Genomic DNA, 57,671 nt, shown 5'->3' on the forward strand with positions numbered 1-57,671 from the left:
GACATGAGATTTGAGACTTCTGAAACTCCAATTTCATTATAATATTGTTAAAAAGAGATTTGACATATAGATATGAAGGAGGGAAAATTTCTAACCCCATCTCACATCTCATATCTCACATCTCATATCTCACAAAAATGAAAACCTGCGAAGCAAGCTTGAACGCAGATAATTTAAAATATACACATCGTGAAAAAATACACATATACAGAAAAAAAAGATACACGTTCGGGTTTTGGAGCAGGATTGCATGAAGCAGGTAAACGCAATGAAAACGTTGTTGCCCTTTGTGCCGATTTGGTTGGCTCATTAAAAATGGATGCTTTCATCAAAGATTTCCCTGAGCGTTTTGTGCAAGTTGGTATTGCCGAAGCTAACATGATGGGCATTGCCGCTGGTTTAACCATTAGCGGAAAAATTCCATTTACAGGTACTTTCGCCAACTTTTCTACCGGTCGTGTTTACGATCAAATTCGCCAGTCGATTGCTTACTCTAACAAAAACGTTAAAATCTGTGCATCTCATGCTGGTTTAACACTAGGCGAAGATGGTGCAACACACCAGATTTTAGAAGATATTGGTCTGATGAAAATGTTACCGGGCATGGTAGTGATCAATCCTTGCGATTATAACCAGACCAAAGCGGCAACATTGGCCATTATGGATTACGAAGGCCCGGTTTATTTGCGTTTCGGTCGTCCGGTAATTCCTGTTTTTACACCAGAAGACCAGAAGTTTGAGATTGGCAAGGCATGGATGGTAAACGAAGGAACTGATGTTACCATTATTGCAACAGGCCACATGGTTTGGAGAGCAATTGAAGCTGGTGAAAAATTAGCTGAATTAGGCATTGATGCAGAAATAATAAATATCCATACCATTAAACCTTTGGATGAGGAAGCTATTCTAAAATCTGTTAAGAAGACTGGTTGCGTGGTAACTTGCGAGGAGCATAACAAATTTGGCGGATTGGGAGAAAGCGTTGCCCGTTTGTTGACTACCGAATATCTGGCACCACAGGAATTTGTGGCTGTTAATGATAGTTTTGGGGAAAGTGCTACACCAGATCAGTTGATGACAAAATATAAACTTGATCCAGCTGATATTGTTGCTACTGCACAGAAAGTGATGAAAAGAAAAGTTTAAAATAGATTTGAGACGTTAGATATGAGATATGAGACTTTAGAGGTTCAATCTCACAACTTGAACTAACTCAAGACTAGTAGTTGTCAGTCTGAGCGCTTGCCTGCCGTGGCTGGTAGTCGAAGACATTTAGTTTAAGGCGTTTCGACTACGCTCTCAACGTGACCACACAACTAAACACTAACTAAATTTAACTTTTCAATTCTCACATCTCACTTCTCATATCTCATATCAAAAAATCAATTCTTAATCCCTGGCACAAAACTAAACTTAAGATTTTGATAGTAAGTTAAATCATGTTCTGGTTTTTCATATCCGGCAGGTAACGGTAATTTTGAAAAAGATTGGAAATAAAGCAAACAAGCATCTCTCCACCATTTCGCCTCTTCATGTTGAATTTTTAGCAATTGAGTAACTTCCTGATGTCTATCCTCATCGATCTTCCCTTTCATAGTTACCCACGTTAATTGCATCGAATCAACACTTTTTACACCTTCATAATAATGTTTAACCAATTCATCCCATAACGTACTTCCAGAACTTAATTTGTCTGTCCATTTTATTCGATGAAACCACAACAAGTATTTTTGTGGCACTTGTTTAACATCTCCAAATTGATCAGCTACTGCTGGAAAGTATTGCGCAACAGCATTTGAACCAGTGGCTGTTCTGTTAAAACCAATCCCTACATTATCTGCTTTATGATAGTAAACTGAAGTCCAATCGTCTCTACCAGCATCATTTACCCACGGACCAGGCCCATAATGATGATTTTGTGCCATAATATGATGTAAACCCAATGGCGTCATGTAATTCACAATAGCTTCTCTAGAGCCCATCATCATTTTTTTGATGCCAGAAATTGCAGTTTTATCATTGGTAAATGTTAAACTGATCCATTCTTCGGCTAATTGACCTGCAGAAAATTCTGGATTCCAAGCTAAACGCCCAAAAGTATACCAATTAGCTTGAGCAAAAGGATGTCCACACCAATTTAAATCAGAACCAATATTGGCAACACCAGCAATTGCCGTTAATTGATGATTATCGAGCTTACCCGAAATTACCTTTGCTACCGTAGATCCTTCACCTTTTGCATAAGTATCTGCAGCTAAAACTTCTTTAAACATTGTTCCCAAATAAGCCAAATGAGTAGAGAAACCTAAGTATTCTTGCGTTAGTTGAAACTCCATCATTACTGGAGTAGCGGGCATAGCGCCAAAAAGTGGATGAAAAGGCTCACGAGGTTGAAAATCTATCGCTCCATTTTTTATCTGCACTAACACATTTGGTTTAAATTTCCCATCTAAAGTTTTAAATTCGCTATAGGCTTGTTTTGCCCTATCATCAGGCACTTTATCATCATAAACGAATGCTCGCCACATCACAATTCCGCCATAGGGAGCAAGTGCATCGGCCAACATATTTGCACCATCTGCATGGTTTCTACCATAATTTTGTGGTCCAGGTTGCCCCTCAGAATTTGCTTTAACTAAAAACCCTCCAAAATCTGGTATGTATTGATAGATTTCTTTTGTTTTATCTATCCACCATTGTTTAACCTGCGGATCTAATGGATCTGCTGTTTTTAACCCACCAATTTCAATTGGCGCACTAAACCGGGCCGATAAATAAACTTTTATCCCGTAAGGCCTAAAAACTTTAGCTAAAGCAGCAGTTTTAAGGAGATATGGAACTGTTAGCGATAAGGCATTGGTATTTACATTATTTAATACAGTGCCGTTTATACCTACTGATGCATTTGCACGAGCATAATCGGTATATCTTGTAGGTGTAAAACCTGGTAATTTATGCCATTCCCATAATGAAGATCCTGCATAACCACGTTCTACGGTTCCATCAAGGTTATCCCAATGATTTAAAATCCTATTTTTTATAGCTGGAGTTTCACTAATATTTAGGCTTACCAAAGGGATGTTAGCTTGCATTAACCTAATGAAATGAAAAACACCGTACAAAACTCCTTTATCATTTGTAGCGCTAATCATTATTTTTTGCTCACCATTAAAAGCTAAAGATTTGATCAAAAAACCATCGGCTGTTTTGGGCAAATCATCTGAATTAATAATGGCTTTTATGATTGATGAACTTTGTGGTGTACCAATAATTAGAGAGGCTGAATTGGTTGAAACAAATGGAACTTGCTTGCCTAAAAGCCCATTTATAGCCATTAAAATTTCTTTTTTGGCTACTAAATTGGTTGCTGAGTTCCCCTCAAAATTAATTGATTTGATTTGGCTGCTATATTTTTCGAGCAAAGCTTGATTTTCTATCTTATCATACCTTAGCCATAATCGATATCCCGTTTCGGCAAAAGAAAACTGAGTTAAACAAGTCAAAAGCAAGGCAATTTTATAGTTGAGGTACTTCATATTTAATGGCTTGGTAATTTTTGTTATAAAATAGAAATGGTTTTATTGAGTACATTTCCCGATGTTACATTCAATTCATCAGGCTGTGAGCCGCCTGCACTAATTAATAATTTTCCTTTGATCAATTGCGCAATACCTTCTTCGTTTACCAATGAAAGTTCTTCAGGCGAGAGTGTAAATTTTAAAACTCTACGTTCGCCAGCTTTTAGCGAAACACGTTCGAAACCTTTAAGCGCTTTAAGTGGCGATTTAACTTTGGTATTTGGGTTAGTGATATAAAGCTGAACAACCTCTTCTCCATCTAATTTACTGGTATTTGTTACAGCCAAACTTACCGTAATTGAATTACCACTTTTAATTTGTGTAGGCATAATTAACTGCTCGTACTTAAAGGTGCTATAGCTTAAACCGTACCCAAAGCCATACAAAGGCTTACCTTCAAAATAACGATAAGTTCTCCCTTTCATTGAGTAGTCTGAAAAATCTGGCAAATCAGAATCGCTACGGTAAAAAGTTACGGGCAATCTTCCCGCTGGATTATAATCTCCAAAAAGCACATCTGCCACGGCAGTTCCTGCAGATTGGCCGCCATACCAAGAATTTACAATGGCGGGTACATTTTCTGCTTCCCAAGGAATGGCGATAGCACTACCAGTCATCATTACAAAAACCAATGGTTTACCTGTATTTTTAAGTACTTTCATCAACTCTGTTTGTACTTTAGGCAATAAAATTGAAGTACGATCACCTCCTTTAAATCCAGGGAAATTAACTTTCATTTCTTCTCCTTCTAATTGTGGCGAAATACCACCTACAAAAACAATGGCATCGGCATCCTTAACCCTATCAGCAAGCGCTAAAAAATCTGTTTTTTGATAATTTCCAGCACTTAATTTAATGTTTGCTTTGCCATCGCCTTGCCAATATTCTACAGCAAGTTCATAAGATTTGCCACTTTCTACAGTCAGTTTGTATTGTCTTGATCCCCATCTATTTCTTGTCCATGCATTTAGCACTTCTTTTCCATTTACCATAAATCGGTATCCATCATCCCCTTCTACCTCAAAAGTAATATCACCATTTTGGTTAGCTATATAATTGGTGGTAATTCGAGCAGAAAAATTTCTGGCCTTTATACCTTCAATAACCTGCTCCCCCTCTTGCCAAGCTAGATTTAGCTCAGTCTCGTAACGAGTTATCGGATTGCCTTTTAACTCTACATTATCAAAATATTCTGCCTTAAAACCTTGCTTACCATCAATACTGCATTGCTTAGCATAAGCGGTGTATACTAGCAAAGTATCATTGGTAAAATTGATAGCTTGCTCATAAACCACATTGGCATTTGGCAATTTTTCTTTAATGCCTTGCACCACTGTTTTAAGTTCTGATGGGATACCGTTATAATTGCCCAAAATGGCGATAGAATTGTTAGCATTTGGTCCCAAAACCACAATTTTTTTGGCCGATTTACTTAATGGCAAAGTTTGATTTTGGTTTTTAAGCATTACAATAGATTGCTGTGCCATTTTTAATGCATGGGCTTTATGCGCTGCACTTTCTAAAACTGAAGAAGGCGTTTGTGCATATTTTACCATTGCTGGAGGATCAAACATCCCCAATTTAAACCTTGTCATGAAAAGTCGTTTTACCGAAACATCGATTTGAGCTTCGGTTAATTTGCCATCTTTAACTGCCTTAACAAGAGATTTATAAGCGTCTGTTCCACATTCTACATCAGTACCGTGTAACACGGCATCAGCCGATGCACTTGCCGCATCTGCATGGGTTTTATGGTTTTTAAAGAAATCATCAATACCCCAGCAATCTGAGGTTACGTAACCCTTAAAATTCCATTTTTTACGCAAAATATCCACCATCAGCAAATCGCTTCCGCAGCAAGGCTGAGTTTGAAAAGCATTATAAGCACACATTACCCCTTCAACTTTGGTATCTACCACTAAAGTTTTGAATGCAGGCAAATAGGTGTCCCACAAATCGTATTTGCTCACTTCGGCATTAAAAACGTGGCGTTCTGGTTCTGGGCCACTATGTACCGCATAATGTTTAGCACAGGCAGCAGCTTTTAAATACTTAGGATCATCGCCCTGCAAACCTTTTACAAACCAAGCCCCCATTGCAGCCGTTAGAAATGGATCTTCTCCATAAGTTTCTTGTCCACGCCCCCAACGCGGATCGCGAAAGATGTTAATATTTGGTGTCCAATAGGTTAAACCCATGTAACGATCGCCACCTTTGCCTGCTGCTACTGCTTTGTTGTGTATCGCTCTACCTTCTAATGCCGAATAATCTGCCATTTTAAACAAAGAAGCTTTATCAAAAGTTGCAGCCATACCTATGGCTTGCGGAAAAACTGTTACCTTATACGGTGTTCTAGCCACACCGTGTAAAACCTCATTCCACCAATCGTAAGCCGGAATCTCTAAACGTGGTATTGCTGGAGCCGTATTTAGCATTTGACTTACTTTTTCCTCTAGTGTCATTCTGGCTACCAAATCATTTACACGAGTTTCGAAATCGAGTTTATGGTTTTGGAAAGGAAATTTTTGAGCTTGCGCAAATGTATTGAAAGAAATTGTTAGCAATAACAATACTAGTTTGAATATAGACTTCATACGGTTTATCTTGGTTAATGTCAAAACTAATAGCATTTGGGCTATTAGGATAGACTATTTGTGTAAAAAGAAGTATCAAATGTTTGTTTATCATTTAAACAATGTTGATGACTACTTTTTACGTTTAGCTTGAATATATTCTGATGGTAACATATTAAATTGAGTTTTAAATAATCTCGAAAAGTAACTAGGTGTACCAAAACCCGTCATATAGGCTATCTGTGCAACATTGTAATCGCTCTTTTCTAATAACTCTACAGCTCTATCTAATTTTACAGATCGGATATATTCTATAGGTGTTAAACCAGTAATTTCCAATAATTTATGATAGAGTGAACCTCTGCTCATGCCTACGTGTTTACTGAGCTCTTCTACTGAAAGTTCTGGATTATTTAGATTTTCATCGATATACTTTACGATTTTGTTTAACAGTTTTACCTCGCTAGACTCTATTTCAATCTCTTTAAGTTGCACCTGAACTTGCTTAGAGTAGGCAGTTTTTACCGAGTCATTAAATGATAATAGATTATCGATTTTGGCATGTAGAATATTAAAGTTAAACGGTTTGGTGAGGTAATCATTAGCACCAGATTTAAGTCCCTTGATTTGATCATCTTCTCCACTTATTGCGGTTAATAAAATCACAGGAATATGGCTCGTTCTTTTATCAGATTTAATTTTCTGACTTAATTCAATTCCGTTCATTTCTGGCATACTGATATCACTCACTACCAACTGCGGATGTCCCGATAAGGTCTTTTGCCAACCTTCTTTGCCATTAGACGCTTCAATAATATGAAAGAAAGGCTGCAAGCTATCTTTTAAATGAAACCTAAACTCATCGTTATCTTCAACCAAAAGTATGGTTGCTATTTTATTTTCGCTTGGCGTAAATATAGGTTCAGCAAGATCTATATTTTTATTATTTGTTATTTCACTCTCATTTAACTGATCATCCAAAAGATGAGGAATTACCATCTGATTTAACAATTTTATGGGCATTTTAACTGTAAAAGTAGTTCCCTTGCCGAGTTCACTTTGGAAAGTTATTTCGCCGCCATGTAACTCAACAAATTCTTTTACAATTGATAACCCTATCCCACTACCTTGATTAAGTATGGATGTTTCATTATTATCCATAAAAAACCTAGTGAAGATTTTGTTTTTGCTTTCTTCGGCAATGCCGATACCAGTATCTGCTACAGATAATGTAAATATTTGATGCGCTCCTTCATTTTCGAATGATGTTGTTAAAGCAACCTCTCCACCTTCGTTAGTAAATTTAAAAGCATTAGATAACAGGTTAAAAATAATCCGTTCTATCTTATCATGATCAAATAAAGTTTGAATACTTTTGATATCATTTTTAACTTTTAATGCTATTTTTTTTCTATCCGATAAGTCTTGAAAAGCTTCGGCGGCATCATTAATAAAAGCTATAATATCACCTTCATGCAAGTTTAGCCTAAGCTCTTGTTCTTCCATCTTTCTAAAATCAAGCAACTGATTTACAAGATTTAATAACCTTCGAGCATTTCTTCTAATCATTTTCACCTGATTTAAAACAGAGAAATCTTGATTTACAGAAAGTAATTTATCTACAGGAGCTAAAATTAGTGATATAGGCGTTCTAAACTCATGGCTTAAATTGGTAAGAAATTTAATCTTTTGGATATCTAATGCATGAGCACGTTCTGCCTCTCTACGTTGCTGAAATACTCTTTCTTCGGCATTAATTTTGTCTTGCTCTTGTGCAAGCTTTTGTTTAATTCGTTGTATACCACGTTGTCGCAAACCAAAAAGTATTGCAAAACATAAAAGCACATAAAAAAAGTAAGCGTAGGTTGTTCTATAAAGTGGCGGGTGTATATGCAGTACAACTGATGTAACTTCTTTACTCCAAACTCCCTCATTGTTACTCGCCCTCACCTCAAATACATAATCTCCTGGATCGAGATTTGTGTAATATGCTGTTTTTTCACTGCCAACATAATTCCAATTTGTTTCTAAACCTACTAAACGGTATGCATAATGATTTTGTATTGGAGCAGTGAAGTTTAGTGCGGTATAGGTAATAGAAAAATTTTGACCGTAATTAAGGTTTATTTCTTTTGCAGCACTTATTTGCTCTGTAATTGGCGATGATTCACTTGGAAGAACCGTGATATTTGCAACTTTTAACTCTGTGAGTAGCACTTTAGGTACAACTATACGTGTTGGAAGTGTTGTAGGAGAAAAATAATTGAAACCGTCTTGTCCGCCAAAATACAACTCTCCATCAGAAGTTAAAAGACCAGAGCCTAAAACAAACGGACCATCTTGTATACCATTAGGCTTACCAAAATTTTTAAACCTTTTTGTTAATGGATTGAATGAGCTAATCCCTTTATCTGTACTCACCCAAATTAACCCATCTTTACTTTGCAAAATTTTATAAACTATATTATTTGCTAAACCATTTACTTCTCCAAAGTTTTCGAATTTACCTGTATTATTATTTAGCATACAAAGACCTCCGCCACTTGTACCAGCCCACAGGTTACCCTTGTTATCATGTAAGAGACTAATTACAATATCACTAGGTAATCCACTTTTCTGCTTATTAAAAACTTTAAAAGCACCTGTTTTTGTTTGAAGTTGAATAATACCTGTACCGTTAGAAGCTATCCACATATCGCCATTTCTATCTTCAGAAATTGCCCTCATAAATCCATTAGTAGGCATCAATTTTGGTAGAATAGCTTGCGTACCATATCTTTTAAATAAACTTGTTTTAGGATCGAAAACATTAATACCGCTTCCATTGGTTCCAATCCATATTAATCCCTTACTATCCTCTTTGATAAAAAAGATATCGTTTTGACTTAAATCAGTTGGTTTGTTTCCTGCTACAATTTGTCTGTAACTTTTATTGATAGGATTATAAATAAATATTCCATTTTGATAGGTACCAATCCATAATTGCCCTCGAGAATCTAATTCCAATGCAAGTATGGTTAATGGATTTCTTAAATCTAATTTACTTTTAATTTCAGGATGCTCGAACATCCCAGTGTTTCGGTCAAATAAGTTTAAACCTCCCCCATCAGTTCCTACAAAAATTTTCCCCTTTTTATATTCTACAAATGAAGTTACAATTGGTGATGAAAGTCCTTTTGGATCAAATAGACTGCTTATTTTAAGATTAAATAAAGCCAAATTTGGATCGAGTTTATTTACACCGCCTTGGTAAGTACCTACCCAAATTATTCCGTTTTTGGCCATAAAAATGCTCCTCACAGATTTATGGCTTAAACTAAAAGATCTACGTTTATTTGGTTTAATATTAGAAAAAGAGCCCTTATCTACATCAAAAACACTAATCCCATCTTCTGTACCCAACCACAAATTTCCATCATTTGCCAATTTAGTTGTGTAAATAATATCATCAGAGATTGATTTTTCATCAAGTTTTAAAAATTGTTTAAATTCATTGCCATTATCCAATAATAAATTTAAACCTTTATTAGTACCAAAATATAAGCGGTTATATTTATCTCTTACGATAGATCTTATGCAGTTATCACTTAAACTATTGGGATTTGAGGCATTGTGAACAAATTTTTCAATATGACCAGATTTCTGATCTACCCTTAAAAGACCAACACTTGTTCCAATCCAAATTTTACCTTGGTCTGCTTGAGCAAAAGAAAGTACACTAGAACCTAAACCTACTAAACTATCTATACCAATATTGGTTACTTTTAAAGTTTTTCTGTTAATAATTCGGTATCCGCCAAATGTGCCAACCCAAATGTTTCCATTTTGATCTTCGTATAGGTTAAGTACATTAAATACACTTTTTCTATTTGGTATTCCTTCTCCTTTAAATGATTTAAACACATTATGCTTTGCATCATAATAAGCTAAACCGCCCCCGCCAGTACCAATCCATAATCGCCCAGTTCTATCTTCTAAAAGCGATGTTATATCATTAGATGGAATACTTAAACTATCATTACTATTATACGTATAAACCGTAAAATTTGTGCCGTCGAACTTATTCAGCCCATCATTAGTGCCAAACCAAATTAATCCAGTTTTGTCTTGAATTATGGTGTTTATTGTATTTGCAGATAATCCATTTTTTGTAGTAAGGGTAATGAACTTCGGATCATTTTGACCAAACAAAGCATTGCTAAATAGCATTAATAGAAAAAGCAATTTTATACCTGATTTTATTTTAAACATCATAACTGTTGCACAATTTTCAAAAAGAATTGCCGTAAACTTTATAATTAAAAATCAAAATAAGCTCAAAAGCTATTTTAGATTTATACTTGTTTTTTTTACATTGACAATAGCCAATATTTATTTTTTTACCATCACTTCAAATGGCGAGGCAGGTAATCCATTTTTATTGTACAAATTTGCCCCTCTCGGATTATCTGCCCATCCATAACGAACACCTTTTGGTTCCAAAACCAAATCATTCCAAACCCAAACTGTATTTCCTTCTATAATTGCTTTGGCCCAAACATACTTCTTATCTGCACCTAAAATGGCGAAATGATAAAGTGGTAAGTTATCATTAGTGATTAGTCCGCCGCCAACATGATCAAATTCTAATTTTATTTTATTGCCATGAATTGTTGCTGATTTGTTTAATGGACCAGAATATACATCCAATTTATTTCCATAAGCTAAATGATCGGCCCATAATGCTAACCTTTCGCCAATTTCCTTTTTATTTAATGGATGGATATCATTCCACTCGCCTAAATCAATTGTAACAGCCATTCCTGTATTTGGCGTGCTTAATGTTTTTAGCTGACTTTGACGCAGCTGTGCCCAATCACTTTCTACAGGAGAATAATCTACCTCCATAAAATTAGGCAACTGAGCAAAAAGAAAAGGTAAATCACCTAAATCCCATTTTGCACGCCAATCTTTAATTAGTGCCGGAAGTAGCTTTGCATATTCTTTAGGTTTTGATGCATTGGTTTCTCCTTGATACCATAAAAAACCTTTTACTGCATAATTAATTGCAGGTGCAACCATGGTATTATAAAGTCCGGTAGGAGAACTTTGTGCCACAATAGGTTGAGGAGTATTAGATAATTTTTGAATATTGTTTGGCTGTTGAAAAACCTGATTTACTTGATAAAGCCAATCGCCCCTTAAATCGATTATTTGTTCATTTGCCTGTAGCGAATAATTTTTTTCGGGAACAAAACCACCTTTACCATTGGTATTGGTAACTTTTATTAAAATGGTATTTTTACCAAGTTTTAATACGTTTGCAGGAATGTTGTATCTTCTAGGTGGGTATTGATAAGTTGTGTTTCCTACAAACACACCATTTACAAAGGCAGAATCAGAATCTATAATACGGCCCATGTAAAGTTTAGCTGGTACACCTATCATACTTTGCGGAACATCTATCTCTCTTTTAAAATATAAAACCCCATTTAAGTTTTTAATTCCTTGGTCTGCCCAGTAACCAGGCATAAAAAACTTATACCAAGTATTAGGCACATAAGTTGTTTTACTTTGCGAAGCAGCGGAATAAGAGATACTACTTTTTTGCCTATTCATAAAAGCAGTATCTTTAAAATTTTTAGTTTGTGCTAAAATAGATGGAAATTCATTAAAGGCTTCTTCGCTCATCCAAGCTTCTATTGGTGTACCGCCCACACTTGAATTGATGATACCAATTGGCACTTTATATTTTTGATATAATTTTTTGGCAAAAAAATAAGTAACACCACCAAATTCTAATATACCATCTTTTGTAGCTTGTTTCCATTTACCAGTAGGAAGATCCTCATACTTTTTAGTAACATCGGCTTTTGTTGGCACGAAAAAGTTTCGAATGTTTGGAAGATCATCATTTTTAATCTCATTAGGATAATTTTCACGTAAACGCTCCATACCTAAAACCATGTTAGATTGGCCTGAGCAAAAATAGACATCCCCTATCAAAACATCAGTTAATGTAATTTTATTTGAGCCTTGAACGCTCATGGTATATGGCCCTCCAGCTTGCATAGCAGGAAGCATAATTAACCACTTATTTTGGTTCGAAGTAAGTGTACTTATCTTTTTTCCGTTAAATGTAATTGTTACACGCTCACCAACAGCTGCCCAACCCCATATTTTTAATTTAACATTACGCTGTAACACCATGCTATTGCTAATGAGTTGAGGGAGTTTTATCTCGGCACTACTGGTAAAAGTTAAAAGCAAAATGAATGCAGACAAAAAGATGTGTCGCAATGGCAAGTTCATATTAGGTTATATTTTTGGCATTTATTAAACCCGAATATAGGAATTAAATTTCACAAAGCAATCGGTTGCATAAATATATTTATCAGCCTATCATTAAACACTTATGGTCATAAAATGATTAAATAACAGCGAACTAATAATTGATAATTTATGTAAAATTATTTCTATTAATACCTACCTAATAATAGTAGCTAATCTTATCATAAAAAATCGGTAAAAAAAATCCAGAAGAAAAAAATTCTTCTGGCTCATCAAAATTATTGATATTGCTTTAACTAAAAAAGCGGCTGGCTAATAGTAGCCAACCGCCCATAATTACCAAATTATTATATAAACTACTCTTCTTACTTAGTTTACACCATTACTTAACAAACCTTGCTTAAAGCCAGCATACGCTGGTTTTTTATTAAAGTTTTTATCAAATAAAAGTGGATAATCTAACCTGTCTGCTGCAACATTGGTAGTAGTATTTAACCAACTTGTAGCATCATCAACACCCCAAATTGTAATACCACCTCTTTGTGCTTCAGGTACGTATTTTAAATAAGTAGCCACTACAAATTTATACATAGCTGCTTGCATTCTTAAATCAAATTCACTTGGTTTATATCCAATAGCAGGGTTTGGCCCACCTGGATTAATTCTAATATCTAATTCAGATATTTTTACTTTAAGGCCTGTAGCTGCAAGTTTCTGCATCATGTTTATGATATTTGCATAAGGAGTAGTAAGCAACATGTGCATTTGCGTACCTACGCCAGTTATTCCAGAATTTGCGTCTTTCAACTCTTTAGCCAAAGCAACAAATGCATCAAGCTTAGTAGTGCTACTTTCTAAATTATAATCGTTTATATACAAATCTAAACTCGGATCAACAGCTTTTGCGTATTGAAATGCTTTTTTAGCAAAATCTCTACCCAAGTAGTTTTGCCATACAAAAATATCTGTTCTACCTGTAGATGGTGTATTGGCATTATTTCTTAATTCGCCAGCATCACTAAATGGTTCGTTTACCACATCCCAAGCCTTAATTTTGCCTTTATATCTATTTAGCACAGTCTCGATATGCGTTTTCATGGCATTGTCTACAATTGCTATAACTGCAGGCCCAGTAGGTGGTGGAACTACAGAAGCATCCAATACGCTAACATCATCAATGTAAAGTGTATTTGCTGTTCCACCTAAATCAAATGCTACTTGTATGGCAGTTACACCCGCCGGAACAACATATTCATAAGTTGATCTAGCATAACTTGTTGTTACTGCTCTACCACCTTGATAATTGATACCTCCAGCTGTAGCCCCCAAGAAAGACCTGATTTCTATTTGAATATTTTGAGCAATTGCTCCTCTAATAAAGTAAGAAATGTTGTAGGTTTTACCCGCAGTAACAGGAATATTTGTTTTGGTTACAATTTGGGTGTTAAAATTTTGACCACCAGCTGGAACATTTACCTGTAAAGCTTTAGAACCAGTATTTGTATTTGTACCTGTAATTACAAATTGTCCTGATCCGTTTAACACAGACCAACCATCTGCAGGTTCGGCTGGTGTTGCTATTGTTGTTGCCTCGAAACTTGGGTTTACTACTAAGTTTGAAGCGCCACCGCCCCCACTTCCACCACCAATTAAGCCGTTGTAGTAACTAGCCCTTTGCTGCGAGTGCCATACTAAAGTATGACCAAAAACTTCTATACCCGCAGTAGTTGCCAAATTTAAGAATGCATCGGCAGTGGTAAAATCATAAGTTCCATCGGCTCTTACAATGGTATTGTTTTTTAGTTCATTTCCAAAAGTAATTGCATTTGCATCAGCTTTAATGGTTTCCCAATATTTACTTCCTGCCGGAGATGATAAAGGATATTCTGCCGCAATACCAATAGGAAATTTTGCAAAACTTTTTAAAGCGCCATCAAAATCAGTAAAATTGCCATCATTTTCAAAGCCTTGATTTTGGCTATCCTTTTTACAACCAGTAAAAAGCAGAATGAATAATACAGTGATGTAAAAAAAATTGTTAATTAATTTATAATTTTTCATATTGTTAAATATTAATATCCAGGATTTTGTGGAAATTGATTTCTATTAGTTAATAAATCCAATTGGGAAGCAGAAGGTATTGGTCTTAAGACATGGAATTCTCTAATATTAGGCGATGCAAGTGCATTAAAAAGTCTAGCTCTCTCTATCAATGTTTTAGTTCTTACCAAATCTAACCATCTATTCATTTCGCCATAAAGCTCACGTGTACGTTCTTCTAGAATAAAGTTTAAAGAAATATTTGCACTAGTAATTTGTAAAGCAGCAGCAGCTGCAGTATTTTGGGCAGCGGTATTTGTTGTTCTAAAAGCAGCACGTGTTTTTAAAATATTAATCATTGTTGCGGCATCACCAGTTCTATTTGCTTTAAAAGCAGCTTCGGCAGCAATTAAATAAGTTTCACCTAAACGCATTAATACAATTGGCCTGTCTGATGCATCGTTAAAATGAAGTTTTGTTCTATCCATAAACTTAATCATGGTTGGAAACCACTCTACATCATACTGAGATGGGGCAATGATTACTCCTTTAAAAGCTTGTCTTTCGGCAACCGTTACTTCCCTACCAGGCATCCAAATAGCAGCATCAACACCTTTAGTTGGTGTTACAGCCACACCATTTCTTGTTGCGGTAAATGCAGCAGTAGTGGTTTGTACGTTATTATCTTGTACCGAAGGGAGGTTCATGATCCATTCTTTCTGAAAAGTATTGTCGTATCGAGCATCGTTGCTTCTATTATTAAAAGTTGTATAAGTATATTCGGTTGGTCTAAATCTACGATACGGACGCCCATTTACTTGATCACGTGCTACTAACTGAGCTGATACATTCGGTGCTCCAGGAATTCCTTCATTCACGTTTCTATTTAATGTATAGAAAGAGGTATAATAACAATTCAACCGATTTTCTTTATTTCCTCCTGCAGGTGCATTGGTATTATTAAATCCACTTTCAGAATAGATTGGATCTGTGTTTCTATCGGCTACAAATAATGATTCTTTTCCATATTCGTTACCTTCTCTAAAGATGTCTCCGAAATTTGCTTCTAAATCTACCCCATAAGTTGCCCTACCATTAATTAAGATTAGTGCAGTATCATAGGCTCTTGTAAAGTCTGGAACTCCATCTCCTTCTCTTGCATCAGGATCCCAACCTTTAGTAAGGTGAACTTTAGCCAACAAATGTAAAGCCGCAGCTTTTGATGCTCTTCCTTTTGACTGACCAGCCTGAATGTTACCTAATTGTACTCCAGCTTCTGTTAAATCTTTTATAATGGCCGCATAAACGTCTTTTTTAGGCGTTCTTGTATCTTCTGTACTTGGTGCATTATTGTATTTTAATTTTAAAGGTACATCCCCAAAAGTTTGCACTAATAAAAAGTAATAAAAAGCTCTAAGAAATTTTGCTTCTCCTAATAACTGAGTTTTTCTTGCTTCGGTTACATTAGCCTGAGGCCCAAATTCTAAAATTCCATTAAGGTTATTAATAGGAACAAAACTATTGTCCCAAACACCTTGCAAAGTTCCATTTTGAGCATTGATGTTGGTATAATTGTGAAAATCTAAACCACCATCTCCACCACGAACAACCTCATCCGTACCTGCTACTTGTGATGAGGTAAAGCCTTCACTACCCCAAAAGAACCTTGTTGTAGCGTATGATGAATTTAAGCCTGCTTGCAATCCATCTGCCGTTAAGAAATATTCTGGTCCCAAATTAGAACGATATTCTGAGTCTAGTTGCTTTTTACAACTAATAGGTAAAAGGGCTGCTATTGATAAAGCAATCCATCCGATTTTAATTTTTTTATAAGTTTTCATTTTCTTAATTTCTAACTGTTTAACTTAAAATTTTGCATTAATACCAAATAAGAATTGGCGAGTTGATGGTAAATCTAAGCCAACTGTAATCGCTCTGCCATTTGGTATCGCGTTGTTAGCCAAAGCTCCTCCTACCCCTGTTCCTTCGGGATCAATACCTAATCCTGATTTAACAAAAGGTGAGTACAAAATAAAAGGGTTGTTTGCTGTTGCAAAAACTCTTAAGCCAGATAAGCCAATTTTTGATGCAATTTTTTCAGTAAAATTATACCCCAAATTGATACTTCTTACCTTAACAAAAGATCCATCGTAATAGCCAAGAGTTGATGAATATGGCAGATTTGTAGCTCCACCAGCTGGACGTGGAAATGCATTTGTTGGATTTGTTGGCGTCCAATAATCAACTTTAACTTGGTTTACTCTACCATTTAAAAATGCAAAGTAACCACTCGTTCCTCCATCGGTTGTTAAATACGGAACTACTATCTTATTTCCTATTCTAGAGAAAATAACGGTCGACAAATCAAAACCTTTATAAGAAACACGCTGTGTCATCCCCAGTACAATTTTAGGTTGAAAAGTTCCGATAATACTTCTGTCGGCATCTGTAATTGCTCCATCAGGAACACCATTCGATCCGCTTATATCCGCAATTTTAATTTGACCAGGTACAGCACCGAATCTTGCAGCTTCTACGGCTTCTGATGTTTGCCAAATACCAGCTTTTGTGTAATCGTAAATTACATTTAGCGGCTGTCCAACAAACCATCCATTTCCGATATCTTGAATGGTAGAGGCATCTGCTAATCTTACAATTTTTTCTCTATTGATTGCAAAATTGAAGTCAGATGACCAAGTGAAACCATTTCTGTCTTTAGCAACGATATTTTGAGTACTTAAATTAAACTCTATACCTCTACCACTAGTAGCAGCTGCATTGGTAAAGAAACTAGTTGCACCATTACTTCTAGGCAATTGTTTGTTGATAATTAAGTCGTCAGTGTTTTGTTTATATAAATCTACTGATCCTGTTATTCTGTTGTCAAGAAATCCGAAATCTACACCAAGGTTAAATTGTTTTGTGCTTTCCCATCTTAAATCTAAGTTGGCTAAACTTCCGATATAGTAACCTTGAACATTTTCAGTTCCGTAATTATATCGATTTGATTGAAGAGATCCTCTTGTTGCATCAGTAGGAATAGACGGGTTTCCGGTAACACCATAAGAAGCTCTTATTTTTAAATTAGAAACTACTTTTTGATTTTTCATGAAATCTTCATTTATCACATTCCAGCCAATTGCTGCAGCAGGATAATTTAAATATGGATTAACTGGAAAAACTGAAGAGCCATCTCGCCTAAAAGTAATGGTTGCTAAATATTTATCTTTGTAAGCATAATTTACCCTTCCCATAAATGAAATTAATCCACCTCTTGAAAAACCGCCTGCTCCACCATCAACTGGAGTAATCGTTTGTGCTAAAAAGAAATTATAGTATTGTACAGCCTCACTCGGAAAACCAACACCATTAAATGCATTGCTAAATCCTCTATCGCGTTGCGTACTAAATAAACCAGTAAAATCAACTCTGTGGTTTTCTGCAAAAGTTTTATTATAGGTTAAGATATTTTCAATTAACAAGGTATAGGCCTCATTATTTGATACACTTGCAGTTGCTTGCGCAGCGGTTGTAGCATCTGGTCTAATAATCGTTTTTGGACCAAAGAAAGTACCTCGATTTTCTTGTCTAAAATCTAGTCCTAAGTTTAGTTTATATTTTAATCCCTCTAAAATATTAACCTCACCGTAAAGCACATTATTTGTTCTCAATCTTCTTGTTCTATCAACAATATTATTTGTATCATCAAGTGTTAATGGGTTTGCAGTAGCAGTTTGATCTACAGTTCCATCTTGAGGATATAAATAGATACTACCATCGGCATTGCGTACAGGAGCCAATGGAGTAATTCTCATTGTTGCATATAATGGATTTACTCCTGCTCCGTTACCGTATGTTAGCGTATTTCTGGTGCTTAAACCAATTTTAATTCTTTTACTTATCGTAGCATCAATCGTAGTATTTAAAGCATATCTTTCGAAACCAATACCCGTAACCACACCACTTTCGTTAAAATAACCTGCAGATACACCATAATTTACGGCTTCGCTTCCGCCAGAAACACTCAATTGTTGGTCGGTAACATGTGCAGTATTATATAGGTAATCTTGCCAATTTGTAGAAGTTCCATTTGCAATACCAGCCAATTCTAATGGAGAATATCCGGCAGTATAAGCAGGTGATGCTGCATTTCTAAATGCAACAAATTCTTGTCCATTAAATTGGTTATATTGGTCTCTTACATTACTTAAACCGTAGTAAGCATTATAATTTAATTGAGGTTTTCCTATTTTACCTCTTTTTGTTGTAATTAAAATTACACCATTAGAACCACGAAAACCATAAATTGCAGTAGAAGAGGCATCTTTTAAAATATCTATACTTGCAATATCTGCATTGTTAATTTCATTTACACTTCCATTAAATGGAACACCATCTAAAATTATTAATGGATCGCTTGTACCACTTAATGAACGGTTTCCTCTAATTCGAATTTGTCCGCCTGCACCTGGTCTGGTTCCACTTCTCGAAATATCTACACCTGCAATTCTACCTTGTAGGGCAGCAATAGGATTTGCAGCTGGAACTTCTAACAAAGTTTCTCCTTTTATACCTGCAACAGATCCAGTAACATCAGATTTTTTCTGCTGTCCATAACCTACAACCACCACCTCAGTTAGATTTTTTGCATCAGGAATTAATATTACCCGATAAACACTCGTTCCTCTAATTATTTGTGTCTCTTTAGCAGTAAAACCTACATAAGATACAATAAAAGCCGCTTCATCGTCTGTTACACTAATCGAGAATTCTCCGCTGTTATCTGTTGTAGTAGTTTTACCTGATTTTTTTAATTGAACGCCGGCTCCTGGCAAGGGTTGATTGCTTTCATCAACAACTTTTCCGCGTATTGTTGATTGTGCAAACAACAAAGTTGGGGTAATGCCTAAAAAGAATATCAGCAAAGCTATACTCTTTAAAAAAAATTTTTGTCTAGTTTTTTTCATACAAGGTTTAATTTAGGTCGCAATGTTTTAAAACTGCTTGAAGATTACTTAAGTTATTTGTCCTGAATACAGATGCAGATTTCTTAAGATATTTGGTTAGAATAAAAGTAAAAATTTTAAATTTTAAATGCAACCGATTGCATTAATGTTTAAAAAAAATTATTTAAAGGACTTGAAATTTGGATATTTTAACTCATCTTAAAAATTAATGATTTAAAATACACCATTATTTGAACTCTAATGAGTTCATTCTTTGATGTAGTAGTTTTTCTTCATAAAATTAGGTTTTAATTTGGTTTGTATTTCTTATTTAAAATTCTCGAATTGAATTTTGTTGGGTATCAATCATACCGACATGATTTAACTTGATGTTATCATAAGATTTAATTTTCTATTTGGTTAATAATATTTGGTTAGTAAATTGATGTGACTACGAGCAATTTAAGATTGCAGATTTGCACATATTTAGTTTACCGAAACTACAATTGGTAAAAATTTTACTATAGCACAATTGTTTAAATTTATAGCGAGTTTGTTTAAGTATGGTGAAATCTTCATTAAAAGCTCATTAAAGCGTTTTGCATAAAAATATCGACCAAAATATTTACTCCAAAAAACATATTTTGTAGTATTAAATTACTAATTACAAATTGGTATATAGCTAAAGCTTTAATTGGCATGATTTCGAATCTTAATTAATTTATGCAATCGATACAAAACAATCCTTATAGGTTTTTATACTATTATTTTATTAATGAATATCCTCTTCCATGCAAAAAGGATAACTTACCTTCTTTAACTAATAAATCATAAGTTTTAATAGCATAATCTTTCTGAAAAAAAGATTTAACCCCTATAAATTGTGGGTTTGGAAGTATATTTTCATCAGAGAGTCTTCCTTCATCTATTGCCGTTTGCAATACATTTTTAAGCTGAAGATGAAATGGAATAGTTGAGAGGTAATTAGGTGACCAATTTTGTAATGACATTTTACCAGATTTTATTGTGAAATTAAAAGATTTATAATCCTGCAGCTTTCTTATGATCTGCTAAAAACTGAGACAATCCACTTGCTGTGAGCGGATGATTTAACAATGAGGTTATAACAGACAGAGGTGCTGTAATAACATCTGCTCCTAATTTAGCGCAATTTACGATATGCATTGGGGTTCTAACCGACGCGGCTAAGATTTGAGTTTGATACCCATAATTATCATAGATGAGTCTGATATCGCTAATCAATTGCATGCCATCATAAGATATATCATCAAGCCGACCAACAAATGGAGATACATAAGTTGCTCCTGCTTTGGCAGCAAGCAAAGCTTGTCCAGAAGAGAAAACTAAAGTGCAATTCGTTCTAATGCCTTTTGAAGAAAAATATCGTATCGCTTTAATTCCATCTTTAATCATAGGTACTTTAACAACAATTTTACTATGTAATGAAGCCAGCTCTTCCCCTTCTGATATAATCTCATCATAAGATGTGCTAATTACCTCTGCACTTACATCGCCATCGGTAATTGAACAAATAGATTGATAGTGCGCTAAAACATGTTGTTGCCCACTTATTCCTTCCTTGGCCATTAAGGAAGGATTGGTAGTAACACCATCAAGCACACCCATTTCATGCGCCTCTAGTATTTGCTGGAGGTTAGCTGTATCAATAAAAAATTTCATAAAATATTTTGTTATAAAGATGGCTCTCCATTATTGGAAAACCTTTGTAAATCTCCTAACAAAAACGGAGGATGAATAGTACATTTATCTATTTAATATAGTTTAGATGTTCAACTTAATTAATTGAGAGTAGCGATTAATAGAAATTATCCATTAATAGAGATTATCAATTAAACCAATTGTCTCTAGTCAAAAAGAGTAACTGAACATATTATTTTAGAAAAATTTATTAATTATCTCTTTATAGGTTTGTCCAATAGGTATTTTGTGCTGATCGATTAATACCCTATTACCTTCTATATATTTAATTTTATTTTTTGAAACGATAAAAGATTTATGAATCCTTAAAAAATCTAATGTTGGCAGCAATTTTTCAAAATCAGAAATTTTCTGGGGACTAATAATCATATCATCCTTTAAATAGACTTTGGTAAAATGCCCATAAGCTTCTATAAACAATAAATCTTGAAAATGAATTTGATGCAATTTTTTATCCCCTTTTAAGAAAAAGCTACCATCATTTGCTTGCTTTTCAGTAATAGGCAATAGGAATATGCTTTTCTTATTCTGGGCAGCATCAATTGTTTTATTAATTGCTTTTATAAAGCGTTCAAAACTAAATGGTTTCAATAAATAATCAGAAATATTAAGTTCATAACCTTCTATTGCAAACTCTTTGTAGGCCGTAGTTACAATAATTTTAGGCGGATTTGCCAGAGTTTTTAAAAAATCGAAACCAGATAGTTTAGGCATATTGATATCTAAAAATAACAAATCGACTGTATTTTCATTTAAAAATTTCATTGCTTCAAAGGCATTATAGCAATTTCCTACCTTTACCAAATGAGGCAAATTTTCACTATAGTTTTCAATAATCCGATGTGCTATAGGCTCGTCATCAATAATTAGGTAGCGTATCATGTAGTTTCTATTTTTATATTAAATTTATAAATAGAATCTTTAACTTCAATTTGTATGTTATGTTTATTTGGATATAATAATGCTAAACGCTGTTTTAAATTATCTATTCCAATACCAACGCTCTTGTTCGCTTCAGTTTCTTCAAAGTTATTTTCTATTTCAAAATGAATTACGCCATTATCTACACCCATGCTAATATGGATAAAGGCATTTTCTGTTAAACTTTCTACTCCATGTTTAAATGCATTTTCTAAAGGAATGATGAACATGAGTGGTGCAATCACACAATCAGTATGCCCTGCATAGTTAAATACAATATCAACATTTTTTCGATATCGAATTTTATGCAATTCGATGTAATTCTTTAGGTAAGCTATTTCATCTTTTAAAGGCACAAAATCTTCCTTGCCCATATAAATGGTATAACGCATCAAGTCAGACAATGTTAAAACAACAGTTGCTGCATCATCAGATTTTTCGATGATCAATCCATATAAATTATTTAAGGTATTGAAAAAAAAGTGTGGGTTAATTTGGCTTTTTAATAAGGATAATTCTGCCTTATCTTTCTTTGATTCTAAAATTTTTAACCATTTCCATTGCTGGTAAAACCAAGTTAAAAGCATTACAAAAAAGGGAGCAGTTAAGATGATTTTAATCTCTTTTTCTTGTTGTAGGTAAGTATGTTCATCATTAATGTAAATTCTTATATAGTAGAAATAACCTAAAGCTAATAGGTAAAAACCGATTATAATTAATGCATTTTTCTTGAAATACGATGGTGCGATAATGGAAAATGTATATATCCCAATGCTTACCAATTCAACAAAGGTTATTGGGTTGTCTGCAATTTTAGCATTTGCATCATTTATAATAACAACAAAAAAGACAAAAAGCAGTGCAAGTAACTTTAAGCTAACTGTTTTGTGCTGTTTTAAAAATGAAAAATAGTGGATTGGCAATGAAATCACTAACCAACTCATCATAAAACTCAAGGCATTTGCCAATATTGCCGAATTGTCTATATGAATTAAATTAAAGTGCAACAACAAAACAACCAATACCCGATGGATGAGTAAGCCATATATAAAAGCTCGGTATTTTTTGAGAAATGCAATCATGGCTCAAAACTAAAGATAATTGCGCTTTTTATTTTACAATATGCGCCAACTCACTCAAAAATAGCGCAAACGATATTCATTTCTACTTCAATCTCATTTGTATGCATAAACCAACTGTATGTGATGGTTAATACTATGTTCATGAAAAATATTTTTCACCATTTTAATTTACCTATAAGTTTGCTGAAAATTATAAATACGATGAAAACCTATTTTAAAATAATGCTATTAATGATAGTTATTAAGAGCCAGGCGGTAGTAGCGCAAGACAACAAAAATGAACTGCCTTTAAAAGAAAAAAATGCTGTTGTCAACTCAATAAAAACGCATTTACAAGAATCATATATCGATCTTGATTTAGCTAAGAAAATGATAATTGAGCTGGACAAAAATTCGAAAAAGTATGATAAAATCATCAATCCTGATGATTTTTCTAAAACACTAACTGAAGATTTACAACTTGTGAGTAAAGATTTACACCTTAAAGTTCGTTATGAACCACAACGTATTGCGCAAGAAAAGCTTGTTGTTTCTGAAGAAATGAAAATAGAAGCCGAGAAAAAAACGGCTAAACAAATGGCAGAAATTAATTATGGATTTACAGAAGTAAAAATACTAGATGGAAATATTGGCTATTTGAATTTACGCCTATTTGCAGATGTAAAATATGCTGAAGAAACCGCTACAGCTACGATGAATTTTTTGAGCAATACCAATGCAATTATTATCGATCTGCGTACAAATGGAGGTGGTGTACCCGATATGATGCAATTATTATCCAGTTATTTCTTTAACGAAACACCAGTGTTATTAAGCGATTTTTATGAACGAAAAACTGACACAAAAACCCAACTTTATTCGCTGGCTAAAGTGGCTGGAAAACGAAGTACCAGCAAGCCTATTTACATTTTAACGAGCAAGCAAACATTTTCTGCGGCTGAGGCATTTGCCTACACGTTAAAGTATTTAGGTAAGGCAACCATAGTTGGTGAGGTTACTGCCGGAGGTGCAAACCGAACCAAACGCATTAATTTGAATGATGAGTTTACAATTTCTGTTCCGTATATCCAAGCTATTCATCCAGTAACTAAAACCAATTGGGAAGGAAAAGGTGTACATCCAGACATTAAAACGAATGAAAAAACAGCTTTGGTAAATGCTTATGTAGATGCCATTAACAAAACTGCCAAGGGCAATAAGAATACGCTTTTAAATAAAATTGGCTATGCTTTTTTAAAAGAAAAATCTGTTGAAAATGCTATCGTTGTATTCGAAGAAAATGCAAGATTGTTTCCAGATAATGCAAATACTTGGGATAGCTTGGGCGAAGCCTATTTTATAAACAATGATAAAGAAAATGCACTAAAAGCATACAAGAAAGCTTTAGCATTAGATCCCAATTCAGAATCAGCGAAAGCAATGATTCAGAAATTAGAAATCATTAAGTAAAAAAAAGCTAGTTGGCAGCAATTAAAACTAATTGAACAATGAAAAATAGGATTAAACTTTTAGCACTGGCATTTGTAATATGCTCAAATGCTTGCAATACTAAGCAACCAGAAACAAAAAAGAGTAATTCTTCTATAGCCGAAAATCTATACTTTGGCTATCAACCACCAGGATTAAATCCTGAAGTTTTTGTTCCTAAAAAGGGTATTGCTAAAGATTGGAAACTAGGGAACGAGGACTCTTTGGATATGGAAGAGTTTTACTTCACTTACTCAGGTAATGACCCTTTTCTGCCTGCCGTTGTTGTATATCGGCAAGAAGAAAATTATTACAGAGCTAGTAAATATACTTTTCACCACAGTGGCGTTAAAAATAGCAACATCTTATACTCAAGGCATAACTATATTGAACGTACAGGTTCTGGTTGGTCAAACCTAAAAAGCCTAGGCCCAATGTTTGACAGGAAAGATTTGGGCATTATGGTGTTATCAGTATCCACTAATGGGACTATTGTTTTTGATGATTATAAAACCGATGACGGAATCCGTATATCAAGGATTAAAGACGGTAAACGTGAAGAACCAAAACTACTGGGCAAGGAGATTAACTCAGGGAAATTGGTGGCCCACCCCTTTATCGCACCTGATGAATCTTACATAATATGGGATAGCGAACGAGAAGATGGATATGGCAAATCTGACATTTATATCAGTTTTCAACAGCAAGATGGTTCATGGGGCTCAGCTATTAATATGGGAGGTAAGATAAATTCAGAATTAGTAGAAAATGGTGCAAAGTTAACACCTGACGGAAAATATTTGCTTTTTGGAAGATCAGAAGAAAAAGTAAAGGAGGATGGAAGTACCTATTGGGAGACTAAAGATTATTGGGTTGATGCTAAAATCATTGAAAAATTAAGACCTCAATAATGATTTCATTTAAAATATAATTACCAACAACAGCAGCTACCCAAAAGTGGTGGTTCAGTGGTTGAATGAAGCTTTCTTCAGCTATCAAAGCTTCTGCTTGGTTGACAGTGAAGTGTTTCGAAATTGCCACCTTTCAACAATTTTATGGAAAAGGTGTTCACCTTCCAATACGTGTCTTATCATCTAAATAACCGTGAAAGCATTTTCATCAGATTTCCAGTTCAGGTATTCATCGAGAATTCCATTCCAAATTTTAATGCTTCGTCTTCTGATTTCTGAAAAATTTAGTAATATTATTTCTATTGAATTGATTGTAATTAGCTTATAAATTGCTATTGCTGTATGCAAATCAATCGTTTCCTTCGCAATAAATCATATTATGCACTTGAACGCAAAAAATTAATGTTTTATATTAGAGTTAAATAATCAACAGTTCTTTTAAATATCGCTTGGGCAGGGATAGCCCCATAATGTTTCATTTATGATTACTAATAGATGAAGTATAGATCAAGTAGGGATCAAGTATAGATGAAGTACTGTAATAGTACTAATCTTGCAACTTGCTTAATCGAACAGAATAGGGCTATGGCACCTCCAAATCTGTTGCGGGCACAAAAAACCTAAAACATGAAAAGAGTATGCATTTATCCAAAAGATGTTAGCTTATTAACAGGAAAAAGTCTAAGGCACGCACAAAAAATATTGCAAGATTTAAAGGTGGCACTTAAAAAATCAAAAAAGCAGTTTATAACCATCGAAGAATTTGCAACTTACTCTGGCATCGACAAAGCCACCGTAGAAAAATGTTGTGTATGATACCCTAAAACTTTATCCAAAGCAAAACCCGCCATCGTCCCCGGGTTTTGTTTTAAAGGCAATTTTTGGCTTACAAATTAACTAAAACAAAAAAAGCAGCTCTTTTCAGAACTGCTTTCAAACTTGGGTCAGTGGCGGTGCGTAATTCGAACCATTTTGTGGATGAATTGATCGAAATAGGCGGGTTTTCGAAAATTTTTAAAGAATAATTTTGGCGAACTTATCTCAACATGTCATTGGGTTTTTAATATTGTATAAAGGAATCTACAGAAAAATTAATGGGCTTAATTTATTTCATTCTCATCTTTGTTTTCTTATTAGAATCAGGATATTTTTCTGCCCTGACTAAAGCATTTATTGCAGAAATGGTATGAGAGTGATTATTACCAAATATTTCTGTATAAATTTCAATCGCTTTCTTAAGGTGAAAAATTGCAGAATTTTGGTCGCCTTTAAAAAAGTATGTTGTTCCCAAATTGTAAAGGGCTGCTGCCTCGCTTTGCCTTATCCCAATTTCTCTTGCAATTTGCAGTCCCAAACTCGAATATTTTAAGCAATTATCATAATCCTCTAGTTGGAGAAAAAAATTTGTTAGGTTTTGCAACGCTATACATTCCCCTTGCCTGTCACTAATCTGCTGTGTTAACTTTAAGCTGTGCAATACCGACTCAAATGCTTTATCAATATCACCTTTTAGAAAAAGTGCAACCCCTAAACTGCACAACATACTCCCTTCTGTTTGTTTATTTCCTCTAGAAAGAGTTATAGGCAATCCACGTTCAAGTATGTTAATTACATTGTCATGATCTCCAACTTGATTATAAACGTTGACCAGATTTCCTATACATGAGCATAAACTTCCAGGCTCATGTAGTGACGCTAAAGCCAGAGCGTTATTAAATGCGTTAATTGCTTCATCAAATTCTCTTAAATTTCTATGAATGTTTCCAAGTGCTTGTAATTGCGATATCTCGCCTTGTGTATTACAAATTTCACGGCATGCCTTGACAGATTCTTCTAAACATGATTTTGCCTCTTTGTATTTACCGATGGCGTTTAAGGCCATTCCAATACCTCCAAGTTGTGCATAAAAAAATATTTGATTCTTTTCCTGTTGAGCAATTTGTAAACCCAGTTCCCATAGTTTAATAGAAAGATTATATTCACCAATATCAAAAAATAACCTAGCCGCAATTTGATTTTTCATTCCTAACGAATATGAAGATGCCTCTTGGAACCATTTGTTCACATTCTCTTTCCAAAAATATTCCGATTTCCTAAATTCATATTCATGTGTTATAATATTTTTCCATAGTAATTCAGTGAATACATTGGTATTTAAAAAGAATCTTTGTCCTATATAATTTTTAAATGGGTTATTGAATTCCTTGATTGAAATATCTTCGATTTTTGTTTCTTCAAAAAAATGTTCTAAAAATAATATTTGGCTTCTGTTCTCTTTGACGGATTCAACTAAAGGTGAAATATCGAACACATCAGAACAGCTGTAACCGAGAATAAGGATATTAGGATTAATCAATCCCGAAAAAAAAGAAGAAATTACATTGTTTTTGTGTTGGCTTATCGTTTTTCTGGCGACTAACTCTAAGGTAATCGCCATTTCTTTTTGATTTGAAATAGAGCCATGAATCTTTATGATTCGAATGGTGTCAGTTTTCCAATTAATATTTCCAAATTCCACATCATTCGAAAATACTTGATAATCGTTTCCTTCTACTAATCCAATGTTATTTAGAGCATTTTCAATTAACATATCGAAATTTGTTGTCAAAACATTCTTAGCATATCCTAATTTTAATAGCTGAGCAATAAGGTCGTGATTTGTGTTTGGAATTCCTTTTGAAAAAATATCTAAAATATCCTCTATATCTTGTTCCTCGGTTAAAGTTTGAATAAATGATTCGAAGGGTAAATTCGATTGTAAAATCTTTTCTGCGTCATTAGGATTTACTTGGAGTAATGATAAAATATAGCTAATTAAATCATTAGCTAATGGAAGACCAGAATTGAATGATATTCCCGCACCACAGAAAATCGCCGTATTGTCAAGAGTTAATTTTTCACTTACTACAGAAATTATTTCTGTAATCTTCATAGCATCATTTTTAGAAGCAGTCAATTTTAAACATTTTATCAGATCTAAATATAATGGGAGGTTTTGTTATCAAGAAATCAACATCTGGAACCTACTATTTTTATCGCTGCATTTTTTTTATTCGATAAACGAAATTCCTGGGCGATTAACATGGGATGATAACTGTGCAATTATATCCAAAAGCAGTTCTCTCTTTAGTCTGTATTTTACTTCCCTTTTTTTTGCATTTGCTTTATCCAATGCATTGAACAAATGATAATCAAATATCAATTTATATTCCAATTCATCAATATTAAAGCTAGGAGCTACAGGATAAATATGAGCACCACTTCTCGCATCCTCCTCATATTTTTTTGGATACATTAATCCAGGTAAGGTTCTCGATCTTTTCCACTTTTGCTGTGCATAGTCACATATAGGCGAAACTTCAAGATCAATCAAAAAATATTCTTCAACTTTCCCATTCATTTTTTTGAGAAAACTACTAATATATTGCTCTTTTTTCTTCTCTTCTGGATTAAGATAAATATTGCCCGGTATTAATTCTTGGCTAGGATAGAGTTCAATGTGTAATTTTGTATTTAATGAAGGTGGTAATAAGTGATATTTTTCCAATACTTGTAATGAAGATTTTTTATCATCCGCATTCATTTTTGTATCGTTAATAAAACCTTTCTTTAATTTGCCTTGATCGGCAGCCTTCTTTACTGATACATCGTTTTTAAGAATTTCTGACTCAGTACTAGATAATTTTAAAGAGAAGTTATCAGTTCCAACTTTATCTATGTAAATGACATCATTTTGAAGCGAAATATGTTTTGGCATTTTAATGCCCTTCATTTCATGCTCGACGTTATCCACCAATGATATGTTTAATGTATTTATTGCTTCTTGAATTAGTACATCTCCACTAACCTGATTTTGCCCGACTCTAGCAATACCCATTCTCTTTAACACGTTTCTTGCATTAATTTCCCAATGCTCATTGTTATCTATTAAGGATGATACTTCGTAAACCATCCTTGCCGCAGCTTTCTTTACTAGATTTTCCCAAATTACAAATAAATGGAAGGCTCCAGCCTTTTCGAGTTCAGTTTTGAGTTGCTTTTCTATAATCTCAATCGCATCTGGCTTTGCTTCATACTCTGTTGTATATTCTTCTTTTAATGCACCAGTTACTGCTAATATAACTGTTTCAATATCTTCAGCATGTATTTGTCCTTCCAATAAATCATTTAACTTATCAATAAACACATCAGTCTCTATTGAAGGGATTTGCTTACTTTCTAAGCAAGAAGCTTTGTCAAAATTAATTATACAAGCGGGAATAAGATGGTCGTGTTTATATATCTCATTTTTTACGGCCTCCGAGTAGGTATTAAATTTCTTGCTCCAAATAACCAATAAATATGGGCCGTTTTTTTCAGAGATTACTTTTAGCAAAACATTAATTATTGATTTAGCAATTTGATGTTCATCATTGGTTTCAATTATCTGAAGATCAAGAAATAATAATCTAACATTTTGAACAGGGGTTTCAGGCAAATCTTCTTTTATGTTACCTTGGTAATATGTAGTAGCTATGCCCTTCTTGGATAGAGCCTTAACTATTGGTAATGCTTCAGTAGGTTGGTCGTCAATTACAACAACAGAACCATTTTCTGGTATTAACTGGGCTTCTGTCTGCGTATCAATTTTTTGTGCCATTTTATTCCTATTGCTTTGAGATGTAAAATCCGAGACCCAAGATTGCACCTGCATTAAAGTCTTTTGGAATATTGACACTATCAGCTGAAGGAAAGAGTAATTCTCCGCCATTGCTTTTCATAATTTCATCCGCAATATGTAAACCAATCCCAATACCATCTTCTTTATTTGAGATGAATGGACGAATTGCGTCTTCATAAGGAATTGTAAATCCTGGACCATTATCTGCTATAACTATTGTTATAAAGCCATCTATTTCTTCAACTATGTCAATGAAAATTTCTTTATTTTGAACTTTGCCAAAGCTCATCCAGTAGATCGAGTTGTCAATAAGATTAATAATTGTTCCTGTTATAAGACTGTCTGAGCATTTTGCCTTTGTAGCAAACATCTTTTCCTCTTCAAATGCGCGAATAATTTTCACACCATGAGCCTTTAATCGATATTCGACGTTCCAAAGTGCATTACTTATTATCTTTTTTAAATCGGATTCTTTCCTAGATTTTCTCCGGATTAGTCCGCTGTAGCCGTCAACAAGTTTACCTAAATGCCACGTAAGAGCCTTAACCCTCTCTTCACTGTTTGGTTTACCTACATCATCTACAACATAAAGTAATTCTTGAATAATTTTTTCTATCTCATGAATTACAATGCTTAAGCTTAGCCCTGCACTAGCACTCCGAATATAAATATCACTTATAGTTTTATAATCTGCAGCAATTTCATCGATTATCCCAAGGATTTCAGATCTACTTTTATTATCTGGCAATACGCCAGTGACTTTTTCTCGTAAAACATCAAGATTATCTACCACAGGAACTTTTTGTGATTTGCCTGAATAATGACTTCTTAACTTGTCTTTATCAATATTTCTTTGTGTTATTACTCGGTTTATTGCAAAGTGAATGGCCTTAAAAAACTCAGCGTACGCATCGTTTTCGAGAAAACCCTCACGATTAGTTTTTTCAATCAAGTCTTTACTTTGAAGACGGCTCAATTGTACAGCACCAATAACGATGTTATTACTTATTCTAGCTGTTGGAAGATTTACGCGATCAATATCTAGACTTAACCAGTCATTTCCTGGCTCACCATAGTCATAAACACGAATTCCATCACGATAAATTCGCATACCACCATTTAATTTCAAATAATCCTTTAAGCCCCTTTTGTCCGTTACCCCTAATGAAAGAATGGTACTGTCAAAATCAAAAATCAACATCTTTAGCTTGACTTTTCCAATCCTGTAATGAGAGAGATCAATATCTTTTATAATCTTTTTCTTAGAACTTTCGTCATAAACACGCTGAACCATGTCAATGTTTACCTCAGAGTGTATCCTTTCTTTGAGGTGCGTCATTGTAGCATAAGGGGTAAATTTATAATCTAGATTTTTTATCTGATTATCCTCAATATCCATTTCTGCTGAGAACAATGCACTATCTTCAATCTCTTTGAATTTAAGCAAACCTGCTAACCATTCCTGACGGTCTATTTTAAATAATACTTTGAAAGAATTTATTGACTCAAAAGGCGAGTTCAATGAGTTTACAGCTCTATAAATTTCTCTCACAGCTCCTCTAGTCCATGTAGTCCTTAAAGACTTAATAATAATTTTGGTCCCGTGCGCATCATTGTCAAAAGTTTCCGGTTTCCTCTCTGTTAAGTCAATAGGAATTTTATCTAATGATTTATCATTATCGAAATCTTTCCAATTTATTTTCAAATGGGCTTCATTACTAGTTTTTGTTTTACTTATAAGTTCGATTTCTTCGCCGAGTTTATGAACACCAAATCGGCCAATTCCTTTTTCCCCAAGCGGTATTCTATTGCAAGCGCTTACAAAATTTATGTCATCGACTTGGTTTTTTTTATAAGTAGTCCCAGGTTGTAGCCAAACATCTTTAATAAGATCATAGTCCATCCCGACTCCATCATCTTCTACTACAATCTGCCCAAACTCCTTACTATGAAGGTTGGATAAAGTTATAGTAACTCTACCAGCACAGGCATCATAAGAATTTTTTATTAATTCAAGTAAAGCAATGCTTTCGCTCCTTATCAACTGATCTCCGAGTTGTAAAATCAACCTTGCTTTGGGTTTGAACCCTAATTCATCACTCATTATTATATTTACAGATATTTAGTGTTATAAATGTATTCAATTTTTTAATAAACATGCAAAATTTTTAACGGTCTAGTTTATAGATGAATTTGCAACTACCTAATTAAAAACTTATATTAAATTGTATTCGATTCTGCACTCGAAATAGATTATTTAATAAAAATCAATACTTATAATAATTTAACAATTATTCAATCAAATCGTGAATAATTACTTCGAACTGTCCAGGCACCCTTCTCGCTATCTTAAACTTGATGTTTTGTGATTTCAAATGAATTATATACCTAAGTGCTTCTCTTTGTGAGCTAGGCATTTTTTCTCCAATAATAATACATTTAACAGATTGGATAGGATATTTTAAATTAACCCCGTTTTTATCAATACATTCAGTTTGCATAATTAAACGAAGTTCTTCTTCATATTGCCATTCAATTGACTTAGTAGCGAGCATTTTCTGGTAGATTTCTCGATTTTTTAAATATACTGTGTCAAGATATTCTTTATACATTTTAATTTCTGAACGCGCATTTTGCTTCTGATTTCGATTTAAAGTTGTGGATTTAAGTCTACCTTCTATTGAATATATAGAATCTTCGTGATAATTTACTTGATCATTCAAAACTGCCACTACAGCTGTATCGATTATCGGTGGTTTATTTGCGTATAGAACGTCAAATATTTCAGCATTAACATCATTTGTCAAAAGTTTATCTCTATCATATTCAATGCAAAAACCTCGTAAACCATTAGCGTAGTGGGCCCACATTAATAAATTGTTTGAGCTTTTACTAAAGCAGCTTATTCTAGCGCTATCAATAGTATAAGGAACACTTGGTTCCGTATCTTCAAGTGACAAAACTAAATCTTCATAATTTTCCAATGCATTTGAATCTCGGGCATTATCAAATCCCCAAGCTTTTATAATTTCATTAACTCTAGGTGAGTTTGATGCTTTGTCGGGAAAACCTGTATAAATTTCACTTCTACATTCAAAAGGATCATTAAAACTTTCGTAATGATTCATATAAAATTGATTATTTAATAAGTTCATTAATGAATAATCAGTAAATGAAAAATATTTAAACATATTTTTTTTGGTGTATTGAGTTATGATATGAAATAATTTCCAAGAAGTTTCTACATTATTTAAAAGCTTTTGCCTTGCCCTTTTTTTTGAGTAAGGCTAATTGCTACTGTTTATCATGTGAATAATCACATACTTCTAAATTTAATAAAAAAAGTGATATTGTACAATTAAGACATTAGATGTTTTTCGGAACGTACATAAACTGTTTTATGCTTTACCCACAAAATGTATCTTATTACTTTTTTATTGGTAACTTTAAAAGCTTATAACCGATTTTTAATCATAATTTTTTATTGCTTTATGGCTATTCCGATCATAGATATTTTTGCTGGCCCTGGAGGATTGGGAGAAGGCTTTTCAGCATTAATTAATGACGAAAACCAGCGGGCTTTCAAAATTGCACTTTCCATTGAAAAAGACCCACTTGCTCATCAAACCTTAACGTTGAGAAGTTTTTTCAGACAATTTGAAATTGGGGAAGTACCTGAAGAATATTATGAATTTGTAAGAGGTAACATTAGTATTGAAGCCCTTTACCGGGCTTGGCCAATTGAGGCTGAACATGCCCAAAGAGAGGCTTGGTGCGGTACATTAGGAGACCCTGACGAACATGACCAAAATGCTGTTTCAGATGATGAAGTTGATGACAAAATTCGTACAGTACTAAACGGAGAACAAGATTGGTTACTTATCGGTGGGCCGCCTTGTCAGGCATATTCGCTAGTCGGAAGATCGAGGAGACAAGAAAGAATATTAAATGAAGAAACTGATAAGCGTGTTGGATTGTACAAACAATATTTAAGAATTTTGGCCAAGCACAGTCCTTCAGTTTTTGTTATGGAAAATGTGAAAGGCATTCTTTCTGCTGAAACGTCAGAAAACCAAGTATTCTCAAAAATATTAGAAGACCTTTCTGACCCATCGGCATGTTATCCCCAAAATGGTGAAAATGAATTCAATTGTCCAGGTTATAGAATATACTCACTAGTCACGGAGCCCGAGAATTTCGATGAAAATGGCAACCCAACATATAGGCCAAAAAACTTTGTAATCCAAGCTGAAAAGTACGGTGTTCCGCAAACACGACATCGTGTAATATTATTAGGGATAAGACGCGATATTGAGATCAATCCTGAAATAATTTACAGTAGGGATGAAGTTTCCATCGGTTCAGTAATTAACTCATTACCAAGATTAAGAAGCGGGCTTTCCAAAGGCGCAGATAGCTTTAATGCTTGGCACTCTCTAATTGAGGGGATTTTGGAAGGAGATATACTCAATGATGTGGATACAGAAATCATTACAGACATACGGGACAAGATTTTGCAAGTAGAGGATCCACCTTTTGGAAAAGGAGCTGATTACTTAGAAATGGAAAACCTACAAATCGACTATCTACCTGAATGGTATCTTGACAATCGACTGAATGGTGTTTTAAATCATGCTTCAAGATCTCATATGAATAGCGATATTCATAGGTATCTTTTTGTGTCCTGCTTCGGAAACATCAAACAACAATCACCGAAGCTGAGTGATTTTCCAGAGGGCCTTCTCCCCGCTCATTTAAATGTTAGGCAAGGGATAGATGATAAGAAATTTGCAGATCGCTTTAGGGTACAGATAGCTAACCGGGCATCGAAAACAGTAACCAGTCATATTTCAAAGGACGGACATTATTATATACATCCTGACCCGACCCAATGCAGAAGCTTGACTGTCAGAGAGGCGGCTAGAATACAGACTTTCCCAGACAATTATTTTTTCTGTGGCCCAAGAACATCACAGTTCCATCAAGTTGGAAATGCAGTGCCCCCTTATTTAGCTTTTCAGATTGCCGAAGTGGTCAACCATGTTTTTGAAGAGATGGAAATACTAGCTATTCACAACAATTAGCACAAAAGATTTAACACTCTCAATAATGCAAAACAACATCGATGAAAATTACGAAGACGTAAGCCCCAATCCTGAATACCTTATTAAGTCTATTGCAGAACAGGGATATAGCTTGGAAACTGCATTAGCTGATCTAATGGATAACTCAATCTCGGCCAATGCAACAAAGATTGAGGCGCTGATAAAAATGGACAAAGAGCCCTTTACCCTATATCTTGCAGATAATGGTAATGGAATGAATGAGGAAGTATTAAAATCAAGCATGCGATTTCCTAGTAATTCTCCAGAAAGTGAAAGAGGAATTATTGACCTAGGCCGTTTCGGTCTTGGAATGAAAACCGCCTCGTTTTCCCAGACCAGATGTTTTACTGTTATATCAAGGCAGAAAGGTACTTCAGAATATATTGGGCGAACTTGGGATGTTGCACACCTAAAAAAAGAGAAACGCTGGGAACTAAAGATAAACAGTCAAGCTGAGATTGGCATTTTATTGAAGGATTATTCTGAATTGAGTGAAGGACATCTAAACCGCTTTGAAAATTTTGAAGCAAATACAATAGTAATTTGGCAAGGCCTATATAAATTTGAGAACTATCTTGAGGATGATAACCGCCAGAAAGCCCTCAAAAAAGAAATCACCGAAGTGACATCAGATTATCTATCTCTTGTATTTCATCGATTTATGGAGCGTAAAGAGTATCCGCTAGAAATACGCATAAATAACAATCTCATTATTCCATTTAATCCTTTCCCTACTGAACAAAAGGATTTTAGGCCTATGGAATATAAACAAAGGCATTTCAGTACCGATACGATAAGAATGGAAGGCTTTATCCTACCATCAAGAAGTGTAGAGGAAAGCAAGCAACGCCATTCAATCTGGACTACGAAAAATCGTGGACTGATGGATATGGAAGGTATTTATATTTATCGCGCTGATAGGATTATTCTCTTTGGGGGCTGGAATGGATTGATTAAAAAAGGGCCTCGTCTTCAATTGGCTAGGCTTCGAGTAGATGTAGGAAACAGTGTAGACCATCTTTTGCATTTGAATGTTGCAAAGTCACAAATTGTTATTCCACATGATCTCAAGAATGCATTTGAAAATTACATAGAAGAACTTAAAATTGAAGCCGAGCGTGAATATTTCAATAGAGGACTTAGAAAATTTGCAGGTAATAAGAAAGGAAACGTTGCTCAACTCTTCGAAAGAGTTGCTTCCAATAAAGGCATATTGTTAAAGCTTAATGCGGAATTTGCCTTAACTAAGTCATTAAAGGCAACACTTAATGATGAACAGGCTACCCTTTTTAGGTTAATAACAAAAATGGTAAATACGCAGATCAATGAGATTCGCCAAGCTCATCAGGATACGGCTTATTCCGGCGTTTCGGAAAAGGATGAGATTGAACCTAAGGATTTAGAAAAATGTATTATTGAACTAAAGAAAAGTGGACTTTCAGTTGAAAGTATCCGAGAAGATATATTACCAGGACTTGGGTTTAGCCTTTCCACATTACCTGAAGCGATCATTAACCTCTTAAATAAATCATGAATTATAGCAATTACATTGAGGTTATTAAAAATCTCATCTCGAACAAAGCTAAAGAATACTCAGTCAGCAATAAGCTAGACAATCTTTTTTTTGAAAATCTTCTAGAACAGATCAAACAGCCTGTCCTTACGATATTTAATCTTTATAGTTTTCCTGTAATAGATGATACAACTTTAACGCAATATTACCAGATTGCCCTTAAGGAATATCTTTCCATAAATCCAATAATTATAGAACCCAGTCATGCCCTTACGAAGGAAGGGTTTAAAACGTGGCTTACCAAAGACTATCTAGGAGTCGACTTTAAATGGAATTATACGGAGCGCTACCTAACTCAACTCGCAAAAACTGGTCGTAGTGAAAAGGTTATCTCCGAAATAGAATTGTCAAGTCTTTCCATCGTAGAAAAAATGGGGAATCCTAAATCAAATGAATCATTCTATACCCGTGGACTAGTGGTAGGAAGTGTGCAATCTGGAAAAACTGGGAACTTCAATGCTGTTATTAATCGATCAATTGATTTGGGATATGGACTAATAATAATTCTTTCCGGTATAATGGAGGACCTTAGAAGCCAGACGCAACTCAGAATAGAAAGTGATGTAATTGGTGAAGGTCAAAATTTAGAGACACAAAAAAACCAAACAAAAGGGGTCGGCAAAATTAGGAGATTTGGAAAATTAGGGGACAATGCAGTTGAACAGGTGATTTCTATAACCTCTTCAAAATCGGATTTTAACAACAACTTAGTTAATGCAGATTTCTCGCTCAATCACACTAACATCTTAGTTTGCAAGAAAAATGTAGGGGTGCTCAAAAACTTGATTATTTGGCTTCATGATTATATTGGAGAAGATAAAACTAGACATGATATTCCAATGCTAATCATTGATGATGAGGCTGATAATGCTTCATTAAACAATGAAGGAAAAAAAGGTCGTGAATATGCTTCAAAGATCAACGGACACATCAGGGCGCTTTTAAGCCTTTTTAATAAAAAGACATATCTAGGATACACTGCTACACCATTCGCAAATGTATTACAGGATAGAAATCCTGCAAGTGAGGCAAAATGGGTGATTGATACAAAACTTTTGGAGGCCGACGGAACATTCAAAAGGAAACTTTTGGAACAGGAAGATTATCTGTTTCCCGACGACTTTATCATTCTTTTGAATCCTCCATCGAATTATATTGGTGCTAAACAAATCTTTGAAACTGCAATCGAGGAATACCCTAATGACAAGATACCTCTAGTAGAGGTTGTGAATGACCATATTTCATCGTTTCCCACAAGGGTTTGGACGAATGAAGATGGTGTGCTTGTTGGTATTAAGCATTATGAGAACAAAGATGCGTTTGATGATGATGGAGGCTACCTGGATTTTAATGACTACAACGATTATAAAAGAAGTACTAGAGCGGGAAGATCAGCGGATATATTCCCAGAAATACTACCGGAGTCTCTCAAAGAAAGCGTTATTTGTTTTATTCTCGCAACTGCTATTAGGGAAAGCAGAAAGAAAAATATGCTACAGTCGGCATTGTATAACCCGCATAATACAATGCTCATTCATATTTCTAGGTTTACTTTATGGCAAAATAGAACGAGAGACCTCGTGCAACAATTTGTATCGGATCTAGAATCCAGTATTGGCACAGATCTACCAAACGATCCAAAATCAGTTTACGCAGATTTTGAGAGATATTGGTACACATACTATGCAGGGATAATCGAGTCAATTCAGAGTTATCTTCCAGTTAATTATGAGGATAAGTTTATGGCTCCAATTAGCTTTGAGGCCTTGAAAAAATATATTCCTGATGCAATTAGGAACATTGAGGTCAAAGCCATTAACAACGTTACCAAAGATAAACTTGAATATCCATCCAATTCACCAAAAAAAGTAATTGCGGTTGGTGGGAACAGGCTTTCCCGTGGCTTTACCCTTGAAGGTCTAACTATTAATTATTTCATCCGTTCAACGAATTATTCGGACACCCTCCTCCAAATGGGAAGGTGGTTCGGTTATCGTCCTGGTTACTTAGACTGCTGTAAATTATTCATAACCCAAGATTCTGTAGACAAATTTGATTCTACTACCAGGGCAATCGAAGAGTTAGAGATTGAATTTAGAAAAATGGAATCCAAAGGCAAAACACCTGAAAATTTTATTTTAAGGGTAAAAAAGCATCCTGGAACGCTAAAAATCACTCGTCCTTCAATATTGAAAGGCACAAAAGAAGTAAACTGGTCTTATCAAGATCAGCTCGAACAGACTACTAGATTTCACGTCAACCGTAAAAAAATTAACACTGTCTGGCAAAGCTTTAAAGATAATATCGTAAAGAAGCATAATTTTTCAGAAACTAAAGATGGTTTTATGACTGCCAATACAGATGCGAATGGGGCAATTGAGATTATTCGAAGTGAAAACAATTTCCCTGAAGAAGATCGAGCAAGCATGATTAAATTTATTGAACTTTGTCAAGTGAAGAAATTTCTTGGCAATTGGACGATAGCTATCAAGAACAATGGGCAAGCAAATTCTACTAAAGGCAAAGGTAAGCTAACAAAAGCGGAATCAGGACTTCCAAGTGATCTAACTCTTAGTATTAGAAGAGGTCCGAAACTCAATTCGAATGGCGATACAACAAGGTATAGGCTAAATTTCTTGAACAAAATGATTTTCGATGCTTCTGGTAAATCAGCCAATATTATTTCTTCAGGGGGCGACTTGAATCTTCTATTAGATGACCCACAGATACAAGCTGCAATTGATGAGTTTAGAGTTGAACGCACCAATAATTTTCTTAAGAAAAATAAGGATTGGGATTTGGCAGAGGCAGAAGAAGCAGCTGCTAAACTAACCGTTCCTGAAAGAGTTTTCAGAGAAAAAATGAAACCCCAAGAAGGGCTTATGATTATTTATCTGTTTGATTCATACTATACTTTTTTGCAAGAGCGTGGTAGCGAAGATGAAGAATTTTCTGAAATCATGAAGGAGCAGAATATTGATTTAAATGTTCCTATTGTAGGTATTGCGATTGGTTTTCCTCCTATAGAACCCGACCCAGGAGGTGTATACGTCCATGGAGACTATGAGCTGGAAACTGATGAAGATCTTGACAGCATTGAAGACGCAGAACTTTCCATTCCTCAAGACTCATTTTAAGAATATGAGATTAGAACAACTTGAAACACAATGGAAAAGAATAGATAATAAAGAAATAGAGGATGGTTTTCATTCAATTCGGATTTCCCCAGATAGCATTCCTGATTTATATATAGGATTTGACAGAGGTGGATTAAGGAATCTAATACTCTCTATTCCAAAACCACATTCTTTTCGGTTTAAAGGAGTTGCTAAACAAAACTTATCTATCGACTATTTTGAAGAGAGCAATCATATTGTTATCAAATTGATTAGTTCAGTTTATAGCGATCTTTTCAACGACCTTATACTTTCTCTTTATAAGAGAATTTGCTATATAAGTAATGCAGAAGATTATGGAAATGAACTTATAAAGGCATTTTACAGATGGAGTGGATTTTTTACTGATTACACCACAAATGGTCTTACTGATGATGTTATCAAAGGACTATTTGGAGAGCTAACCTTACTTAAGGAATTGGTTAAACAATCAGATTCCTTTAGTATAGATGAAGTATTAGAATCTTGGAAAGGGCCTTATGATGCTAGGAACGATTTTGAATCAGATACAAAATGTACAGAGGTTAAAACTAAAGAGGAAACAAAAACCGAAGTTAGAATTTCCAGTGAATTTCAGCTCACCTTAACACCTGATAAGTCACTTACATTATGCATCGTTTCAGTGAGTGTAAATCACGAAGACGGCTTAACAATTTCTGAGCAGATAGATTCTGTCAAAGAATTAATATCGGAGCGAAATGGTGAGATGGGCATTTTGATTAATGCACTTTTACAAAAAGGACTTTTTGGTGCTTCACTTCCCCTTTATGGTCATTTAAAATTCAAGCCTATGGAAATGTCTTTTTATGATTGTTCAGCAGATAACTTCCCCAAGATAACCACACTAAATATAACCTCGGGTATTTTCGAGGTATCTTATAATCTCAGGATTAGCCAGCTTGAGGAATTCAAAATTTCACAAATCAAGTTATAATGGAAATAGAAGAATTTTTAAAATTCCGCAAAAACCTGTTAAAGGAGGCCTGTGACAGTGAAGGGTTTGTAAATCAAAACCAGTTTATGACACAAACATTGCCTTTAATGTATGACGCCAAGTTAATAGACAGCGAAGAATGCAATGAAAGTTATTATGTGTATAATGAGGATAACTTAAAGATAAATGGATATGCCGTAAACGATTCAGGGGAGAGACTTCAATTATTTTTGGTCGATGAAGCAAAGATCGATCTTGCTGCAAAGGCTGAAAATCTAAGTATATCTACAAAAGCCTATTATGAAAGTCAATTTAAAAGGGCAACTCGATTTGTTAACAAGGCAATAAAAGGGCATCTTAATGATGAGCTTCAACTTTCCAGTCCAGTCAGAGCATTAGTCGCAAAAATGGCATCAGCGGAAGGTACGGAGCAATTCGACGTAGTTGAGGTATTTTTGATATCCGCAACTGCAACTATTGAAACGAGAGGATCTACTCCACAGCCGAAAAAATTTGATTTTGAGGATGAAGAACTTTCAGTCAGTTTTTCTAAAAATCGTTCAAAGGTAGTCAAGAATGTGTTAATAATTAAAAGATTGATTGACTTGAACTTTCTATATAACGTGGAAATTTCTCGTGGGCAAAGAGAAGCTTTGGTAATAGATTTTGAAAAAGATTTCAACTACAGAATAGAAGCAATAAAAGCTGCAGATGAAGAGCATTTTGAGTCATATCTGTGCGTATTGCCAGCAACGATATTAGCTGACCTTTACCGTAAATACAGCACAAGATTGCTGGAAAAGAATGTTCGTTCCTTTCTTCAATTTAAAGGAGCAAATGCTGGAATACGAGAAACCATTAGATTAACTCCAGAGAAATTTATTGCATTTAATAATGGAATAACAATTACATCAACTGGGAAGACAACATTAGAAAAAGAAGGCAAAGTCTATATCAGTTCATTAACCGACTTTCAGATCGTTAATGGTGGACAAACTACCGCTAGTATTTTTTTCACTAGAAAAGATGGATTCTCAATCGAAAAGGTCAGAGTAATGGCTAAAATCAACGTTGCAAAGAATGTGACTGAAGAAGGCCTTGATGATTTAATATCCAAAATAAGTCGTTATTCCAACTCTCAAACTAAGGTGTCAACTGTGGACTTAGGATCTAGAAATCCACAATTAACCAAAATCAAAGCACTATCAGATAGTGTGATGATGCCAAGTGGGAAAAAATGGTTTTTTGAAAAGTCCAAAGGCGAATTTAGCACGTTGTTGCGAATGGGCGGAAAGGCAGAAAAAGACTACCCGAAAGATGTGCGATTCTCAAAGGAGCAGCTAGGAAAATATTTTACGGCATGGGGAGATCAACCTTATGTAGTAAAAAAAGGTGGCGATAAAGTATTCAAGTATTTTATTGATGCATTGAGCGGTGATGAAAACGGGAAAGGGAAATTGGATATTGACAGGAATTTTTATGAAATGCTCATTTCCAAGGTCATCATCTTTAAAAAGTTGGAAGACAATTACGGACAAGGCAAAAATGCAATTGGTCAAATTCGTTCAGCAGTTGTTCCTTATTCTATTTCAATACTTTACAAATTTACGGATGGGAGCAAAAATGGGATAGTATTTGATCTTTCAAAGATATGGCTTAAGGGCACCTTAGAAGATGATCTTTCGACATTCATGAGCGAAATGATGATTCTAATGAATAATTTGATAAAAAAATATGCGCTCAGTGATGATCTTGGAGAGTATTCTAAACGTAAGGAACTTTGGGATAATATTTCGCAAAGTTCAGAGATAACTAATTATATGGAGTCTTCAAATGCCCAAAAAATTCTAGAGAAATATACCATAACAAAAGAGGCCCTTAAAGCAAAGCTTAATAAAAAGTCAAAGCAAAAATTTGCCGACCTTGCTACCCTTAAACACAATGTATTGATCTTTAGCAGAACTGCTGATTATTATAAAAAACTGGGGTTGATTATTTCAGGTCAGATTTCCCAATCACAACGTAACAAAATCGACCATATTATTAACTGCATTGTAAATAAGAATGACATTACAGATGAGTATTTAAGCTTTGAAAACGAACTAATACACTTAGTTAGGTCAACTAACCCTGAAACTTTCGATAAGATTGAAATCTCTATGGATGAAAGTTGGCAGGCTTCTTTTGATCTTATTACAAGTATTTATAATAACTGCTTAGAACAGTCTGAAAATATCCTATCATCATTTCAGCGTCAAAGGGAAATTGTAAAGGCTAAAGGTGCAAAGTTTTACTCCGTTTATGATGAGATTGGAAAACTATTAAATGAGGGCAAAAGTCCTAGTATAAAGCATTTATTTAGCGTTAGGTCAACATTAAACAAGTCAATGGATGCCTAAATTTTATTCAAACTATCACAACATAACCAGATCTTAAAATAAGTTTCAAAACGTTATTGATTTCTATGGTTAAACCAAATAAAATCGAATTTTAGGTTCAGTAGGTGTGGGTTCGATTCCCGTCGGAATCACTAAACAGCCTTCAGTAGTGATCTCCATTTGCGGTCACAAATAATTGGTAATTATGACCGTGGTGGTTTGGGTTGCGCATTTGCCGAAAACCTTAAAGTTCTCAACTTAGGTCCATTCATCTCAGCACATGATGTAGGTCAGAATCTATTGAATTATCTTGACCGACTTTTTATGTTCATCAATGGCAACGAAAGTAAATTCGCCATGCACTGCCAGATCACGCCCTTCAGCATACATCTGTTCCACATAAATTTCAACCGATACTTTCATACTGGTATTGCCAACCTGTTTAACACGCCCCACCAATTCAATGATGGTACCAGCGGGAATTGACTTTTTAAAATCAATGCGGTCGCTGCTCACTGTCACCATCACCTGGCGGCTGAAACTAGTAGCGGCCATAAAAGCGACTTCGTCCATCATGGCCATGGCGGTGCCACCAAATAGCGTATCATAGTGGTTGGTGGTATTGGGGAATACGGTCTTGAACACCCGTGTTTCTGAAGCTTGAATACGTTCTGTTAAATTCATTGTCACTTAATTAAGATTTGATCATCTATTATTTGTGTAGCGTTTTCTTCGTCCCAGCGAGAATAATCGATATACCCCTGTTTCCCGCCACCATACATTGTCGCCCTGTCCGGCTCAATAAGCGGTGCATTTTTCTCGAACCGCTCAGGCAGGTCAGGGTTCGCGATGTATAGCTTGCCAAAGGAGATCAGTTTGGCAATGCCTTTTTCAAGTTCAGCTTCGGCAGAAGCCTTATCATACCCTGCATTAGCAATAACTACTTGGCGAATCTTCCTGCCGAAGAGCTCGATCTCGTCTTCAGCTGCATCATGTTCCGGCGAAGTGAAACCAGGGCTACGCCTCATGAGTTCCACATAGGCAAAGTCCATATCGTTCAGTTTTTCGATCAGGTAGGTATAGGTAGCGGCAGGGTCATCCAGTGCCATCTCACCATAGGAATGGAAAGGAGCTATTTTAATACCCACCTTTTCACCACCTACCACGCGGATCAATTCCTGCATCACCTCCAGCACGAAGCGGACTTTGTTGGGGATGCTGCCCCCGTAAGCATCCGTCCTTTGGTTGGAACTTTCAGCTAAGAACTGGTTGGGCAGATAGCCATTGCAGGCGTGAAGGGTAACCCCGTCAAACCCTGCCGCTATCGCATTTTTTGCGGCTTGGCCATAGTCACTTATGGTCTTCCTGATCTCCGCAATCGTCATTTCCTGAGGCACCTCGAAATCCTTCCTGCCCTGGGAAGTGAAATGCTGCATTCCCAGGATGGGCAAGGCTGATGGCGCAAGCGGCAGCTTTCCGTTCCGATCTATAGAATGTCCCATACGGCCGGTGTGCCAAAGCTGGGCGATTATCACGCCGCCTTTATTATGTACCGCAGTTGTGACCTTTTTCCAGGCTGCTATTTGCTGATCCGTGAAAATACCCGGGGTAAGCGGACTGCCGGTAGCCTCTTCACTGATCCTGATGGCTTCGCTGAACAGCAAACCTGCACTTGCTCTTTGTGCATAGTATTCTACGGTCATATCACCCACCAGACCATTGCTATCTGTACGGCCCCTGGTCATCGCTGCCATGGCTATTCTGTTTTTTAGGCTGACACTGCCTAACTGTATTTTTTCTAAAAGCTTCATAGGGTTATTTTTCTTCTTTTCGCCGGGCCATACCCTGAGCGATGATACTGGCGGCAATCAACTGCAAGGCATGGTAAAGCATGAGTGGGAGTAATACAATACCGGTGATGGTACTGTACTGAAAGAGCACTTTTGACATGACGGTACCATGTACCAATGACTTTTTAGAACCACAAAATAACACCGTGATGCGATCTTCAGCTGAAAAGCCGAACAAACGGCTGAGTAGACCAACGCAAAAGAATGCTGCAAAAAACAAGGCTATCATCCCTGCGGCGAGTCCGGCAAGTTCAAGGGCGGTGAAGCCAGCAAAAAGATGTTCGGAGAATGACTTACAGAACGACGTGTAAATGATGGTAAGGATGATCGCCTGGTCAAAATATTTCAACTGTTTCTTATATTTTTCGGCCATGGCTCCAAAACGTGCGTTGAGACTGATGCCGATGATGACCGGTAATAAAACTTGAAGAACCAACTTGATGACAATATCCGTAACATCAAAATGGCCGGTCGCAGAAGCGATGAACAGCCCAACCCATAGCGGGGTCACCACTACGCCGATCAAACTGGAAATGCTCGCATTGAAAATGGCCGCTGGAATGTTGCCTTTGGCGATGGAAACCATGACCACAGAAGAGGAAACAGTGGACGGTAGAGCTGCCAGAAAAAATATACCCAACCAAAGCACTTCGAAATCGGTGCCAACAAACAGCGGGCGGGATGCCAAAACGATGAGCGGAAAAAACAAAAAGGTCGTCAACTGGACGATAATGTGCATTTTCCAGTTGACAAGCCCGACTTTTAGTTTCTCCACACTCAATCGCAAACCATAAAATAAAAAGATCAACGAAACGCCTGCACCTGCAATCTGCTCCAACGAAACAGGTTCTTTGACCATGCCCGGCTGCGGTAAAAAATAGGCCAGCAGGATCATCATGCCTATCATGAGCAGGAAACCGTCGAAACCTGCTTTACTTAATATTGCTAATAACTTCTTCAATGTAATTCAATATATTATTAACCTGCATTTTCTTTGCGTATGATCTCTGCGCCTGCGCTCAAAGCACTTAACTTACCTCGCGCTACCGCTCTTGATAATGGGGCCATACCACAGTTTGTACTAGGGTAAAGATTCTCTATATCCACAAATTCAAGCGCTTTACGTAGGGTATCCGCTACCTCTTCAGGTGTTTCGATCGTGTTGCTTGCCACGTCAATGGCGCCCACCATCACTTTTTTGCCGTGGACAAGTTCCATTAAATCTAAAGGAACATTGGAGTTGTGGCATTCTAATGATACCACGTCAATCTTAGATTTTTGAATTTTAGGAAAAATCTCTTCGTATTGACGCCACTCTGAGCCCAATGTCTTCTTCCAATCGGTATTAGCCTGTATACCATAACCGTAACAGATATGCACCGCAGTTTCGCAGTTTAAACCTTCAACGGCTCTATCTAATGCCGCCATTCCCCAATCGTTAACTTCATCAAAGAAGACATTGAATGCCGGTTCGTCAAACTGGATGATATCTACTCCGGCATCTTGCAGTTCCCTTGCCTCTTCATTGAGGGCTTTGGCAAATTCCCAGGCTAACTTTTCACGACTTTTGTAATGGCCATCGTACAAGGTATCTACCATGGTCAACGGTCCGGGTAATGCCCATTTGATCGGTTTGTTGGTCTGTTTACGCAAAAATTTGGCATCTTCAACAAAAACTGCTTTCTGTCGGGCAACATTGCCTACAACCATTGGAACACTCGCATCATAACGGTCACGGATTCGCACAGTTTTGCGATTTTCAAAATCTACACCGCTCAAATGCTCGATAAAAGTCGTTACGAAATGTTGGCGTGTCTGCTCACCATCACAAACGATATCCAATCCTGCCAATTCCTGTTCCTGCAATGTAATGCGCAGCGCATCCTGTTTTCCTTCAAGCAATTGATCGCCTTCCAATTTCCATGGTGACCATAGTTTTTCTGGTGGTGCAAGCCAGGCTGGCTTGGGCAAACTTCCTACAATTGAGGTAGGTAATAATAACTTCTTCGTCATAGAATAATTTTAATGTGTTGTATTAATTAATTGAGAAATTGGCAGACCATTGCTCAAGAACATCCTGGTAGGGTTTGATGAAATGCTCTTCAGCATATCTGCCCTGTTCCACAGCCAACCGGCTGCGCTCCTCGCGGTCATATTCTACACGAGTCAGAGAATAATCTTCTTGCTTAAGACTAGGTTGATATATTTTCCCTGCGACTGAATTTGCATTGTAGATTTCCGGGCGGTAAATCTTCTGGAAAGTCTCCATCGTGCTGATGGAGCTGATCAGTCCAAGGTCAGTATAATCAGAAAGCAGATCTCCGGAATGATAAAAAGCCATCGGTGCCACACTATTCGGAGGCATGAAAAAACGAACCTTTAAGCCCATTTTAGAGAAATATTCATCAGTGAGAGAATACTGGTCCTGCAGATACTCAAAACCCAGAACGGGATGTTGATACTCAGTGCGGGTATAGGTTTTGTTGCTCGATACACTTAGACAAATGATCGGTGACATCTTAAAATACTCTTTATAAGTGGTTGAATTCACAAAACATTGATAAAGTTTGCCATGCAGATCACCAAAATTTTCAGGAACACAAAAACTAGATTTATTTTTATTGTAATCAATCAATAAAACACTGAAATCATAATCACGCACATAGGAAGAAAAATTATTTCCGGCAATACCTTCGATATGCTGGCCAGTCTTACGGTCAAAAATATTCGTTTTTAAAACTTCAATCATCGGCAGATCGTTAACACCGTTCTTATCATCGATACGCATCGTTACGGTGATGATTTCAAGTTCTACAAGGTAACGATCACCTGTTGGATTATCCAGATGAGCCAATGCATTAAATCGATTGTTAATCATATTTAAGGCATTACGTAAGTTTTGTTGGCGGTTATCTCCTCTGGCCAGGTTTGCAAAATTGGTTGTCAGACGCGTCTGACTTGAGGGATGATAATTTTCATCTAAACAAGTGCTCTTTAGTGTGAACACAAATTCATTCCCCTTGGTATCTTGGATATTTTTCATGTATTTCTTTAACTTTTTAAATGGTTAATGATCATTAAAAAGTTCTTGGTTATTCAGGATACAACAGGCAAAAGAAAGGATTTGAGAAGGAGAGATAGACACGAACAGGCACAGCCACCCCTGAGGGTTTGCACCTTATAAGCTATACAATCTGACCAATAACCTCTTTACGCGGAAGTATCGTCAATTCGGTAAAGGCAGGTGTCCTGACTTGTAACGGCTTTTACCGGCCTTCCCGTTTGCACAGTGACCATCATTGATAAAACCTTTTGTGTTACTTACAGTTGCGCGACAGCTCGTGATTTGCACACGATTCCCTATTAATTCACAGCTAAGTAAAACCTTTCCCGATTGCTGAAAAAAGCAAAGAACCACGAGTTTTAAACTCTGTCCAAAGTTACAAAAACAGTTATTAAAGTGGAATTAAGAGTGCAATTTCAACCGAAATTACTTTAAATTGATAATTTAGTGAATTTTTATGCGGTTTATACATATTTTTGTGTGCTGTAACAGTGATTTACGCTATGGAACAATTGGATGAGATCGATTTGAAACTATTAAAAATATTAGGCAATGACTCAAGTTATACCATCAAGGAACTCGCTGCGAAGGTAAATTTGACGCCATCGCCGGTGGTTCAGCGTGTAAAACGCCTGGAAACCAATGGTTATATCAAGAAATATATTGCGCTGCTTGACCCAGAAAAGTTTAACCAGGGCTTTATTGTGTTCTGCAATATCCGGCTTAAACAGCATGACCGGAAAGTGGGCCACAGCTTTGTAGCGGATATTCTGAAGATCGAGGAGGTTGTAGAATGTTATAATATCTCCGGCGATTATGATTTTTTTCTGAAAGTGTATGCCAAAGACATGAAGCATTACCAGGACTTTGTTTTTAATAAATTAGGCTCCGTTGAAAGTATTGGCAGTACACATAGTACCTTCGTAATGGCTGAGATCAAAAATACACACAATATCAGTTTTTAATATCGTCGGAAGTTAGGATTAATGGGCACCCTTTTTTCGTTCCCCCAATCCATAAGCGTCCGGTACAGAACAGCTATACTGAACGGGGAGCCCAGGCAATCCCTTAAGGCGGCCATCAATTCATTCAGCTCAGATGGCGGCATTTTTACTGAAGGATGGCCGCTAAATAGTTGCCTTGCGGCTTTTTTTAGAGGAAGTACATCACTAAAGTAAAATTGGCCAGGCTCAATACCGGCAATTTTCAGATGACCGATCATGCATAAATAATCCAACTTGATCTGTCTTTTGAAGCTGGTGTGCTCATTCATGGATAAATAGATCCGGTCAAAAGCTATCATTGACTGGCCCTGACAATCTGCTATCGCATTTTGAAACAGCCCGGCATGGTCACCGGCGGCTTTAACCCACGCAATATAACTTTTGACCCCTTCGGCCATTGCTTCGGCGCGATGTTGATCAAAACCCCGGTATTTATGCACCATACTTAAGCTGCCTACGTTTTTCAACTCTTGCTGGTTACCTGTAAGCCAGTCATGAAAGTCATCGGCATTAGCGCTCGCCTTTTGCCAGCTCCAGGCTCGATGAATAGCGTAAAATAAACCGGATCTGCCGACATAGCAGTAAAGGAATAACAACCAGCAAGCTTCATCAGTTGCTGACTGTTGCTGGTAGTTTAAGATTTGAGCCAATACAGGATTATCAATGAACTCTTTTATACCCAGCGTCCCTTTTGCCGAATCCGCTAACAGGGAAACAAATCTCTGCAGGTCACCGCGCCCGGAAAGGCCCAATAAAGGATGCGATAGGTGATGAAACTGAGTCAGCCGACTTTCGATATAAGGCGCTGACACTGAACTGTCCTGATCAGCTACCATAATAGTTTTCACCGAGTTTTATTTTTCCACGGCCATTCTCCATGCGCCACTTATTGGTGTCACGCAGGGAATAAGCACAGCCGCAGTATTCCTGCATATAAAAGTTCTCGTCTTTGCTGATCTCCAGCATACGCGAAGAACCGCCTTTTTTACGCCAGTTATAGGCCCAATAGGTCAGACCTTCGTAGTGACTTGCGGCCCGTAAACCGCTGTCGTTGATCTGCTCCATGTTTTTCCAGCGGGAAATCCCCAAAGCGCTCGACATGGTGTCAAAGCCATTCTCATGGGCGTACAAAGCCGTGCGCTCAAAACGCATATCAAAACACATTGTACATCGAATGCCGCGTTCCGGTTCCAGTTCCATGCCTTTAGCCCGTTCGAACCAATTGTCCACGTCATAATCGGCGTCGATAAAAGAAATGCCGTGCTTTTCCGCGAAACGGATATTTTCCTCCTTGCGCAGCTCGTATTCCTTTTTGGGATGGATATTGGGATTGTAAAAGAAAACGCTGAACTCGATTTCCGAGGCCATAATACCTTCCATTACTTCGCCGGAGCAGGGCGCGCAGCAGGAATGCAGCAACAATTTTTTGCCGTTATCGGGCAATACCAATTTTTCTCTGACCATATTTTTTAAATATAGCCCGCGCAAACTGATGGGAGTGGGTACCTGTCAGACAAACCTATCCCAGCTTCAGTCCGCGAAAGCTTTGATGTATGATGCATTGGCAGGTCTTCTGACTTACTCCTCTCCGCCCGGTCTTCCCATCCGTTGGTCAACGGACAGTGACCACAGTGAATGGACATTGGTGTTTGGAGCTTACAGCTGCGGGACAGTCCCGGATTCGCACCGGAGTTCCCTTTTAATCCCGATCGTGAGTCCGGGAACCAAAAGCGGTTCAAAGTTAAATAATTTTAAATTAAACCATAAACGACTTCAACTTTGGATTGGACAGATGCTCTTGAATAGCTTGTCGGACTGGATAATTACATTGAACGCCCCTCAGATGTTTCATAATTTCACTTTTCAAGCCCGTGTTTAGACTGCAATGCTTTTATATCCCGCTCGAGTTCATTGATGTATTTAAAGATGCAGTTAGCCCAGCTGGTTTGCCAAATTTAGCATTTTAACCCCGCTCCACCTAATGAGGAATGTTTAGGCAAACTGACGTTGATCTGTACGGGTGTATAGTCTATCTTCCCTGATGCAACTGAAGAGTCTTTGGATCAACTTGTTCCGTACAGCGTTGATAATACTCATTTTATTTTTTCCCTCTTTATTTTTTCTTTCAAAATATCGCTTCATATCCCCACTTATCAGTGATGCCATCGCAGCCATGTGCAATAATGCCTTTACCCGTTTGTTCGCCTTATGGGAGACACGTGGTCGTCCACGAAGGCTTGTTCCCGAATAGTGTTCAAAAGGCACGATTCCAGCATAGCATGCAAATTTCTTGGGGTTTCGTATATTTTTGAACTCGTTGGTAGAAATGATGATCTCAATCGCGGTAACAGTTCCGATTCCACTTATTGATGTGGATATTTGGAAAAGCCGTTTCAGGTTGGGGTCAGACTTGATGGTATCAAGGATAAGTTTTTCTACCGCTTCCAGATCTTTTGCGATGTGCCGTAAAGTACCCTTACAGATTTCTTCAATAGCCCTGCCGCCAGCCCTGTCAAAGGATTTGATTTCTTTTACGGGAACGGTTAGTGCTTTTTTGGTACGTACAAGTCTATTGCGTAACGTAGTTAGCTGTTTTAACTTTTTGATAATTGCTCTTGGGGGTTCCCACATACGTATAGATTCCCTTTCTTTGTATGCATAAACTGCAATCCTTTCAGCATCTACCTTATCATTCTTGCCCCTGGTGAGGCCTACGGAAAGCTTTAGATGCGCAGGATGTTCCAGACAAATCGCAGCATTCTTTTTGTGTAGAAAACTTAAAATATGCTCGTTATAGATTCCTGTATGTTCCATACAGAAGACGGCATTTTCTTTAGGCAGATCGGGAATCTGTTTTGCCAATACCTTCCAAAAAGCGGCCAATGCCGTTGGCTTGTTCTCGATTTCAAAACTTTTGTTCTTCTCCCTGCCATTTAGCACACATACATCCAACGTAGCTTTAGAGACGTCGACGCCGATAAAATACTTCCAGTTCATAATTAATGTTTAGTTTTTTCAGTCAACGCTTTTAAACACGGTCAATACCTTTCTAATGAGCCCTATGCCCTAATTTCTATATGAAGCTTGTTTAAAAATAAGTCGAAGGCCTAAATCATAAATTAGATCATTACATCTTGCCCGCAAGTTAGATCGCCTCCGACTCTGTTAACTTTATATATAAAACGTCACTTGATAAATACTTATATTAGCACTTACCGAATCACTTAACAAATCTAAAGGCCCGCAAGGGCCGCCCGAAATTTTGGCCATAGCAAAGCACTAAGAACAACTCGCCCTTAGTGCCTAAACTCGCTATTTGACGCTCCTAATTCAACGCATCCACACCAATATTTGCAAACTCCCTGCATAAATCAAAAGTAGCTTGCGACTTTCCCAATGCGTTACCTGTCATAATAGATTTGAACTTTGTTTCGGTGTCTTTGTAATTTTTCACATTCTGAAAATACCCTGCAACCCCATTATAAGCACCAAACAAAGTTCCCTTTGTGGTTTCCATCTGTTGGGTTGGGTTTGTGGCGGTATACTCCAAAATATTATCTACCATATTAGTAAACACACTAGAAAACTCGTCCTGTTTTCCTATTTGCAAATTCTGCAAAGTTTCCTTATTCGGTGCCATTGCAATCTGTACCAGTTTTTTAACTTGTTTGTCGGTAATCCTTACTTTAGACCATTTGTTAAAAACTCCCTCCATTTCTTTAGCCAATAGATTGGTAATTCCCAGTAATTTATGGGCTTCTTTGAGCCTGTCGTGTGCGCTTGCGGTGTGGCGTATTCTAACCGCATTGCTTTGATTTCTCAAGGCGGCATTCAATGTGTTTTGGCAACAAATCCGAATTGGGGTAAATGATGCGGTAATGCTTCCAAAGCCATCATGCGAAGTGGTTAGAAACAAAAACTGCTCAATTAGATCGTTCCTGCCTACTTTGATATACTCGGGCAGTTTTGCGGTTATAAAAATACGTTCTCCATATTTACCCAATGCTCCCGCTGTTTCGTACTTAATACCATCTTTTCCGCCTACAATACTATCGAAAAACGAAAATGCATCTATGTTCTGAACAACGTGGTAATCCCTGCCAACTACGCCCAAAACCTCATTAGTATCAGTTCTAACCGTTGCATAATGGTTTGGTACATCGACACGCCATTCCATTACAATATCGTTGTCCTCGGTTTCGGGCGTGGTATCATCACCATAAGTGAACAGGTTTCGTTTCTCAACGGTATAATCTAAACCTGCATATTTTATCGCTTCTGCACTTGTTGGATAATTTTCTATGATTGTGCCTAATCCGTGCCATGCTTTTTCCTTGACCGAAAAAAAGCTATGCTTTTCGGTCTTGCTATTATAATTTAGGTTGTGTGACATAATGAATGTTTTTAATGTTCCTAACTCTTGATAATAGAATTTCCGTTTCCAGAATATTGATGTTAGCGGTATCGCTAAGGCTTAATTTAGACTGTGTCTCTATCTCGTTTACAATATCTGATAACTGGGTATGGTCGGCATGGACTGCCACGCGGACCATAATAAATAGGGTTTCGTACTTCATCGCTTTTGGGTATGCTGTTTTTTAAACTTGTCCAACTGTTGGTAAAACGCCTTTGGGTTCTCCTCTTCAAATTCTACTCCGTAACCTACCCAATACAATTGGTCTAAGAATTCTATAAATGCCTCGAACATGATTTTTTGAATTAGTAATAAATAATTAAGCGCCCCACCCAAAAGGCAGGGCGTTTAATTATTTATTTAACAGGAATAAAGATTTCGCCCTCGATTTCTGCGAGTTTATCCACGCAAAGGGTATTCACCATCTTTGCCACCGCATTAATGATAAAAGGGTTTTTGGTGGTAAACTCCCTGCCCTTATCATCTTCAATGGTCAGTTCGCAACGCTGAAAGTGTGTGCTGTCGGTTTCCTCTGCATCGTCCTTTTGTGCTACTTCGAAGGCTTCCAATGTCCCGATTGTTTCCAAAAGCTTGCCCCTTTGATTGATACGGCGGTTCAAGTCCAAAGCCAGTTTAATTGTTGCTTCCAAGTTCATTGCAGGTTTTTCCTCTTTCAACTGCTCCTTGATTTCCATTTTGGTCGGCTCTGCCTTTGACGCTTCCACAATCGCAACTGCTTTGGTTTCTTCCTTAGGCGCTTCCCCGTTGCTACCTGCACCATCTTTTGCGCCTTCTGCTTCTGCCTTTGGCTTTTCCTTGTCGGGGTCAACTTGGTTTGCATTCTCTTTTAATGGTACTGCCGGGCGGATTGCCGATTTATCGGTTGATGTGCTTTTAACTGCTCCGTTTTGTTTTTCGCTTCCAATTACTGTTGTTTTCATGATTTCTGATTTTTAAATTTCTATTAATGATTATTTGAATGATTTGCCCAATAGGGCGGTTCTGTTTATACGAAATGCCGTTCCGTTTTCGCTGTTTAGTCCTGTGGGTGGGCTTCTGCCTTTTGTTGTGCGCATGGGTTCTTTCTTTTTAAATTCAGTCGGCAGGAGCCTCCTGCCTTTTTGTTAAATGCCATCACCTGACCACAATCCAGTAGGCAGGCAAGACTTTGCGAAAAAAAATACGACCCGAGCGAAGCGAGGTGTGGAGATTTTTTTTCAGCAAACCCCCTTGGGGGCTTGGTCTTGACTAGGCTAATGGATTGTTCAGAAATTTTGGCACAAAAAGGTTGGGGGTAATTTGAATGCACCTTGTTATACTTGAAAGGATTCAAGTATTGTATTGTGAGTTTAAAAAGGCTTAGTATTGGTGATAAATAGAGGTCGAATGCCGGCAATTAAAGAGTAGTTGTAATTACCTATCTTTATAGAAATATCAACTAATTTTACTAATATGACTGAAAAGAAAAAAGAGCAGTTATTGGAGCTTGCATGGAGAACGGCTTATGATTCCGCAACCTATGATGTTAAGGGAGACGGGACAGAGACTGATGGATTTTTAGATGAAGCGAAAGAGCACATCAGGAATATTGACAAGGATGAGTGGTATCCGGAAGCTAGGAAAATTCTTCAAGTTCGGGGAAATATAGATGATCATAAACTTGCTGAAGAGGCATCTACCATCTTTATAAATAAAAAGATGGGATCCAAAAATCTGAAAGTAACCCTTGGTGGTGACTGGTAACAGTCATCGAAATATTATTATAACAAAAAATTAACGCTCATGATAGATCCAGCAACAGCGCTTGGCATAGCAACGTTTTCAGCGAATACCCTTGCAACTTATTTTGTAAAACGTGGATTTGACCTTGCTTTTGCAAAAAATGACGATTTCAAAGATAATCTGAGGGATGCTATAGATAAGACAATTGAAACTTATGATGAAAAATATGGTCAGGATAGTGGAAAGCTGATGCCCTTTTATCATTCGTTAAATGTGATCGACGAACTATTGAAGTTTCGGATAATGCATCCAGAAGATTACGATCCTGTCAAACTCACACAGGTTTTAGAAAGTGAGCCCGGAATCGCTCTACCCACTCAAAAGAACATAGAAGATTTTTACGCGATTTTTATAACTAACGTAGAAGCTGATCCAAAACTCAAAAAACTTGAGGTCAAACAAACATTTGATCAAGAGATATTTAATATTTCAAGAAAGGTTGACGAAATGCGGAGGCAAATGGAGAGCATGAGTCTCGCGATGGACGGTGATCTACAGATGCAATGGAAAAATAGGCTTGACTCATACACCGATACTCTAAGAGCATTTAAACCTGCAACTGCAATTAAATTATTGGAACAACTGGAAGAGAGTTTTACGACTAGCACAAATAAACCAAATCAGCACTTTATAGCATTGTTGGCCTATCAAAAAGGAGTATGTCAACATTTTTTGGGAGAAGGCGAGAAATCTGCCCGCAGTTACTTGGAGGCATATCGATTGGATCCTAATAATATACTTTATAAAGAGCAGGCAGCGCTAGCCCATTTTAAACTAGACTCAATAGAGAACTCGAATAAAATGGCAGAGGAATTGATCGAGCAAGATTTATACAGCACGATGGGTTGGGCACTAAAACTGCTTGGAACGTCAACTGGAGAATTTTCAATTCTCCTCAATCAGGCACCTAGCTTGGTGGCAAAAAATGATGATTTTCAGAAAATTGTCCACAATATGCTGATGAACAAAGACAGAATTGAGACACTAAATCTACTTTATAGGGAAAATAAGTTACTGTCACCTTCAGACTTTAAAGAATTCGAGATTACTATTGCGAATTATAATCTATACTTATTTTGGATTTTAAATGCTGTAAATCGATATTATAAAAATATGTATATCGACTTCAGAGAACCTGCAGCACGTGATAATGAACTCATTGTTTTTCTAAATGAAAGACTTGAAAAATTGACTGAGATAACCACGGGTACGGAGATCGAAAAGCAAACTCTAGATTTTAAGTTTCTGCTTGCATTTACAAACTTTATGATCACCAGAGAAGAACGGTATGCATTGGAAATGCAGAAGCATTATCAAACTTTGGAGGGCAAGACTTTTTTTAATGCTCTTCAATGTGCAAATGCACTTCAGCAAACTGGGAGATATTACGATGCAATCGAAATTATAGAAGGCCGTGAAACTAATGAGCCAGAAATATTAATGCTTCTTGCTCATTGTTATTCAAGGACGAACCAAGATGAAGCACATTTACTTGCAATGAAAAGATTTTTTGCATCAATTCATGAACTGCCGGAAAACTATCTCGAAACCTATCTCAACGCCATGATAGAAACTGCGCTTCGGGGTTTTGATAAGGAATTTGCCGCTACCGAATTTACTGAAAATAAAACCTTCATCAACAAGTCGCATCAAGAAATCATATCGCTTCTCTCTGAGCTTCTTTTTGGAGAAAACACTCTAGAAAATTCAGACAAGCTCCTTGATTTGGCTATGGGCTTAAGCAACGAAACAGCCTGTTCAATGATAGCGTCAGCATTTTTTTCAGCCGAGAAGTATAAACATGCAATTCAAGCATTTAGAAAATCTGGAGCCGAGAATGACAGGGGAAGAGCACTTCATCATTATATTCACTCACTTGCGGCCAATGGCAAAAATGATATAGAAGTCTTAAAACTTTTAAAGTTATGGAGGACGGAAATTGATTTTGATCAAGAATTTCTTCTGAAAGAAATTCAGATGCGTCGAGATCTTATGGAATGGGCTGAAGTTATTGAGATATGTGAGGCTTATTTTAAGGAGATTCCAAAAAATGATGGGGTAATAAACCTTTATCTGATTGCGCTTCATGAACTAGGTAATGAAATAAGCATCAATAAATTAAACGAAATTGCAGAGCAAGTAATGAATTATGGTTTTAGCCATTCGGCCCACATTACGAATGCTGGTACGATTCTAATCAAAA

Annotated in this window: 37 protein-coding genes and 2 riboswitches (1 of these 39 running past the window's edge); of the genes, 12 read left to right on the forward strand and 25 right to left on the reverse strand. The window is 36.4% G+C overall.

Features of this window, described 5'->3' with window-relative positions:
• Positions 1 to 189: 189 nt before the first annotated feature.
• On the forward strand, positions 190 to 1,146 hold the full coding sequence (locus FA045_RS17450) for a transketolase family protein (protein ID WP_136878373.1): 957 nt from the start codon (positions 190 to 192) through the stop codon (positions 1,144 to 1,146).
• Positions 1,147 to 1,382: 236 nt separating this feature from the next.
• Here the strand turns inward: FA045_RS17450 and FA045_RS17455 are convergent, their stop codons facing one another.
• The 11 genes from FA045_RS17455 to FA045_RS17505 all read right to left on the reverse strand — a co-directional run bounded on the left by FA045_RS17455 (position 1,383) and on the right by FA045_RS17505 (position 23,150).
• Positions 1,383 to 3,536, reverse strand: a complete 2,154-nt coding sequence (locus tag FA045_RS17455; protein WP_136878374.1) for an alpha-glucuronidase family glycosyl hydrolase — start codon at positions 3,534 to 3,536, stop codon at positions 1,383 to 1,385.
• Positions 3,537 to 3,559: 23 nt separating this feature from the next.
• The gene (locus FA045_RS17460) at positions 3,560 to 6,172 is read right to left on the reverse strand and encodes a glycoside hydrolase family 3 C-terminal domain-containing protein (protein ID WP_136878375.1); all 2,613 of its coding nucleotides are present in this window, start codon (positions 6,170 to 6,172) and stop codon (positions 3,560 to 3,562) included.
• 111 nt (positions 6,173 to 6,283) lie between these two features.
• Positions 6,284 to 10,405, reverse strand: a complete 4,122-nt coding sequence (locus FA045_RS17465) for a hybrid sensor histidine kinase/response regulator transcription factor (protein WP_136878376.1) — start codon at positions 10,403 to 10,405, stop codon at positions 6,284 to 6,286.
• A gap of 117 nt (positions 10,406 to 10,522) precedes the next feature.
• Positions 10,523 to 12,442, reverse strand: a complete 1,920-nt coding sequence (locus FA045_RS17470) for a sialate O-acetylesterase (protein WP_136878377.1) — start codon at positions 12,440 to 12,442, stop codon at positions 10,523 to 10,525.
• Positions 12,443 to 12,790: 348 nt separating this feature from the next.
• Positions 12,791 to 14,482 (reverse strand): endo-1,4-beta-xylanase, encoded by a 1,692-nt coding sequence (locus tag FA045_RS17475; RefSeq protein ID WP_136878378.1) that lies wholly within the window; start codon positions 14,480 to 14,482, stop codon positions 12,791 to 12,793.
• An 11-nt stretch (positions 14,483 to 14,493) separates the two neighbouring features.
• A complete protein-coding gene (locus tag FA045_RS17480; protein WP_136878379.1) occupies positions 14,494 to 16,302 on the reverse strand; it encodes a RagB/SusD family nutrient uptake outer membrane protein in 1,809 nt (602 codons plus the stop codon).
• A 24-nt stretch (positions 16,303 to 16,326) separates the two neighbouring features.
• A complete protein-coding gene (locus FA045_RS17485) occupies positions 16,327 to 19,428 on the reverse strand; it encodes a SusC/RagA family TonB-linked outer membrane protein (RefSeq protein ID WP_136878380.1) in 3,102 nt (1,033 codons plus the stop codon).
• Between the two features lie 743 nt (positions 19,429 to 20,171).
• Positions 20,172 to 20,417, reverse strand: a complete 246-nt coding sequence (locus FA045_RS17490) for a hypothetical protein (protein WP_136878381.1) — start codon at positions 20,415 to 20,417, stop codon at positions 20,172 to 20,174.
• Positions 20,418 to 20,448: 31 nt separating this feature from the next.
• On the reverse strand, positions 20,449 to 21,108 hold the full coding sequence (gene fsa, locus FA045_RS17495) for a fructose-6-phosphate aldolase (RefSeq protein ID WP_136878382.1): 660 nt from the start codon (positions 21,106 to 21,108) through the stop codon (positions 20,449 to 20,451).
• Positions 21,109 to 21,324: 216 nt separating this feature from the next.
• On the reverse strand, positions 21,325 to 22,029 hold the full coding sequence (locus FA045_RS17500) for a LytR/AlgR family response regulator transcription factor (protein ID WP_136878383.1): 705 nt from the start codon (positions 22,027 to 22,029) through the stop codon (positions 21,325 to 21,327).
• A complete protein-coding gene (locus FA045_RS17505) occupies positions 22,026 to 23,150 on the reverse strand; it encodes a sensor histidine kinase (RefSeq protein ID WP_136878384.1) in 1,125 nt (374 codons plus the stop codon). The genes FA045_RS17500 and FA045_RS17505 overlap by 4 nt, the downstream gene beginning before the upstream one ends.
• Before the next feature lie 231 nt (positions 23,151 to 23,381).
• Here FA045_RS17505 and FA045_RS17510 point away from each other — a divergent pair, with 231 nt between their 5' ends.
• The 3 genes from FA045_RS17510 to FA045_RS17520 all read left to right on the forward strand — a co-directional run bounded on the left by FA045_RS17510 (position 23,382) and on the right by FA045_RS17520 (position 26,344).
• Positions 23,382 to 24,599, forward strand: a complete 1,218-nt coding sequence (locus tag FA045_RS17510; RefSeq protein ID WP_169305091.1) for a S41 family peptidase — start codon at positions 23,382 to 23,384, stop codon at positions 24,597 to 24,599.
• A 38-nt stretch (positions 24,600 to 24,637) separates the two neighbouring features.
• On the forward strand, positions 24,638 to 25,528 hold the full coding sequence (locus FA045_RS17515; protein WP_169305092.1) for a TolB-like translocation protein: 891 nt from the start codon (positions 24,638 to 24,640) through the stop codon (positions 25,526 to 25,528).
• A gap of 627 nt (positions 25,529 to 26,155) precedes the next feature.
• Complete coding sequence (locus tag FA045_RS17520; protein ID WP_136878386.1) at positions 26,156 to 26,344, forward strand: hypothetical protein; 189 nt, start codon at positions 26,156 to 26,158, stop codon at positions 26,342 to 26,344.
• 289 nt (positions 26,345 to 26,633) lie between these two features.
• Here the strand turns inward: FA045_RS17520 and FA045_RS17525 are convergent, their stop codons facing one another.
• The 4 genes from FA045_RS17525 to FA045_RS17540 form a co-directional block, all read right to left on the reverse strand.
• On the reverse strand, positions 26,634 to 28,460 hold the full coding sequence (locus FA045_RS17525) for a tetratricopeptide repeat protein (RefSeq protein ID WP_136878387.1): 1,827 nt from the start codon (positions 28,458 to 28,460) through the stop codon (positions 26,634 to 26,636).
• A gap of 117 nt (positions 28,461 to 28,577) precedes the next feature.
• A complete protein-coding gene (locus FA045_RS17530) occupies positions 28,578 to 30,167 on the reverse strand; it encodes a hypothetical protein (protein ID WP_136878388.1) in 1,590 nt (529 codons plus the stop codon).
• Positions 30,168 to 30,174: 7 nt separating this feature from the next.
• Entirely contained in the window at positions 30,175 to 32,292 is a 2,118-nt protein-coding gene (locus tag FA045_RS17535) for an ATP-binding protein (protein ID WP_136878389.1), read from the reverse strand.
• A gap of 187 nt (positions 32,293 to 32,479) precedes the next feature.
• Complete coding sequence (locus tag FA045_RS17540) at positions 32,480 to 33,316, reverse strand: DUF2971 domain-containing protein (protein WP_169305093.1); 837 nt, start codon at positions 33,314 to 33,316, stop codon at positions 32,480 to 32,482.
• A gap of 363 nt (positions 33,317 to 33,679) precedes the next feature.
• On the opposite strand from FA045_RS17540, the gene FA045_RS17545 reads away from it, so the two are divergent.
• The 5 genes from FA045_RS17545 to FA045_RS17565 are packed head-to-tail and all read left to right on the forward strand — an operon-like array spanning position 33,680 to position 43,375.
• Positions 33,680 to 35,272 carry a DNA cytosine methyltransferase gene (locus FA045_RS17545; protein ID WP_136878391.1) on the forward strand — a complete coding sequence of 531 codons (1,593 nt, stop codon included), beginning with the start codon at positions 33,680 to 33,682 and terminating at the stop codon, positions 35,270 to 35,272.
• A gap of 25 nt (positions 35,273 to 35,297) precedes the next feature.
• Positions 35,298 to 36,827, forward strand: a complete 1,530-nt coding sequence (locus FA045_RS17550; RefSeq protein WP_136878392.1) for an ATP-binding protein — start codon at positions 35,298 to 35,300, stop codon at positions 36,825 to 36,827.
• Positions 36,824 to 40,003: a Z1 domain-containing protein gene (locus FA045_RS17555; protein WP_136878393.1), complete on the forward strand. Its 3,180-nt coding sequence runs from the start codon at positions 36,824 to 36,826 to the stop codon at positions 40,001 to 40,003. Before FA045_RS17550 ends, FA045_RS17555 begins: the two co-directional genes overlap by 4 nt.
• Positions 40,004 to 40,007: 4 nt before the next feature.
• On the forward strand, positions 40,008 to 40,976 hold the full coding sequence (locus FA045_RS17560) for a PD-(D/E)XK motif protein (protein WP_169305094.1): 969 nt from the start codon (positions 40,008 to 40,010) through the stop codon (positions 40,974 to 40,976).
• A complete protein-coding gene (locus FA045_RS17565) occupies positions 40,976 to 43,375 on the forward strand; it encodes an AIPR family protein (protein WP_136878395.1) in 2,400 nt (799 codons plus the stop codon). Before FA045_RS17560 ends, FA045_RS17565 begins: the two co-directional genes overlap by 1 nt.
• Before the next feature lie 276 nt (positions 43,376 to 43,651).
• Here the strand turns inward: FA045_RS17565 and FA045_RS17570 are convergent, their stop codons facing one another.
• The 5 genes from FA045_RS17570 to FA045_RS17590 are packed head-to-tail and all read right to left on the reverse strand — an operon-like array spanning position 43,652 to position 48,247.
• On the reverse strand, positions 43,652 to 44,038 hold the full coding sequence (locus FA045_RS17570; protein WP_136878396.1) for an acyl-CoA thioesterase: 387 nt from the start codon (positions 44,036 to 44,038) through the stop codon (positions 43,652 to 43,654).
• Positions 44,039 to 44,040: 2 nt separating this feature from the next.
• Positions 44,041 to 45,165, reverse strand: a complete 1,125-nt coding sequence (locus tag FA045_RS17575; RefSeq protein WP_136878397.1) for an alkene reductase — start codon at positions 45,163 to 45,165, stop codon at positions 44,041 to 44,043.
• 4 nt (positions 45,166 to 45,169) lie between these two features.
• The gene (locus FA045_RS17580) at positions 45,170 to 46,165 is read right to left on the reverse strand and encodes a bile acid:sodium symporter family protein (RefSeq protein ID WP_136878398.1); all 996 of its coding nucleotides are present in this window, start codon (positions 46,163 to 46,165) and stop codon (positions 45,170 to 45,172) included.
• 17 nt (positions 46,166 to 46,182) lie between these two features.
• Positions 46,183 to 47,217, reverse strand: coding sequence for a methionine synthase (locus FA045_RS17585; protein WP_136878399.1), 1,035 nt, complete (start codon positions 47,215 to 47,217; stop codon positions 46,183 to 46,185).
• Positions 47,218 to 47,239: 22 nt separating this feature from the next.
• Complete coding sequence (locus FA045_RS17590; protein WP_136878400.1) at positions 47,240 to 48,247, reverse strand: DUF1852 domain-containing protein; 1,008 nt, start codon at positions 48,245 to 48,247, stop codon at positions 47,240 to 47,242.
• 179 nt (positions 48,248 to 48,426) lie between these two features.
• A riboswitch (cobalamin riboswitch) is annotated at positions 48,427 to 48,608 on the reverse strand.
• Between the two features lie 163 nt (positions 48,609 to 48,771).
• On the opposite strand from FA045_RS17590, the gene FA045_RS17595 reads away from it, so the two are divergent.
• A complete protein-coding gene (locus tag FA045_RS17595; protein WP_136878401.1) occupies positions 48,772 to 49,233 on the forward strand; it encodes an Lrp/AsnC family transcriptional regulator in 462 nt (153 codons plus the stop codon).
• Here the strand turns inward: FA045_RS17595 and FA045_RS17600 are convergent.
• The 5 genes from FA045_RS17600 to FA045_RS17620 form a co-directional block, all read right to left on the reverse strand.
• Positions 49,230 to 50,108 (reverse strand): alpha-glutamyl/putrescinyl thymine pyrophosphorylase clade 3 protein, encoded by an 879-nt coding sequence (locus tag FA045_RS17600; RefSeq protein WP_136878402.1) that lies wholly within the window; start codon positions 50,106 to 50,108, stop codon positions 49,230 to 49,232. The genes FA045_RS17595 and FA045_RS17600 overlap by 4 nt on opposite strands.
• Positions 50,098 to 50,736, reverse strand: coding sequence for an epoxyqueuosine reductase QueH (locus tag FA045_RS17605; protein WP_136878403.1), 639 nt, complete (start codon positions 50,734 to 50,736; stop codon positions 50,098 to 50,100). Before FA045_RS17605 ends, FA045_RS17600 begins: the two co-directional genes overlap by 11 nt.
• 82 nt (positions 50,737 to 50,818) lie before the next feature.
• A riboswitch (cobalamin riboswitch) is annotated at positions 50,819 to 51,016 on the reverse strand.
• Positions 51,017 to 51,264: 248 nt separating this feature from the next.
• Complete coding sequence (locus FA045_RS17610) at positions 51,265 to 52,269, reverse strand: IS110 family RNA-guided transposase (RefSeq protein ID WP_136878404.1); 1,005 nt, start codon at positions 52,267 to 52,269, stop codon at positions 51,265 to 51,267.
• Positions 52,270 to 52,597: 328 nt separating this feature from the next.
• Complete coding sequence (locus FA045_RS17615; RefSeq protein ID WP_136878405.1) at positions 52,598 to 53,665, reverse strand: DUF932 domain-containing protein; 1,068 nt, start codon at positions 53,663 to 53,665, stop codon at positions 52,598 to 52,600.
• 377 nt (positions 53,666 to 54,042) lie between these two features.
• Complete coding sequence (locus FA045_RS17620) at positions 54,043 to 54,627, reverse strand: hypothetical protein (protein ID WP_136878406.1); 585 nt, start codon at positions 54,625 to 54,627, stop codon at positions 54,043 to 54,045.
• Between the two features lie 511 nt (positions 54,628 to 55,138).
• Here FA045_RS17620 and FA045_RS17625 point away from each other — a divergent pair.
• Positions 55,139 to 55,429, forward strand: a complete 291-nt coding sequence (locus tag FA045_RS17625; protein WP_136878407.1) for a hypothetical protein — start codon at positions 55,139 to 55,141, stop codon at positions 55,427 to 55,429.
• Positions 55,430 to 55,468: 39 nt separating this feature from the next.
• Positions 55,469 to 57,671 carry the 5' portion of a PIN domain-containing protein gene (locus FA045_RS17630; protein ID WP_136878408.1) on the forward strand. Its footprint extends 1,544 nt past the window's final position, so the window shows 2,203 of its 3,747 coding nt (coding positions 1-2,203); the start codon lies at positions 55,469 to 55,471; the stop codon falls past the right edge of the window.

The sequence above is a fragment of the Pedobacter cryotolerans genome (assembly GCF_005116475.1).
Classification (GTDB): Bacteria; Bacteroidota; Bacteroidia; order Sphingobacteriales; family Sphingobacteriaceae; genus Pedobacter; species Pedobacter cryotolerans.

Coding starts and splice junctions, on each gene's coding strand:
- FA045_RS17455 (WP_136878374.1), bottom strand. CDS start 3,536: ATGAAGTACCTCAACTATAAAATTGCCTTGCTTTTGACTTGTTTAACT.
- FA045_RS17460 (WP_136878375.1), bottom strand. CDS start 6,172: ATGAAGTCTATATTCAAACTAGTATTGTTATTGCTAACAATTTCTTTC.
- FA045_RS17465 (WP_136878376.1), bottom strand. CDS start 10,405: ATGATGTTTAAAATAAAATCAGGTATAAAATTGCTTTTTCTATTAATG.
- FA045_RS17470 (WP_136878377.1), bottom strand. CDS start 12,442: ATGAACTTGCCATTGCGACACATCTTTTTGTCTGCATTCATTTTGCTT.
- FA045_RS17475 (WP_136878378.1), bottom strand. CDS start 14,482: ATGAAAAATTATAAATTAATTAACAATTTTTTTTACATCACTGTATTA.
- FA045_RS17480 (WP_136878379.1), bottom strand. CDS start 16,302: ATGAAAACTTATAAAAAAATTAAAATCGGATGGATTGCTTTATCAATA.
- FA045_RS17485 (WP_136878380.1), bottom strand. CDS start 19,428: ATGAAAAAAACTAGACAAAAATTTTTTTTAAAGAGTATAGCTTTGCTG.
- FA045_RS17490 (WP_136878381.1), bottom strand. CDS start 20,417: ATGTCATTACAAAATTGGTCACCTAATTACCTCTCAACTATTCCATTT.
- fsa (WP_136878382.1), bottom strand. CDS start 21,108: ATGAAATTTTTTATTGATACAGCTAACCTCCAGCAAATACTAGAGGCG.
- FA045_RS17500 (WP_136878383.1), bottom strand. CDS start 22,029: ATGATACGCTACCTAATTATTGATGACGAGCCTATAGCACATCGGATT.
- FA045_RS17505 (WP_136878384.1), bottom strand. CDS start 23,150: ATGATTGCATTTCTCAAAAAATACCGAGCTTTTATATATGGCTTACTC.
- FA045_RS17510 (WP_169305091.1), top strand. CDS start 23,382: ATGATAGTTATTAAGAGCCAGGCGGTAGTAGCGCAAGACAACAAAAAT.
- FA045_RS17515 (WP_169305092.1), top strand. CDS start 24,638: ATGAAAAATAGGATTAAACTTTTAGCACTGGCATTTGTAATATGCTCA.
- FA045_RS17520 (WP_136878386.1), top strand. CDS start 26,156: ATGAAAAGAGTATGCATTTATCCAAAAGATGTTAGCTTATTAACAGGA.
- FA045_RS17525 (WP_136878387.1), bottom strand. CDS start 28,460: ATGAAGATTACAGAAATAATTTCTGTAGTAAGTGAAAAATTAACTCTT.
- FA045_RS17530 (WP_136878388.1), bottom strand. CDS start 30,167: ATGGCACAAAAAATTGATACGCAGACAGAAGCCCAGTTAATACCAGAA.
- FA045_RS17535 (WP_136878389.1), bottom strand. CDS start 32,292: ATGAGTGATGAATTAGGGTTCAAACCCAAAGCAAGGTTGATTTTACAA.
- FA045_RS17540 (WP_169305093.1), bottom strand. CDS start 33,316: ATGAATCATTACGAAAGTTTTAATGATCCTTTTGAATGTAGAAGTGAA.
- FA045_RS17545 (WP_136878391.1), top strand. CDS start 33,680: ATGGCTATTCCGATCATAGATATTTTTGCTGGCCCTGGAGGATTGGGA.
- FA045_RS17550 (WP_136878392.1), top strand. CDS start 35,298: ATGCAAAACAACATCGATGAAAATTACGAAGACGTAAGCCCCAATCCT.
- FA045_RS17555 (WP_136878393.1), top strand. CDS start 36,824: ATGAATTATAGCAATTACATTGAGGTTATTAAAAATCTCATCTCGAAC.
- FA045_RS17560 (WP_169305094.1), top strand. CDS start 40,008: ATGAGATTAGAACAACTTGAAACACAATGGAAAAGAATAGATAATAAA.
- FA045_RS17565 (WP_136878395.1), top strand. CDS start 40,976: ATGGAAATAGAAGAATTTTTAAAATTCCGCAAAAACCTGTTAAAGGAG.
- FA045_RS17570 (WP_136878396.1), bottom strand. CDS start 44,038: ATGAATTTAACAGAACGTATTCAAGCTTCAGAAACACGGGTGTTCAAG.
- FA045_RS17575 (WP_136878397.1), bottom strand. CDS start 45,165: ATGAAGCTTTTAGAAAAAATACAGTTAGGCAGTGTCAGCCTAAAAAAC.
- FA045_RS17585 (WP_136878399.1), bottom strand. CDS start 47,217: ATGACGAAGAAGTTATTATTACCTACCTCAATTGTAGGAAGTTTGCCC.
- FA045_RS17590 (WP_136878400.1), bottom strand. CDS start 48,247: ATGAAAAATATCCAAGATACCAAGGGGAATGAATTTGTGTTCACACTA.
- FA045_RS17595 (WP_136878401.1), top strand. CDS start 48,772: ATGGAACAATTGGATGAGATCGATTTGAAACTATTAAAAATATTAGGC.
- FA045_RS17600 (WP_136878402.1), bottom strand. CDS start 50,108: ATGGTAGCTGATCAGGACAGTTCAGTGTCAGCGCCTTATATCGAAAGT.
- FA045_RS17605 (WP_136878403.1), bottom strand. CDS start 50,736: ATGGTCAGAGAAAAATTGGTATTGCCCGATAACGGCAAAAAATTGTTG.
- FA045_RS17610 (WP_136878404.1), bottom strand. CDS start 52,269: ATGAACTGGAAGTATTTTATCGGCGTCGACGTCTCTAAAGCTACGTTG.
- FA045_RS17615 (WP_136878405.1), bottom strand. CDS start 53,665: ATGTCACACAACCTAAATTATAATAGCAAGACCGAAAAGCATAGCTTT.
- FA045_RS17620 (WP_136878406.1), bottom strand. CDS start 54,627: ATGAAAACAACAGTAATTGGAAGCGAAAAACAAAACGGAGCAGTTAAA.
- FA045_RS17625 (WP_136878407.1), top strand. CDS start 55,139: ATGACTGAAAAGAAAAAAGAGCAGTTATTGGAGCTTGCATGGAGAACG.